General features: G+C 68.4%; 54 protein-coding genes and 1 pseudogene (2 of these 55 only partly in view). 29 read left to right on the top strand and 26 right to left on the bottom strand.

Annotated elements, in window-relative coordinates; all coding sequences use genetic code 11:
- The 3 genes in view from R5O87_RS17245 to R5O87_RS17235 are tightly spaced (at most 36 nt apart) and all read left to right on the top strand, a layout consistent with a single transcriptional unit that may run on beyond the window.
- Positions 1-218: the 3' end of an ABC transporter ATP-binding protein gene (locus R5O87_RS17245; protein ID WP_410556858.1), read on the top strand. It extends 1660 nt beyond the left edge of the window; only the last 218 of its 1878 coding nucleotides appear in the window; its start codon lies beyond the left edge, outside the window; its stop codon occupies positions 216-218.
- On the top strand, positions 215-1174 hold the full coding sequence (locus tag R5O87_RS17240) for an NUDIX domain-containing protein (protein ID WP_410556857.1): 960 nt from the start codon (positions 215-217) through the stop codon (positions 1172-1174). Before R5O87_RS17245 ends, R5O87_RS17240 begins: the two co-directional genes overlap by 4 nt.
- 36 nt (positions 1175-1210) lie before the next feature.
- Positions 1211-1534, top strand: a complete 324-nt coding sequence (locus R5O87_RS17235; RefSeq protein WP_410556856.1) for a DUF6221 family protein — start codon at positions 1211-1213, stop codon at positions 1532-1534.
- A 64-nt stretch (positions 1535-1598) separates the two neighbouring features.
- Here R5O87_RS17235 and R5O87_RS17230 read toward each other — a convergent pair whose 3' ends face one another.
- Together R5O87_RS17230 and R5O87_RS17225 are read right to left on the bottom strand one after the other, a co-directional pair.
- Positions 1599-2474: an HNH endonuclease gene (locus R5O87_RS17230; protein WP_410556854.1), complete on the bottom strand. Its 876-nt coding sequence runs from the start codon at positions 2472-2474 to the stop codon at positions 1599-1601.
- A 42-nt stretch (positions 2475-2516) separates the two neighbouring features.
- Entirely contained in the window at positions 2517-3143 is a 627-nt protein-coding gene (locus R5O87_RS17225) for a DnaJ family domain-containing protein (protein WP_410556853.1), read from the bottom strand.
- Positions 3144-3967: 824 nt separating this feature from the next.
- On the opposite strand from R5O87_RS17225, the gene R5O87_RS17220 reads away from it, so the two are divergent.
- Complete coding sequence (locus tag R5O87_RS17220) at positions 3968-4609, top strand: NADPH-dependent F420 reductase (RefSeq protein WP_410556852.1); 642 nt, start codon at positions 3968-3970, stop codon at positions 4607-4609.
- 129 nt (positions 4610-4738) lie between these two features.
- On the opposite strand, the gene trxA is transcribed toward R5O87_RS17220, so the two are convergent.
- From trxA to R5O87_RS17205, 3 genes are all read right to left on the bottom strand, one after another.
- On the bottom strand, positions 4739-5164 hold the full coding sequence (trxA, locus tag R5O87_RS17215; RefSeq protein ID WP_410556851.1) for a thioredoxin: 426 nt from the start codon (positions 5162-5164) through the stop codon (positions 4739-4741).
- 121 nt (positions 5165-5285) lie between these two features.
- Positions 5286-6185 (bottom strand): LssY C-terminal domain-containing protein, encoded by a 900-nt coding sequence (locus R5O87_RS17210; RefSeq protein WP_410556850.1) that lies wholly within the window; start codon positions 6183-6185, stop codon positions 5286-5288.
- Positions 6186-6653, bottom strand: coding sequence for a hypothetical protein (locus tag R5O87_RS17205; RefSeq protein WP_410556849.1), 468 nt, complete (start codon positions 6651-6653; stop codon positions 6186-6188).
- A 249-nt stretch (positions 6654-6902) separates the two neighbouring features.
- Here R5O87_RS17205 and R5O87_RS17200 point away from each other — a divergent pair, with 249 nt between their 5' ends.
- The 3 genes from R5O87_RS17200 to R5O87_RS17190 all read left to right on the top strand — a co-directional run bounded on the left by R5O87_RS17200 (position 6903) and on the right by R5O87_RS17190 (position 10386).
- Entirely contained in the window at positions 6903-7925 is a 1023-nt protein-coding gene (locus R5O87_RS17200) for a matrixin family metalloprotease (RefSeq protein WP_410556847.1), read from the top strand.
- 102 nt (positions 7926-8027) lie between these two features.
- On the top strand, positions 8028-9305 hold the full coding sequence (locus R5O87_RS17195; RefSeq protein ID WP_410556846.1) for a pyridoxal phosphate-dependent aminotransferase: 1278 nt from the start codon (positions 8028-8030) through the stop codon (positions 9303-9305).
- 208 nt (positions 9306-9513) lie between these two features.
- On the top strand, positions 9514-10386 hold the full coding sequence (locus tag R5O87_RS17190; RefSeq protein ID WP_410556845.1) for a phosphatase PAP2 family protein: 873 nt from the start codon (positions 9514-9516) through the stop codon (positions 10384-10386).
- Here the strand turns inward: R5O87_RS17190 and R5O87_RS17185 are convergent.
- On the bottom strand, positions 10376-11062 hold the full coding sequence (locus tag R5O87_RS17185; RefSeq protein WP_410556844.1) for a DUF2848 domain-containing protein: 687 nt from the start codon (positions 11060-11062) through the stop codon (positions 10376-10378). The genes R5O87_RS17190 and R5O87_RS17185 overlap by 11 nt on opposite strands.
- 150 nt (positions 11063-11212) lie before the next feature.
- Between R5O87_RS17185 and R5O87_RS17180 the strand changes: the two genes are divergently transcribed.
- Positions 11213-12607, top strand: a complete 1395-nt coding sequence (locus R5O87_RS17180; RefSeq protein WP_410556843.1) for an MFS transporter — start codon at positions 11213-11215, stop codon at positions 12605-12607.
- 79 nt (positions 12608-12686) lie between these two features.
- Here R5O87_RS17180 and R5O87_RS17175 read toward each other — a convergent pair whose 3' ends face one another.
- Positions 12687-13343, bottom strand: a complete 657-nt coding sequence (locus R5O87_RS17175) for a GntR family transcriptional regulator (RefSeq protein WP_410556842.1) — start codon at positions 13341-13343, stop codon at positions 12687-12689.
- Between the two features lie 32 nt (positions 13344-13375).
- Here R5O87_RS17175 and R5O87_RS17170 point away from each other — a divergent pair, with 32 nt between their 5' ends.
- The gene (locus R5O87_RS17170) at positions 13376-14170 is read left to right on the top strand and encodes a carbon-nitrogen hydrolase family protein (RefSeq protein ID WP_410556841.1); all 795 of its coding nucleotides are present in this window, start codon (positions 13376-13378) and stop codon (positions 14168-14170) included.
- Here R5O87_RS17170 and R5O87_RS17165 read toward each other — a convergent pair.
- The 3 genes from R5O87_RS17165 to R5O87_RS17155 all read right to left on the bottom strand — a co-directional run bounded on the left by R5O87_RS17165 (position 14167) and on the right by R5O87_RS17155 (position 17313).
- Complete coding sequence (locus R5O87_RS17165; protein ID WP_410556840.1) at positions 14167-14970, bottom strand: putative hydro-lyase; 804 nt, start codon at positions 14968-14970, stop codon at positions 14167-14169. The genes R5O87_RS17170 and R5O87_RS17165 overlap by 4 nt on opposite strands.
- A complete protein-coding gene (locus R5O87_RS17160; protein WP_410556839.1) occupies positions 14967-16328 on the bottom strand; it encodes an MFS transporter in 1362 nt (453 codons plus the stop codon). The genes R5O87_RS17165 and R5O87_RS17160 overlap by 4 nt, the downstream gene beginning before the upstream one ends.
- Before the next feature lie 310 nt (positions 16329-16638).
- Complete coding sequence (locus tag R5O87_RS17155) at positions 16639-17313, bottom strand: GntR family transcriptional regulator (protein WP_410556838.1); 675 nt, start codon at positions 17311-17313, stop codon at positions 16639-16641.
- 104 nt (positions 17314-17417) lie between these two features.
- Between R5O87_RS17155 and R5O87_RS17150 the strand changes: the two genes are divergently transcribed.
- From R5O87_RS17150 to R5O87_RS17140, 3 genes are read left to right on the top strand one after another with little or no spacing between them, the layout of a single operon-like run.
- Positions 17418-18176 (top strand): LamB/YcsF family protein, encoded by a 759-nt coding sequence (locus R5O87_RS17150; RefSeq protein ID WP_410556837.1) that lies wholly within the window; start codon positions 17418-17420, stop codon positions 18174-18176.
- 43 nt (positions 18177-18219) lie between these two features.
- Positions 18220-19917 (top strand): 5-oxoprolinase subunit B/C family protein, encoded by a 1698-nt coding sequence (locus tag R5O87_RS17145; protein WP_410556909.1) that lies wholly within the window; start codon positions 18220-18222, stop codon positions 19915-19917.
- Entirely contained in the window at positions 19917-21686 is a 1770-nt protein-coding gene (locus R5O87_RS17140) for an acetyl/propionyl/methylcrotonyl-CoA carboxylase subunit alpha (RefSeq protein WP_410556836.1), read from the top strand. The genes R5O87_RS17145 and R5O87_RS17140 overlap by 1 nt, the downstream gene beginning before the upstream one ends.
- 70 nt (positions 21687-21756) lie before the next feature.
- Here the strand turns inward: R5O87_RS17140 and acnA are convergent, their stop codons facing one another.
- On the bottom strand, positions 21757-24402 hold the full coding sequence (gene acnA, locus R5O87_RS17135) for an aconitate hydratase AcnA (RefSeq protein ID WP_410556835.1): 2646 nt from the start codon (positions 24400-24402) through the stop codon (positions 21757-21759).
- A gap of 75 nt (positions 24403-24477) precedes the next feature.
- Here acnA and R5O87_RS17130 point away from each other — a divergent pair, with 75 nt between their 5' ends.
- Positions 24478-25146, top strand: coding sequence for a GntR family transcriptional regulator (locus R5O87_RS17130; protein ID WP_410556834.1), 669 nt, complete (start codon positions 24478-24480; stop codon positions 25144-25146).
- A gap of 272 nt (positions 25147-25418) precedes the next feature.
- The gene (locus R5O87_RS17125) at positions 25419-25601 is read left to right on the top strand and encodes a hypothetical protein (protein ID WP_331575490.1); all 183 of its coding nucleotides are present in this window, start codon (positions 25419-25421) and stop codon (positions 25599-25601) included.
- 88 nt (positions 25602-25689) lie between these two features.
- Here the strand turns inward: R5O87_RS17125 and R5O87_RS17120 are convergent, their stop codons facing one another.
- The 10 genes from R5O87_RS17120 to R5O87_RS17075 form a co-directional block, all read right to left on the bottom strand.
- Entirely contained in the window at positions 25690-26187 is a 498-nt protein-coding gene (locus R5O87_RS17120) for an SRPBCC family protein (protein ID WP_410556833.1), read from the bottom strand.
- Positions 26188-26218: 31 nt separating this feature from the next.
- Positions 26219-26551 (bottom strand): ArsR/SmtB family transcription factor, encoded by a 333-nt coding sequence (locus R5O87_RS17115; protein WP_410556832.1) that lies wholly within the window; start codon positions 26549-26551, stop codon positions 26219-26221.
- 33 nt (positions 26552-26584) lie between these two features.
- Positions 26585-28396, bottom strand: a complete 1812-nt coding sequence (locus R5O87_RS17110) for an FAD-dependent oxidoreductase (protein WP_410556831.1) — start codon at positions 28394-28396, stop codon at positions 26585-26587.
- A 20-nt stretch (positions 28397-28416) separates the two neighbouring features.
- Positions 28417-29283, bottom strand: coding sequence for an aldo/keto reductase (locus R5O87_RS17105; RefSeq protein WP_410556829.1), 867 nt, complete (start codon positions 29281-29283; stop codon positions 28417-28419).
- On the bottom strand, positions 29280-30143 hold the full coding sequence (locus tag R5O87_RS17100; protein WP_410556828.1) for a sugar phosphate isomerase/epimerase family protein: 864 nt from the start codon (positions 30141-30143) through the stop codon (positions 29280-29282). The genes R5O87_RS17105 and R5O87_RS17100 overlap by 4 nt, the downstream gene beginning before the upstream one ends.
- Positions 30140-32203 (bottom strand): oxidoreductase, encoded by a 2064-nt coding sequence (locus R5O87_RS17095; protein WP_410556826.1) that lies wholly within the window; start codon positions 32201-32203, stop codon positions 30140-30142. The genes R5O87_RS17100 and R5O87_RS17095 overlap by 4 nt, the downstream gene beginning before the upstream one ends.
- A 3-nt stretch (positions 32204-32206) precedes the next feature.
- Positions 32207-33370 carry a Gfo/Idh/MocA family protein gene (locus R5O87_RS17090; protein WP_410556825.1) on the bottom strand — a complete coding sequence of 388 codons (1164 nt, stop codon included), beginning with the start codon at positions 33368-33370 and terminating at the stop codon, positions 32207-32209.
- A 44-nt stretch (positions 33371-33414) separates the two neighbouring features.
- Positions 33415-34776: an MFS transporter gene (locus R5O87_RS17085; RefSeq protein ID WP_410556824.1), complete on the bottom strand. Its 1362-nt coding sequence runs from the start codon at positions 34774-34776 to the stop codon at positions 33415-33417.
- Between the two features lie 197 nt (positions 34777-34973).
- On the bottom strand, positions 34974-35771 hold the full coding sequence (locus R5O87_RS17080; protein ID WP_410556823.1) for an IclR family transcriptional regulator: 798 nt from the start codon (positions 35769-35771) through the stop codon (positions 34974-34976).
- Complete coding sequence (locus R5O87_RS17075; protein WP_410556822.1) at positions 35771-36556, bottom strand: IclR family transcriptional regulator domain-containing protein; 786 nt, start codon at positions 36554-36556, stop codon at positions 35771-35773. Before R5O87_RS17075 ends, R5O87_RS17080 begins: the two co-directional genes overlap by 1 nt.
- A gap of 205 nt (positions 36557-36761) precedes the next feature.
- Between R5O87_RS17075 and R5O87_RS17070 the strand changes: the two genes are divergently transcribed.
- From R5O87_RS17070 to R5O87_RS17010, 13 genes are all read left to right on the top strand, one after another.
- Entirely contained in the window at positions 36762-38090 is a 1329-nt protein-coding gene (locus R5O87_RS17070) for an MFS transporter (protein WP_410556821.1), read from the top strand.
- Positions 38091-38282: 192 nt separating this feature from the next.
- Positions 38283-39179 (top strand): LysR family transcriptional regulator, encoded by an 897-nt coding sequence (locus R5O87_RS17065; protein ID WP_410556820.1) that lies wholly within the window; start codon positions 38283-38285, stop codon positions 39177-39179.
- A gap of 138 nt (positions 39180-39317) precedes the next feature.
- The gene (locus R5O87_RS17060) at positions 39318-39626 is read left to right on the top strand and encodes a YciI family protein (RefSeq protein ID WP_410556819.1); all 309 of its coding nucleotides are present in this window, start codon (positions 39318-39320) and stop codon (positions 39624-39626) included.
- A 9-nt stretch (positions 39627-39635) separates the two neighbouring features.
- The gene (locus R5O87_RS17055; RefSeq protein WP_410556818.1) at positions 39636-40721 is read left to right on the top strand and encodes an alcohol dehydrogenase catalytic domain-containing protein; all 1086 of its coding nucleotides are present in this window, start codon (positions 39636-39638) and stop codon (positions 40719-40721) included.
- Positions 40718-42373, top strand: coding sequence for an FAD-dependent oxidoreductase (locus R5O87_RS17050; RefSeq protein WP_410556817.1), 1656 nt, complete (start codon positions 40718-40720; stop codon positions 42371-42373). The genes R5O87_RS17055 and R5O87_RS17050 overlap by 4 nt, the downstream gene beginning before the upstream one ends.
- Before the next feature lie 264 nt (positions 42374-42637).
- Positions 42638-43627, top strand: coding sequence for a LacI family DNA-binding transcriptional regulator (locus tag R5O87_RS17045; RefSeq protein WP_410556816.1), 990 nt, complete (start codon positions 42638-42640; stop codon positions 43625-43627).
- A 2-nt stretch (positions 43628-43629) separates the two neighbouring features.
- Positions 43630-44610 carry a 2-hydroxyacid dehydrogenase gene (locus R5O87_RS17040; protein ID WP_410556815.1) on the top strand — a complete coding sequence of 327 codons (981 nt, stop codon included), beginning with the start codon at positions 43630-43632 and terminating at the stop codon, positions 44608-44610.
- Positions 44607-45824 (top strand): D-mannonate dehydratase ManD, encoded by a 1218-nt coding sequence (manD, locus tag R5O87_RS17035; RefSeq protein WP_410556814.1) that lies wholly within the window; start codon positions 44607-44609, stop codon positions 45822-45824. Before R5O87_RS17040 ends, manD begins: the two co-directional genes overlap by 4 nt.
- A gap of 3 nt (positions 45825-45827) precedes the next feature.
- The gene (locus R5O87_RS17030) at positions 45828-47351 is read left to right on the top strand and encodes a mannitol dehydrogenase family protein (protein WP_410556813.1); all 1524 of its coding nucleotides are present in this window, start codon (positions 45828-45830) and stop codon (positions 47349-47351) included.
- The gene (locus R5O87_RS17025) at positions 47348-48400 is read left to right on the top strand and encodes an alcohol dehydrogenase catalytic domain-containing protein (protein ID WP_410556812.1); all 1053 of its coding nucleotides are present in this window, start codon (positions 47348-47350) and stop codon (positions 48398-48400) included. The genes R5O87_RS17030 and R5O87_RS17025 overlap by 4 nt, the downstream gene beginning before the upstream one ends.
- 109 nt (positions 48401-48509) lie before the next feature.
- On the top strand, positions 48510-49901 hold the full coding sequence (locus R5O87_RS17020) for an MFS transporter (RefSeq protein ID WP_410556811.1): 1392 nt from the start codon (positions 48510-48512) through the stop codon (positions 49899-49901).
- 111 nt (positions 49902-50012) lie between these two features.
- Positions 50013-50699: a bifunctional 4-hydroxy-2-oxoglutarate aldolase/2-dehydro-3-deoxy-phosphogluconate aldolase gene (locus R5O87_RS17015; RefSeq protein ID WP_410556810.1), complete on the top strand. Its 687-nt coding sequence runs from the start codon at positions 50013-50015 to the stop codon at positions 50697-50699.
- On the top strand, positions 50696-51658 hold the full coding sequence (locus tag R5O87_RS17010; protein ID WP_410556809.1) for a sugar kinase: 963 nt from the start codon (positions 50696-50698) through the stop codon (positions 51656-51658). Before R5O87_RS17015 ends, R5O87_RS17010 begins: the two co-directional genes overlap by 4 nt.
- Before the next feature lie 149 nt (positions 51659-51807).
- On the opposite strand, the gene R5O87_RS17005 is transcribed toward R5O87_RS17010, so the two are convergent.
- The 4 genes from R5O87_RS17005 to R5O87_RS16990 all read right to left on the bottom strand — a co-directional run bounded on the left by R5O87_RS17005 (position 51808) and on the right by R5O87_RS16990 (position 54849).
- Complete coding sequence (locus R5O87_RS17005; protein WP_410556808.1) at positions 51808-52902, bottom strand: type I restriction endonuclease; 1095 nt, start codon at positions 52900-52902, stop codon at positions 51808-51810.
- Positions 52903-53029: 127 nt separating this feature from the next.
- Positions 53030-53338, bottom strand: a complete 309-nt coding sequence (locus tag R5O87_RS17000; protein WP_410556806.1) for a hypothetical protein — start codon at positions 53336-53338, stop codon at positions 53030-53032.
- A gap of 322 nt (positions 53339-53660) precedes the next feature.
- Positions 53661-54218 (bottom strand): DM13 domain-containing protein, encoded by a 558-nt coding sequence (locus tag R5O87_RS16995; protein ID WP_410556805.1) that lies wholly within the window; start codon positions 54216-54218, stop codon positions 53661-53663.
- Between the two features lie 94 nt (positions 54219-54312).
- A complete protein-coding gene (locus R5O87_RS16990) occupies positions 54313-54849 on the bottom strand; it encodes a CGNR zinc finger domain-containing protein (RefSeq protein ID WP_410556804.1) in 537 nt (178 codons plus the stop codon).
- Between the two features lie 25 nt (positions 54850-54874).
- Here R5O87_RS16990 and R5O87_RS16985 point away from each other — a divergent pair, with 25 nt between their 5' ends.
- Both R5O87_RS16985 and R5O87_RS16980 read left to right on the top strand, forming a co-directional pair.
- Positions 54875-55330, top strand: coding sequence for a LysE family translocator (locus tag R5O87_RS16985; protein ID WP_410556803.1), 456 nt, complete (start codon positions 54875-54877; stop codon positions 55328-55330).
- A gap of 143 nt (positions 55331-55473) precedes the next feature.
- Positions 55474-56355: pseudogene (locus R5O87_RS16980) on the top strand (IS481 family transposase).
- Between the two features lie 39 nt (positions 56356-56394).
- Here R5O87_RS16980 and R5O87_RS16975 read toward each other — a convergent pair.
- Positions 56395-56490: the 3' portion of a sensor domain-containing protein gene (locus R5O87_RS16975; protein WP_410556802.1), read on the bottom strand. 2391 nt of this gene lie beyond the right edge of the window; the window shows 96 of its 2487 coding nt (coding positions 2392-2487); the start codon falls outside the window, past its right edge — the gene reads right to left on this strand; it ends in the stop codon at positions 56395-56397.

Raw genomic sequence — 56490 nt, 5'->3', positions numbered from 1 at the left:
GGGCCGACCGGATTTATGTGCTGGACAAGGGCCGGATCGTGGAAAGCGGCAGGCACGGCGAACTCGCCGCGTCCGGCGGCCTCTACAGCCGGCTGGACAGCCTGCAGCATGCCAAGGACGCACCTGTCCTCACCCTGGTCACTGCCGAGAACCTGGTTCCGGCCGAGAACCTGCTTCCTGCCGGAAACGGCAGCCTTCAGACGGAGACGAGCGCATGAGCAGGACGAAGCCCCCGACGTACGGTGCACTGCCCTGGCGGATCGGAAACAACGGCTCCCTCGAAGTGCTCCTGATCCACCGGCCGGCCCACGGCGACTGGTCCATCCCCAAGGGCAAGGCGGACCCCGGTGAAACCGGCCGGGAATGCGCGGAACGCGAGGTGCGGGAGGAAACGGGCCTGCGCTGCCGCGTGGGCGCGGAACTGCCAAGCATCAGCTACGAGGACAGCAAACGCAGGATCAAGACCATCCGCTACTGGGCTGCCGCGGCGGGGTCAGGCCGCTTCACCCCGAATGACGAGGTCGACGCCGTCAGGTGGCTTTCGCTGCCCGACGCCTTGCGCGCGGTGACAGAACCGCGGGACAGGCCCGCCATCATCGCCCTGGGCAGCCGGCTCCAGTCGGAGCTGGGCATCCGTCCGGCGCCGAAGCGGGAGAAAATGCTGCTGCTGGTGCGCGGGGCTGAGATGACGAAACGGGACGGGTGGAACCCCGCAGCAGGCGCCAGGCCGCTGGCACCGGCCGGCGAGCAGGCGGCAAGGTCGCTGGCCTCGCTGGGAGCCATGTTTGCGTTCGAACGCATCGTTTCGGCGCCGTCGGTCCGCTGTGCCGAAACCGTCGCCGGGCTGGCACGCCGGGAATCCCTCAAAGTGGAGCTCTCGGAGCACCTGACCGGCGGCAACCTGGCGGCCACACTGGAACTCGTGGCCAGGGCCCGCGGGACGGGAACGGTCCTGTGCACGCACGAGGATGTCATGGCCGGTATCCTGGCCCACCTCATCCAACGCGACCGGACGGTTCTGACCAAGCGCTTCCGCGTCCGCAAGGGGTCGGCCTGGGTGCTGACCGGCGACCGCACCCGCTACCGTTCCGCCTACTACCTGCCGCTGTCCCCCGCGGACCTCAGCACCCCGGCAGACATCAGCATCCCCGCGGACCTTCGGGCCGCCGTCTAGCATCGTGTGCCGGCGTTGCGGGCGTACGCTCAGACAGTGGACATTGTGGAGTTCCTGTCCGCGCGCATCGCCGAGGATGAGGCCGTGGCGCGCAAGCTGCTCGACGACCGCACGACGTCGGAATCGGGCAAGTGGTACGAACGCCGCCTGCTGCTGGAGTGCGAAGCCAAGCGGCGCCTGATCGGCATCGTCGAGGCTGCCCGGCAGACGGCGCTGGCCACGCTTGTGAGCGATCCCTTCGGGGAGGAGACCGAGTGGATTCCGCAGGCGCTGGAATGGACCACCCTGTCCCTCAATGCGCTCGCGGTCCCCTACAGCGACCATCCCGACTTCAACCGGGACTGGCTCTGGTACCCGTAGGTTCCGGTCCTGGCCGGTTCAGGTGCTGCCGGTTCAGGTGCTGCCGGTTCCGGTCCAGGCCGGTTCAGGTGCTGCCCAGGATGCGGCGGGCGTCGGCCTGGGCGTCCAGCTCCTGCTGCGACACCACGGATCCGCTGATGTACCCCGCCCGGGACCGCATGGCCCGCAGTTCGGCCACGGTGTAGGGAATGCGGCGCCGGTGCGCCATGGCGTGGCAGTTGGGGCAGAGCGGCACGAGGTCGCCCACGGGATCCAGCTCGTAGCCGGGCCCCAGCTGGGCTGCCGGCACCAGGTGGTGGACGTGGATGAAGCCTTCGCCTTCCGGGCCGTAGGCGGCTTCGAAGGAAAACCCGCAGGCGGCGCACGAGGTGCCGTGGTGCGCCAGGCAGACGCGCCGGGCGTACGGGTTGCGCTCGTACCTGTTTACGCCCACCCGGACCAGGTCGTCCTGCTGCAGGGTGCCGGGCACAGGCAGTACCGGATCCATCTCGTCGGCCGGCATGCACTCAGCCCAGAGCTCGCGGATGGCGCGTGCCTGTTCCTCCGGAATCAGCCGGCAGCCGCCAGCAGGTGCCGCAGCAAGCCAGTCCGTCAGCGGCGCGCGGGCTGCCAGGACATCCAGGGGGATCTGGTCCCCAAGGGGCAGCAGCACGTCAAAGTCCACGTCAACGAAGGTCCCCGGTTCGCCTGACAAATCGGGCCCGGCAAGTGAATATGGGGCAGAGGCGATCACGCCGTGGCCAATGAGCCCGCTGCCCGCCTTTCCATGCAGCAGGAGCCACGCGTCCGCTCCCGTCGACGAGGGGCCGGTGCCGATCCCCGGCCCGATGGGCCACGCGCGCCGGTGCACGCCAGCCGCGCCCAGCTCATCCACCACCCGCGAATAGCCCGGCCAGGTATCGCCTACGCCCGGGTTCCAGCCCAGCAGAACAGCCACCATTCCTTTATCGTGCCACCTCGTGGGAGTTAAGGACTCGGGGCTTCAGGAGGAGCGGTGGCGCAGGCGCCGCCACCACGGCGGTTTGGCTTCGGGAACAGGTTCGGGCGCAGCCGCGGCCGCCGCCTCCCGCCGTTCGCGCCACCGCTGCACCTCGACGTCGGGGTCACGGGTTTTCGTCACCACCGGCGGCCCGCCCTGGAGCTGGCGGCGGGCGTCGATGACGCTGGCGTTGAAGTCCCCGACGATGTCGCGCACCTGCTTTTCCGTGTACTGCGCGTCCAGCCTGGCGTCCAGCTCCGCGTCCTCGGTGCGCAGCAGGATCGCTTTTGGTCCCAGCCCGCTGAGGTGCTCGCGCTGGATGAGGCCCCTGACCCACCAGTCGGGATCGTAGCCCTCGCCGAGCCCGGGAATCGGCTTGCCGGAGTATGTCAGGTTGTCGAACTTTCCCTGCGCCATCGCATCCCGGATCAGGTAATCGGCACGGGCCGCGTCGCTGACCTTCCGTCGTTTTTCCCGCAGTTCGGACTCCGCGGCGGACAGTTCCGCGTCCTCCTCCGCTGTCCCGCCGGAGGACCGGAGGGCACGGAGTTCGGCCGCGCGCTCTACCTTCCGCCTGAAGTCGCCGCCAGTTGAACCCGTCACCGTTTCACCGCCCCTGCCGCCGGACATTGTCCCGGTTCCAGTATTCCGGCGCGTGCCGGACACTTCAACGAAGCGTTGCGGGGAACCAGCCGGACACCCGGAAAAACGACGACGGCGGGACCTCCCGCCGTCGTCCGCCACCGGCGGTGCGTTCTGCCCGGGCATACATCGGGTCAGCCTACATTGGGCCGGTTTACCGTGGGCCGGTTTCACATTGGGTCGGGCCAGTTGCCTATATCGGCGCGCGCCGGAACGGCGGGGACCGGAAGGGCGGGGACCCCGTCGCCTTGTGGCCGCACGGCGGCAGCATCCGTGGCGGCTGCGGCCGGGCCGGAAGGTTGGTCGGGGACCGCCTTCACAGGTGCCGTGTTCACGGCCGCGGTGATGACGGAAAGTTCAGACCTCGAAATCTTCATAGGGGCCCTCGCAGGTGGGGCGGCAACATAAGGCCGGACCGGGTACTCAACCATGACTGCCGGCCGTCAGGCGAGGCTCTGGCGAGCTCTGCGTCCAACTTGGTCCGGCGGTCACCGACGTGCCGAATCAGCCGGGAGGACCGGCGGGTCCGGCAACAACCGTGGCGGCCGTCCCAGCCCAGTGTCTGCCGGCTGTTGGTGGCGCCGGCACACTTTCCACCACCCAATGAATCAACCCTATGCGCCACGGCACCGGGGGTCATCCGTATCAGGTACTCGAATTTTCGCGGCTTCCGCTACTTGGGCACGCGCGGACCGCCGGCAGCCCCGCCCTCGCACGCCGTCAATGGTTCGGCGCATGACGTCAACGGCGCGGCGTAAGTCGTCCGGCGTAATGTGCGAAATACCTGCGGGCTGACGGCTGTTGCGCCGGACATGACAACAATCGGAATCATCGGTGCAGGACACATTGGAAGCCAGGTCGCACGCAAGGCTGTGGAGCTCGGCTATGACGTGGTCATCAGCAATTCGCGGGGGCCGGAAACGCTGGCACCGCTCGTTGCGGAGCTGGGACCGCGGGCGAAGGCAGCCACCGCTGCGGAGGCCGCGGCAGCGGCTGACTTCGCGGTGGTCACGGTTCCGCTGAAGAGCTACCGGGACATCCCCGTTCAGCCGCTGGCCGGAAAGATCGTGATCGATACCAACAACTACTACTGGGAGCGGGACGGCCGCTTCCCGGCGCTGGACAACGGGGAGGCCACCACGTCCGGGCTGCTGCAGGAGCACCTTCCGGAGTCCAAGGTGGCCAAGGGCTTCAACCACATCATGGCCATGCAGATCACCTCGGACGGCACCCCGCCGGGCACGGAAAACCGCCGCGCGCTGGCCACGGCCAGCGACTACCCCGAGGCCAGCGACCTGGTGGCGAAGCTCTACGACGAGTTCGGCTTCGACACCGTCAACATCGGTCCCCTGTCCGACAGCTGGCGCGTCGAGCGCGACCGCCCGGCCTACGTGGTCCGGCAGAACGCGGCCGAGCTCGCCGAGAACCTGGCGAAGGCTCCGCGGACCATCTGACGCGCACGGTCCCAGGCCCTGACAGCCACCCCTGGTGCGCGGACCCGGCAAACTTAGGGCGGGCGGCGGCATACTCCGCCCAGAGAAGTTCGGCCGCAGAAGTGTCCGCGGCGGCAAGTTCTGCATCACTCACGCCAGCGCCTCCCTCAGCCAGCGGTCCAGCACAGGAGCCGGCGCGGCACCCGCCTGGCGGGCCGCGATCTTCCCGTCCACGATCACCATCAGCGTCGGCACCGCCTGGATGGCGAAGCGGGCGGAAAGCCCGGGCGCCTTGTCCACGTCCACCTTCACCAGCTTCACCTCCCCTGCCCGCTCATGCGCCAGCTGGTCCAGTACCGGGCTCACCATGCGGCAGGGTCCGCACCATGTTGCCCAGAAGTCCACCAGGACCGGTACGCGGGACTGTTCGGCGATGAGAGCGAAGTCGTCGTCGCCCGCCTCCACCACCCAGGGCAGGTCACGGCGGCACTTTCCGCACCGCGGCCGGCCCGCGGCGGCCGCCGGCACGCGGTTGGCCTGGCCGCAGTGGGGGCACCTGATGATTGCCTTGTTCATGCCGTCCCTAACCTCCGTTGCCCAATTCCCACGGCCCTTCCGCGTAAGGAAAATTGTGCCAAAGGAAAGAGGACGACGGCGGGTGCGTCCCGCCGTCGTCCTCTTGCGTTCTCCTCCCCGGTCAAGTTGGCCGGGAAGGATCCGGCCGGCGCGGCGGCAGGAGGTCGATGATGGGCAGGTGCCCGTCCGTCCGGATGCTGTCCCCGCCGCCGTTGCGATGGTGGTAGCCGGAGGAGAAGTGCCGGATGACGTGCACGGATTCCACCGCGTTGGCAGTTTTCAGCGTGCCGATGATGAAGTCGCGTTCCTCGTCGGTGCCGTCTGCGATCTTGTGTGTGATCTGGAACGTGAAGAGCGAAAGTCCCACGCTTTTGTCGTATGTTCCGGCTCCCACCCAGTCGACGGCGAACCCGCCGGGAAGCATCCAGCCGTCCGGGCATTTCCAGAACCGCACGTGGTGCCGCTTGCGCGGGTTGCCGTCGATTTCGCGCTGGAACGCCATGTCCTGCCTGTTGCCGAAGACGTACAGGGCACTGACCGGCGACTGCGGATAGCTCCGGCCCAGCAGCGTTGCCGTGAGGGTCCTCCAGGCTGTGGCCGGGCTGACGGGATCGGCCTCAATCCACCCTGCCGTGAGCATCGCGGCGCGCAGTTCGTCCGCCGGACCGATCACCGCGAGGTTGACCGGATCGCCCAGTACGCCGTCGCCCGTGCGGGCACGCCCGATGAAGTAGTTCGGCAGGTACAGGCTGCTGAGGATCTTGTGGACGCGGGGCAGGAAGGCGTACGCGGCAATGAGCCAGACGGGGAGGAACACCCACACCTGCTCCGGTCCCCTGGCCAGCCGGGCGAGCAGGAAGAAGTAGACGGCCCAGCCCACGGCGGCGGTGATGGCCACGTACAGCAGCCGCTGGAGGACGGCGACGACGGTGGCCCAGCGGGTGCCCCAGCGCGCCTTCCGGCCGGCCGGCCGGGAGTGCTCGGGCTCCTGCAGGGTTTCGGTATCTTCGGGAGCAGCCACCTACTTCGGCAGGTGCTCCAGCAGGTGCCCCGTGACTGCGCCGTACGCCACGTGCGGCACGATGTCGCTGACCCAGTCCGCGGCGCTCCAGGTCCGGGGATCGGTCACGCCGAGGGCGGTCATGGGAACGTTCGAGACGAGCAGGGCCGCCACCGAGGCCACTGCAACCGACCCGACGGGCCCGGTGCGCACCCCCAATGACCCCGCCGCCCCCAGCACAGCGCCCAGGCCCATGCCTGTGGCGATGCCGAGCAGCGGGCCGAGCGCCTCCACCCGGTTTCCGCGCTGGGCCTCGGTTCCCGGGATCGTCACGCCTGCCCGTTCCGCCAGCCGCTCCACCGAGTCGCTGGGCGTCGTGCTCGCCGGCCGCCCCCGCCACGCCATATCCAGGTAGCTAACGGCATTCAGAGCCGTGGTTCCCGCAGCGCCTGCGAGCGCTCCGTTCACAAGTCCTTTGAACAGGGACATCCTCAACACTCCTTCTCGCCAATTCCCAAGCAATCTCTTCCCCGAAGCTACGTCAGGTCCGCCGACCGCGGCAACGGCGGCGGCCTGCGTCGGATGCCTGCCGCCGGAGAATAATGGCAGTCGTTGTCGGCCTGCGCCCTTATGCTGTGGGTGAGTCATTTCTCGTGATGGCGACATGCAACAACCAGGGGGACACTGTTGCGTCCGGATTCCAACTGGCGGGAGAGCCCGCCGCCGCCAGATTTTGGTGTGCCCAACGGTTCCCGCGGGCCCAACGGTTCCCCGGCACCCACTGACGGGTTGCCGCCGGGCGTCCGGCGGTCCGCCAGCGGGCGCATTCCGCAATGGGCCATCGACGAGGCTTTCGGGACGCTGCAGGACCCCGCCCCATGGCGTTCGGGTCCGTCCGCCCACATGCCGCCTCCGGGTCAGGCCTACGGCCGGCGCAGAAGACGCGCGGGCAGGACACGCCTCGGCAGGCCCGGCCACGGCAGGAAGTGGGCCATCGGCGCGGGCATCGCCCTGCTCGTGGGCCTCTCCTCCCTACCGATGGTGTTCGAACGCTTCGTGCTGCCCGCAGTTCTCCCGTACCTCCCCGGGGCGCCGGTGCCGCCGCCCGGGTTCGAGGCCGCCGATGCACCGCTGGGACAGCCGCCTGCCAGCACAGGATCAAAGGCGTACGCCCTGCAGGAATCGCCCGACCCCGGCCAGCCGTTCGCCGCCTACGATCCCTGCCGGCCGGTGCACTACGTGGTCCGCCAGGACGACGCCCCGCCCGGCGCCGACCAGATGATCCAGGAGGCGGTCGCCAAGGTTTCGGCCGCCACCGGGCTGCGCTTCGTTTATGACGGCCCCACGTCGGAGGCTCCCAGCGACGAGCGCGAGATGTACCAGCCTGACCGGTACGGCAAGAGGTGGGCGCCCGTTCTGATTGCCTGGTCCAACCCTGCCGAGAGTCCTGACCTCGCCGGGGATGTCGACGGACTGGGCGGCAGCGGGTACGCGTACGTGGAGGGCCAGCCATACGTCTTGGTGGCGGGGCAGGTGGCACTCGACGCCCCCGATTTCGCCGACATTCTGCAATGGCCGGACGGACGCCGCTACGCCCGTGCCGTCATCATGCACGAGCTCGCCCACGTCCTGGGGCTGGACCACGTCAACGACCCCACCCAGCTGATGAACCCGGAGGGCGCCGACGTCACCGAGTTCGCCGCAGGCGACCTCGCCGGCCTGGCCATTCTGGGTGGCGGGGAGTGCGTCCCGGAACTCTGACACTGCCGGACGGTGGCGGACGACGGCGGGAGGTCCCGCCGTCGTCCGCCCGGGCCTGTTCTTCACATTGTCCGGAGCGGCGCAGCTGTGAAAACATGCCTCATGCGCGCCATGCAGAATTCCAGCCGATTGCAAGATGTCCGGTACGACCTCAGGGGTCCGGTGCAGCATGCGGCGAAGAAAATGGAGTCGGAAGGCCACAGCATTCTGCGCATGAACCTTGGGGATCCGGCGCCGTTCGGCCTGCACGCGCCGGAGTCCATCGTAGTGGACATGATCCACCACCTGCGCGAGGCGCAGGGCTACAGCGACTCGAAGGGCATCTTCTCCGCCCGGACGGCCATTTCGCAGTACTACCAGACCAAGGGCCTGATGGAGATCGGCGTCGAGGACATCTTCATCGGCAACGGCGTCAGCGAGCTCATTTCCATGACGCTGCAGGCCTTCCTGGAGGACGGCGACGAGGTCCTCATCCCGTCCCCGGACTATCCGCTGTGGACGGCGGCCACCGTCCTCTGCGGCGGCACCGCCGTGCACTACGTGTGCGATGAGGAGAACAACTGGTGGCCGGACATGGCCGACGTCGAGGCAAAGATCACGGACCGCACGCGGGCCATCGTGCTCATCAACCCCAACAACCCGACCGGCGCCGTCTATCCCCGGCACATCCTGGAGGGGTTCGCCGATCTGGCCCGGCGCCATGACCTGGTGCTGTTTTCCGACGAGATCTACGAGAAGATCCTGTTCGACGACAACGTCCACATCCACACCGCCTCCGTGGCCCGGGACATTCCGGTCCTGACCTTCTCCGGCCTGTCCAAGGCCTACCGGATGCCGGGCTACCGGGCCGGCTGGGTGGCGGTCTGCGGTCCGCGCTGGGCCACCGCCGCGTACCGGGAGTCGCTGGAGCTGCTGGCCTCGCTCCGGCTCTGCCCGAACGTTCCCGCGCAGCACGCGATCCAGACCTCGCTGGGCGGCTACCAGAGCATCACCGACCTGATCCGGCCCGGCGGCCGGCTGCGGGAACAGCGCGACCTCGCCTGCCGGCTGCTCAACGAAATTCCCGGCGTGAGCTGTGTTCCGGCCGCCGGTGCGATGTACCTGTTCCCGAAGCTGGATCCGGAGATGTACCCGTTCGTGGACGACGAGCAGTTTGTCCTGGACCTGCTGCAGGACCAGAAAATCCTGGTCTCGCACGGGACGGCGTTCCACTGGCACGCCACGGACCACTTCCGGTTCGTCATCCTGCCCGCGGTGGACGACATCCGCGAGGCCGTGCGGCGCATCGCCACCTTCCTCTCCTCGTACCGGGCCAAGGCCGGCCGCGCCCGCGCCATGTCCGGCAACGCCCACCACAGTCCGGACGAACTGAGCGCCTGATCTCTGCCGCCGCAGCGGCCAAGTCAAGCGGACGACGGCGGGGGTTCCCGCCGTCGTCCGCTTTTCTGTTCCCCCGCCCCTGTTCCCATGGACGGCTGCGCGACACAACCAGTAAGGTTGCTTACTAAATGCCTTGCTGCTGAGTTCGGCTGCGAACGACGAGAGACAGGACCCCGGATTGCCTGACGAACCGTTGACTGAGAAGCCATTGACGGACTGGCCACTGGCCGACACGCCATTGCCCGGCGGGCCGCTGACCGACAAGCAGGGAACCCCGCAAACAGGCGTGCCCGGCGAACTGCGCCAGGACACGTCCGTCGGCGGCAAGGACCTCACCCGCTGGCAGAGCCGGTTCGGCCGCCTCCTGGTCGGCGCCGCCCAGCGGATCAGCCAGGTCCTGGGCCCGCACGGCGCTTTGATCCTGACCCTGATGCTGGGGGCGGTCGTTGCCGCGGTGCTCACCGCCGCCTTCGCCGAGGTGTATGAGTCGGTGGTCCGGGCCGACGGTGTGGCCGGCCTCGACCATCCGGTCCTCGCGGCCGGCAAGAGCCTGCGCTCCCCCGGCCTTGACGTGGCGATCACCGCCTTCACCGACGTGGGCGGCACCATCGGCATGCCGATCCTCGCCCTGACCGTCATGGGCGCGCTTGCCTACCGGCGGCGGTCATGGACGCCCGTCATTTTGATCGTCACGGCCGGCCTGGGCTCCCTGCTGATGACCATCGCGGGGAAGCGGCTGATCGGCCGCACCCGCCCCGACCTCAGCGACGCCGTTCCGCCGTACGAACACTCGGCTTCGTTTCCCAGCGGCCATTCCCTGAATGCGGTGGTGATCGCGGGAATCGTCGCCTACCTGATCATCCTGCGTCTGAAGACGGCCCGCAGCCGCATCCTCACCGGCGCGGCCGCCGCGTTTTTCGCCGCGGCCATGGGCCTGAGCAGGGTGTATCTGGGCCACCACTGGCTCACCGATGTGCTCGCTGCCTGGGCGCTCGGCGCGGCCTGGCTGGCCCTCGTGGTCACCGCCCACCGGCTTTACCTGACAGTGCGGAAGAAGAGGACGGCTGCCGTCAGCCGATAGGCTCGGCCATCTGTTCCACGACGTACTGGACATCCACGGAGGCGCCGGTCACGGGATCGGCCATCTCCACCTTCCAGCTGCGGGCGAACTGGTTCACGCCGCCGGTCATGGCCACGGTGCCGGAGATGAGTACCGTCCCGGGGGCGTTGAGGCCGCGTTCTGTGAGGACGTCCAGCCAGTAGTCCGGCGTCAGCAGGGCTTCGAGCGAGCTGTCCTGGATGAGGGTGTCGGGGGTGTCGCCCTCCCCCACCCAGGCCTTGAGGGTGATCTGGTCCAGGTGGTTCCGGACATCATCGAGCCGCCAGGCCTTGCGGCCCAGAACGTCCGGGCTCGCGTTCTTGCTCCAGGCCACACCGTGCACCTCGAGGGCACGGTCCGTGTGGTCGCAGGCGACGGTGAGCAGCACCCCATCCGCGGTGATGACAAGGGCCCATTCGGCCTCCCCGGAAGTGCGTTCATGCTGCACCCGGACTTCCGATACCTGCTGGGCCAGATAGGGGGACACTGGATACAGGGCGGGAGTAGTGGCCGGGCCCGGAACGCCAAGTTCAGCGAGCTCAGCGATATGGGCCTGGACTTCATCCTGCTCACGCCCCGCGTAGCCGGCATTCAGGAGGTGCCTGACCTCCACATCCTGCGTGCGGCCGTCCGGTAGTTCGAAGCTCAGAGTCGTCATCGTGGATCCATCCTTTGCATTTGCTGCTGCAGAAATTTTTACAAACCGGAAACCGGAAACGGTCGCCAATGTACATCCAGTATGCGTAATGTATACATTTAACGCCAGCGTGACAGGCGTCACTCGAAAAACCTCGTGGAGGACAAGACCATGGCCAACGCTCCAGTTCCGGATCCCGGCACCGCGCCGCACCCGCACGCCACCCCGCACCCGACAGTTCACCCCAAGGGCCTGTACAAGGCCTTTGCCGCCAGCCTCACCGGCACCGCCCTCGAGTGGTACGACTTCGCCGTCTACTCGGCGGCGGCCGCCGTCGTATTTCCTGTCGTTTTCTTCCCGGCGACCGATCCGCTGACCGGGACCATCCTCGCCTTCTCCACCTACGCCGTCGGCTATGTTTCCCGCCCGGTGGGCGGGATCATCTTCGGCCGGCTCGGCGACCGAATCGGCCGCAAGAAGGTCCTGGTGACCACACTGATGATCATCGGCGTCGCCACGGTACTCATCGGCGTGTTGCCCGGCTACGCCAACATCGGCGCCATGGCCGGAATCCTCCTGGTCCTGCTACGGTTCGCACAGGGTGTGGGCGTCGGCGGCGAATGGGGCGGTGCCGTCCTGCTCTCCAGCGAATACGGCGATCCGCACCGCCGCGGCTTCTGGGCCTCCGCGGCCCAGGTGGGCCCGCCCGCCGGCAACCTGCTGGCCAACGGCGCCCTCGCCGTCCTGACCGTCGCGCTCACCGAGGAGCAGTTCCTCAGCTTCGGCTGGCGCATCGCGTTCCTGGTCTCGGCAGTGCTGGTCGGTTTCGGCCTCTGGATCCGGCTGAAGCTGGAGGACACCCCCATCTTCAAGGCGATCGAGGCCCACGGCGAACAGCCGCATGCCCCCGTCCGCGAGGTCTTCCGCAAGGAACTCCGCCCGCTGATCGCCGCCATCCTGTGCCGGGTGGGACCGGACGTCCTGTATGCCCTCTTCACCGTCTTCACGCTCACCTACGGCATCCAGGCCCTCGGCTACGAGCGCAACCAGGTGCTCACCGCGGTCCTGATCGGATCCGCGTTCCAGCTGGTCATGATCCCCCTGGCAGGCGCCGTCTCCGACCGCTTCAACCGCCGCCTGGTCTACGGCGTCGGCGCTGTGGTGGGCGCGGTGTGGACGTTCATCTTCTTCGGCGTCCTGGGCGGAAACAACCAGCCGATGCTTATCGTGGGCATCGTCCTCGGCCTGGCCGCGCACTCCTTCATGTACGGTCCGCAGGCCGCCTTCATCGTGGAGCAGTTCTCCCCCCGCCTCCGGTCCACCGGCAGCTCGCTGGCGTACACCTTCGCGGGAGTCATCGGCGGCGCCATCGCGCCCCTGCTGTTCACGGTGCTGCTCGCCGAGTTCAAGACCTGGATTCCGGTGGCCATCTACGTGGCCGTGGCCGCGGCGGTCACCGTGCTGGGGCTGGCCCTCGGCCGGGACAACGACGCCATCGAGGACCTGGACTACCGGCTGCTGCTGGAAGGCTCCGCCTCGGCACGCCAGCAGTCCGGCGCGGTCTGATTTCGAGTTTTTGTCCAGATATCGGCCGCTAAAGGCCCCGGAAGTCGCGATAGCTGGACAAAAACTCCATAGGGCGGGGTCAGGTGCGGAGGAGGATGTCGCGGGTGACGGCCAGGTGATGGTCGATGGCCTCCTGCGCCTTCGCCGCGTCTCCGGACACCAGGGCGTCGAGGATGTCCTGGTGTTCGGAGCAGACCTGCTCGCGCCGGCCTCCCGTCCGGAACAGGGCGGAAACCCCGACGACGATCTGCCGGACATGCAGTTTGCTGTAGGTCCGGGAGATGAGCTCGTTGCCCGCGGCGTCAATGAGCTGCTGGTGGAAGAGGGTGTCGAGCCGGATGAACTCCTGCGCAGCGTCGGCACCTTCGTTTGCGGGCAGCTTGGACTGCTGGTCGAGGGTGTCCTGCATCTGGTCCGCCGGCACGCTGCGGTGCTCGATGACCAGGCGGGCGGCGTGGCTTTCCAGCACGCCCCGCAGCTCCATCAGTTCCGAGATTTCGCGGCCGGTCACCGGGGGAACGTAGGCGCCGCGCTGCGGGATGAGCTCCACCAGCCCGTCGGAGACCAGCAGCAAAAGGGCCTCGCGGACAGGGGTGCGCGAGACCCCGATCTCGGCGGCCAGCTCCTGCTCGTTGAGGAACCGCCCCTGCATCTCCGGGTCGGTCAGGATGTTTTCACGCAGATAGGCGTACGCCTTCTCCCGGCCGGACGCCGCCGTCCCCGAACTTTTTCGCATACATCAGGTATACAACAGAGAAGAGCAGATCCATGCGTCTAGCAGTTGCCCAAATCGTCACCGGTGCGGACCTCACGGCCAACCTCGGGCTGATCCGAGACTACGCCACGCGGGCAAAGGCGGCCGGCGCGGAGCTGGTGGTCTTCCCGGAGGCGGCCATGCGCGCCTTCGGCAATCCGCTGGCCGAGATCGCCGAACCGCTGGACGGGCCGTGGGCCACAGCGGTACGGGCCATTGCCCGGGACCTGGACATCGCCGTCGTGGTTGGCATGTTCACGCCCGGCGACGGCGGCCGGGTACGGAACACACTGCTGGTCACCGGTCCGGGGCTCGACACGTCCTACGACAAGATCCACCTCTTTGACGCGTTCGGATTCGCCGAATCCGATTCGGTGGATGCGGGAACGGCACCGGTGACCTTCGAGCTCAACGGCACCACCATCGGCCTGGCCACCTGCTACGACGTCCGCTTCCCGGCGCTGTTCACGGCCAACGCCCGGGCCGGCGCCGCCATCAACGTCGTCTGCGCATCCTGGGGTGCGGGCGAGGGCAAGGCGGAGCAGTGGGACCTGCTGGTCCGGGCCCGGGCCGTGGACAGCACCACCTTCGTGGTGGCGTGCGGCCAGGGTGATCCGGCGACCCTCGGGCTGCCGTCAGCCGGCGCCGCGCCTACCGGGATCGGCCACAGTGCGGTGGTGTCGCCGCTGGGCTCTGCACTGGTGGCGCTGGGCGGCGAGCCAGAGCTGGCCGTGGTCGACGTCGATCCCTCCGTCATCCCCGATGTCCGGGGAAAGCTGCCGGTGCTGGCCAACGCCCGGATCTTCTAATCCTGCTCGCCTGCCGGCACCCGGTACGTGCTCTCCGGAACGTCGGTGATGAACATGTGCCCGGGGGCGTGGCTGATGGCAAAGGCCGGTTTGGACGCCATCACCGCGCTCTGCGGGGTGACGCCGCAGGCCCAGAACACGGGCACCTCGCCGGGCCGGATGTCCACGGCGTCGCCGAAATCGGGACGTGCGATATCGGCGATGCCGAGCTCCCCGGGTGAGCCGACATGCACCGGGGCGCCGTGGACCTTCGGCACCTCGGCGGTGACGCGGATGGCGGTGTCCACCAGCTCGGCCGGCATCGGGCGCATCGAGACGACCATGGGGCCGTGGATCCGCCCCGCCGGCGCGCACTCCACGTTCGTGCGGTACATGGGGACGTTGCGGCCCGTCTCGGTGTGCCGGAGCGGGATGCCCTCGGCGGCCAGCGCGGCTTCGAACGTGAAGCTGCAGCCGATGAGCACGCCCACCATATCGTCGCGCCAGAGCGTGCGGACATCCGGGACCTCGGCGGCCAGGACGCCGTCCTTCCACACCCGGTAGGCGGGGATGTCGGTCCGGATGTCGGAGCCCTTGGCGAGTGAACTTTCGTACTGCCCCGCCGGAATGACGTCGATGACCGGGCAGGCCTTGGGGTTGAGCCGGCAGAACTCGAGGAACTCGTCCGCGTAGTCCGCCGTCACCGCGATCAGGTTGGCCTGCGTGTAGCCGTCGCTCCAGCCCGACGTCGGGGTGACCAGGCCATTGCGGAACTGCCGGCGGGCCTCGGCCGGGGCCAGGATGGCATTCGTCTGGGTCATCGGGCTGCGCTTTCGGTAGGTTCGGCGGACGCCCGCAGGTATTCCTCGTCCTCGGCGACGTTCGAGTTGCGGCCGAGGGCCAGGCCCACCACGGTCAGCAGGCAGGCAACGGTGAGGTAAATGGCCACCGGGACCCAGCTGTGGAAGGTGCTCTGCAGCAGGGTGAACATAAACGGTGCGATGGCGCCGCCGATGATGCCGGCGAAGGTGTAGGCCAGGGAGCTGCCGGTAGAGCGGAGGCGCGGGGAGAACTGCTCGACGACGAACGCGGCCTGCGGTCCGTACATGAAGGAGTGGCAGAGCAGGCCCAGCACGGTGCCCACAATGAGCATCACCGGGGAGCGGCCTTCCAGCACGATGAAGAACAGGTACGCCCAGACTGCGGCGGCGACGGCTGCGATGCCGTAGACGAGGCGCCGGTTGATCCGGTCGGAGACGGCGCCCGCGAGCGGCATGGTGAAGAGCTGCAGGCCGGAGCCGATGAGCACGGCGACCAGGACCTGCCCGCGGTCAAAGCCGAGTTCCTTCATGCCGTAGGTCAGGGTGAACACCGTGCACAGTGCGTACAGGACGTCCGGGCCGATGCGGCTGAGCATGGCGGCCAGGAGCGGCCGGCGCTGGGTGGCGAGCAGTTCGCGGATGGGGGCCTTGGGCTGCTCGCCACGGGCTTCCATGGCCTTGAAGATGGGGGTGTCTTCAAGCTTCAGCCGGATCCACAGACCAAAGGCCACCAGCATCGCCGAGATCAGGAAGGCGATCCGCCAACCGTAGTCCAGGAATGCCTGCTCGGACAGGGTCAGCGTCAGGACGGCCAGCGCGCCGTTGGCCAGGAGGTTGCCGGCGGGCGGGCCGATCTGCGCCGCGGAGGCCCAGAAGCCGCGCCGGCTGGGTTCCCCGAATTCGCTCGAGAGCAGGACGGCGCCGCCCCATTCGCCGCCGACGCCCACGCCCTGCGCGAACCGCAGGAAGACGAGGATCGCCGGCGCCAGGATGCCGATGTTGCCGTAGGTGGGCAACAGGCCGATGAGGAAGGTGGCCACGCCGATCAGCATCAGGGTGAAGACCAGGATCTTCTTGCGGCCGATCTCATCGCCTAGCCGGCCGAAGATGATGCCGCCGACCGGCCGGGAAATGTAGCCCACCGCGTAGGTCGAGAAGGCCAGCAGGGTGCCGGTCACCGGGTCCGATGCCGGGAAGAAGATCAGCGGGAAAACGATGGCTGCGGCGGCGGAGTAGACGGCGAAGTCGTAGAACTCCAGCGCGGTGCCGGTGAGGCTGGCCGCGAACGCCTTGTACATGTCCTTGCGCCCGACGGCGGGCCTGGTCCCTGCGGCGGCCATTGCGGATTGATTGGCCATTTGTTCCTCCAGAAAGAGTGTGGATGCCCATCCGCTGTGGCACGGATGCGCTGGTGCTCCGGTCTGCCCGGGCCTGCGACGTTGACAGGGCGCGGGCATTGGGGCTGGTTGGCGGCTCCCCCCGGACAGCCGCCGAAAACGGGGTTTTCTGTTGGATTGTGGAAGTGTTGAACAATCCAACAGCTGACGAACAGGCTACGCGACCTGGATCACACCGTCAAGGGGCGGATACCAGCGCCGATTAAGCGCGAACGTACAGTTGTGGCCCTTGGGAAACGTTTCCCAAGGGCCACAACTGTACGCTCGCGCTCTAGGACGAGTGGACGGCGGTCTGGTGCTGTTCGGATTTGTCGAGGTAGGCCACAAGCCGCTTGGCGGCGCGCTCGTAGTCCCCGGCCTCCAGCGCCTTGCAGATCTGCTCGTTCTCCAACAGGTAGTCCTGATAGAAACCGCCGTCGATGGAGGCCTTGTGGAAGAACAGCCTCATCTCGGCCAGCACCTGCGACATGATGATGTTGAGGCGCTCGCTGCCGGCCATGGCCACGAGGGCACCATGGAAATGGGAATTGGCGCTGCCCAGCCCTTCAATATCGCCGGCCTCCGCCGCGCGCTTCCCTTCTTCGACAGCCGCGCGCACGGCCGCAATGCTTTCGGCGCTGCCGCCGCCCCGGACTGCGCTGACTTCGATGGCGCGCCGGACGGCATACACGTCATGGATGTCGCTGGCTTCGAGGCTGGCCACAAAGACGCCGCGGTTGGGCTGGCGGACCACCAGCCGCTCGCTGGCGAGCTCGGCAAAGGCCTCGCGTACGGTGTTGCGTGACACCCCGAGTTCCTCGGAAAGGGCTTCTTCCTTCAGCTTGGAGCCGGGCAGCAGTGCGCCTTCGGCGATCTGGAGGCGGAGTTCACTGGCCACGCGCGCGGCAACCGCGGGCACGGCGACGCGAAGACGGGATGCTCCTGCACTCGGATTCACTGTGGCCATACACCGAATTTACACGAACCACCCACAATCGGATTGTTGAATTGTTGAACATTTCTGCCGAAGGGTGCATCCTTGTGTAAGGACGAGTTGAGATGAGGGTCACAATGCACGCAATAGATTTGAACAGCGACGTCGGTGAATCCTTCGGGCGTTGGAGCCTGGGGGACGACGCAGCCATGATGGCCTCGGTATCGAGCGCCAACGTCGCCTGCGGATTCCATGCCGGCGATCCCAGCGTCATCCGGTCCACCTGCGAGGCGGCCGCCAAGGCCGGCGTGGTGGTCGGCGCCCACGTGGGCTACCGCGACCTGGCCGGATTCGGCCGCCGGTACATGGACGTCGACCCCCGCGAGCTGGCCGACGACGTCGTCTACCAGATCGGCGCGCTGCAGGCTCTGGCCGCGACGGCCGGCACCACGGTCCGCTACGTGAAGCCGCACGGCGGCCTCTACAACGCCATCGTCCACAACACCGCCCAGGCGCGCGCCGTGGTGGACGCGGTGAAGTCGGTGGATCCCGGCCTGCCCATCCTTGGCCTGCCCGGATCCGAGGTGCTGCGGCTCGCGGAGGCGGCCGGCCTCCGCGCCGTGTCCGAGGCGTTCGCGGACCGCGCCTACAACCCGGACGGCACGCTGACCTCGCGCTCGCAGCCGGGTTCCGTGCTGGAGGACCCGGAGTCGGTTGCCGCCCGCGTCCTGCAGATGACCACCGGCGAGGCCATCAGCGCGATCGACGGTTCCGCGCTGAAAATCAACGCCGAATCCGTATGCGTCCACGGGGATTCCCCGGGCGCGGTGGCCATGGCCGTGGCCGTGAAGCGCGCGCTCGACGCCGCCGGCATCACCATCAAGGCCTTCGTCTAGCATGAAGCGACTGTCCAGCATGAAGCGACGGATCCAGGACCCGATGGCAGACACCAATGACCCCACGCCCGCCGCGCCATCCGCCCGCCCCGGCAGGGTGCGCGCCGTGCGGCCGGTGGGAACACGCACGGTCCTCGCCGTAGTGTCCGGAACGCAGGACGTGCTCGCTCTGCAGGCCGCGCTGCTCGAATCTCCGTTGCCGGGCCAGCAGGATGTCCTGGCCGCCGCCGAAACCGTCATGGTCAGGGCCGAATCCCCGGCCGCCGCACGGCGGATCGGGCAGGCCCTCCTGGAGCTGGACCTCACGGCACCCGCCGAACAGGCGGGCGGTCTGGTGGTCATAGACACGGTGTACGACGGCGAGGATCTCGCCGAAGTGGGACAGCTGACCGGCCTCGGCGCCGATGGCGTGATCGCGGCCCACACGGGCCAGGTCTGGACGGTTGCCTTCGCGGGGTTCGCGCCCGGCTTCGGCTACATGGTGGGCGAGAACCAGTCGCTGGAAGTTCCGCGCCGGAGCTCCCCGCGCACCGCGGTCCCGGCGGGATCGGTGGCATTGGCCGGAAACTACTCGGCCGTCTACCCGCGCAAGTCGCCCGGCGGCTGGCAGCTGATCGGCCGCACCGGAGCAAAGATGTGGGACCTCGACCGCCCCGAGCCGGCCCTGGCCAGCCCGGGGCACCGGGTCCAGTTCCGCGCGGTCCGCGATGTGGTCCAAATGGCAGGCCACGAAGGCCGGCGCCCGGACACTGAGAAAAACGGCAGCCAGGCAGTCCCGGCAACCACGTCAGGGCTCCGCGTCCTGGCGCCCGGAATCCACAGCCTCATCGAGGACCTTGGCCGGCAGGGGCATTCTGCCCTCGGCGTCTCCGCAGCCGGAGCGCTGGACCGGGCCTCGCTCCGCCGGGCGAACCGCCTCGTCGGGAACGCGCCGTCGGCCGCCGCCATCGAGACCGTCGCCGGCGGGCTCAGGGTCCAGGCCGTCGGCGACCAGGTTGTGGCCGTCGCGGGGGCGCCGTCGGCACTGACTGTCGTGACGCCGTCGGCCTCTTCCGATGAGGAGGGCGGCGATACGGACGACCGGCAGCGCACCGTTCCGGTAGCCGCGCCATTCGCCCTCCTGGACGGCGAAATCCTCACCATCGGGGTTCCCGACGCCGGTTTCCGCAGTTACGTGGCGGTCCGCGGCGGCGTGGATGTCCCGGCGGTCCTGGGCAGCCGCTCCACGGACACGATGTCCGGGATCGGGCCGAAGCCGCTGGCGGCCGGCCAGCTGCTGCCGTCCGGCAGCGCGGCCGAGTCCGGCGTTGTGGGCAGTCCGGAAATCCAGCCTGACTATCCGAGCGGCGGGGTCACGGTGCTGGACATCGTCCCGGGCCCGCGCGCGGACTGGTTCGACCAGGCCGCCCTTGACTCCCTCTGCGCCCAGGACTGGACGGTCAAGCCGGAGTCCAACCGCGTGGGCATGCGGCTGCAGGGAACACCGCTGGAACGCAGCCGCACCGGAGAGCTGCCCAGCGAAGGAACGGTGGCGGGTGCCATCCAGATGCCGCCGGAGGGCCTTCCCGTCCTGTTCCTCGCCGACCATCCCATCACCGGCGGCTACCCGGTGATCGGCGTGGTGGTGGACCACCAGCTGGACCTGGCCGCGCAGGTCCCGATCGGCGGAAGCCTCCGCTTCCGCATCGCCCCCAAACAGACTTCACCCCAACAGACTTCACCAAGAAAAGCGAGTAACTGATGCGCAAGGTCCTCATCGCCAACCGCGGCGAAATCGCCGTCCGGATCGCCCGGGCCTGCGACGACGCACAGCTGGCCTCCGTGGCAGTGTATGCAGACATCGACGCCGACGCCATGCACGTTTCCGCCGCTGACGAGGCGTACAGCCTCGGCGGCAACTCCCCGGCGGACACCTACCTGGACATCGAAAAGCTCCTCGGCGCCGCAGCCGCGTCCGGAGCGGATGCGGTCCATCCCGGGTACGGTTTCCTGTCCGAGAACGCGGACTTCGCGCAGGCCGTGCTGGATGCCGGACTCGCGTGGATCGGGCCGTCGCCGGAGGCCATCCGGCAGCTCGGCAACAAGATCACGGCCCGGGAGATCGCTGTCCGCGCCGGCGCCCCGCTCGTGGCCGGCAGCGACGGGCCGGTGGAATCCGCCGCCGAGGCCCGCGCCTTCGCGGAGGAGCACGGGCTTCCGATCGCCATCAAGGCAGCGTTCGGCGGCGGCGGGCGCGGCCTGAAGGTGGTCCGGAACCTGGAGGAGGTGGAGGAGGCCTTCGATTCCGCCGTGCGTGAGGCCGTGGCCGCCTTCGGCCGCGGCGAATGTTTCGTGGAGCGCTACCTGGACCGGCCGCGCCACGTCGAAGCGCAGGTGCTGGCCGATACCCACGGCAACGTCATCGTCGTCGGAACCCGGGACTGCTCCCTCCAGCGCCGCCACCAGAAGCTTGTGGAGGAAGCGCCGGCCCCGTTCCTCAGCGACGGGCAGCGGACCCAGATTTACGACGCCGCCAAGGCAGTTTGCCGGGAAGCCGGCTACTCGGGCGCGGGGACGGTGGAGTTCCTGGTCGCCGCCGACGGCACGGTCGCCTTCCTCGAGGTGAACACGCGGCTGCAGGTGGAACACCCCATCACCGAGGAAACCACCGGGATCGACCTGGTCCAGGAACAGTTCCGGATCGCCGCCGGAGAACCGCTCCGCTTCACCGAGGATCCCGACCCGCGCGGCCATGCGTTTGAATTCAGGATCAACGCCGAGGACGTGGGGCGCGGCTTCCTGCCCTCCCCCGGCACCGTCAGCGAGTTCACCGCACCCACCGGCCCCGGCATCCGGCTGGACACCGGAGTCCACTCCGGTTCCTTCGTGGCGCCGCAGTTCGATTCGCTGCTGGCGAAGCTGATCGTCACCGGCGCCGACCGCCAGCAGGCGCTGCGCCGTGCCCGCCGCGCCTTGGCCGAAATCAGCATCGGCGGCGTGGCCACCGTTCTCCCGTTTCACCGCGCGGTGGTAGCGGCTCCGGACTTCACCTCCGAGGACGCCCTGGACGTGCACACCCGCTGGATCGAAACGGACTTCGCGGACCACATCCCGGCGGACCCCGGCTTCAGCCCCGCCGGCCCCGATGGCCGCCGGCGCACCATCACGGTGGACGTGGACGGCCGCCGGCTCGCCGTCGGGCTGCCGGCTGACCTGCTGGACGGTTGGGCACGCTCGGGCCAGGCGCTTCCCGCCGGCCTCGGCACCGCAGCTGCCGGCCCCTCCGACGGCGGCTCGCCCGACGGCGCTGCCGCTGACCCGGCGGAACTCCGCGCCGCCATGAGCGGCACCGTGGTGAAGTGGCTCGTGGAGCCGGGCGCCGAGGTGGCCGCCGGCGATCCCGTGGTGGTCCTGGAGGCCATGAAGATGGAGACCAGCGTCCCCGCCCACCGTGGCGGCGTCCTCTCCGGCGTCGCCGCCGGAGCCGGCGACGTGATCACCGCCGGCTCGGTCCTGGCGGTGATCGGCTAAGCCGGGCACGGCGCTCAAGGTAAAGAGGACGACGGCGGGACCTCCCGCCGTCGTCCCCTTTACCTTCGCTTTAGCCGGCCAGCGTCCTGCGCAGGATCATGGGGATGACGCCGCCGACGGCGAGGAGGTCGCACTCCAGCCCCGTCTCCACCGCGGCCGTTGCGGTGAACTCCTCCCGGCTGCCGTCCGCGCGCACAATCGCGGCGGCGATCCCGGCGCGGGGCCGGAGGCGCTCCGCGGGGGCGTCGAGCGCGATCCGGTCGCCGGGCGCGAGGCTGAGGAGCTTCCCCCTCATGTCCGCCGGCAGGACGAGCGGAAGGATGCCCATGCCGACGAGGTTGGAGCGGTGGATCCGTTCAAAACTGGCGGCGATGACCGCGCGGACGCCCAGCAGCCGCTGGGCCTTGGCGGCCCAGTCCCGGGACGAGCCCATGCCGTACCGTTCACCGGCCACCATCACCACGGAGTCGCCCGCGTCCCGGTACCGCTTCGCGGCGTCCCAGATGGGCAGGGTTTCGTTCGACGGCGCGTGGACGGTGTGCGCCACCGGCGCCTCGGGCTGCAGCAGGTTCCGTACCGACTTGTTGTGGAAGGCGCCGCGGACCATGACCTCCCAGTTGCCGCGGCGGGAGGCGAAGACGTTGAGGTCGCCCCGGTCCTCGCCCAGGTCCACCAGGAAGTCCGCTACGCCGCTGGCCGGCGGGATGGCGCTGGCCGGGGAGATGTGGTCGGTGGTGATGTCGTCGCCGAGCACCAGAAGCGGATGGGCGGTGAACGTGCCCAGGAGGCTGCCCTCGGTCATGGCGGCGAACGGGGGGCGGCGGAGGATGGTGGAGGCGTCATCCCACGGGTACTGCGCCCCGTCCGGTGCCTCCACCCGCTTCCACTGCGGGTCGCGGCTGGCGATGGCGAAGTCGCGGCGGAAATCGGCGGGGTCGTTGGCCTTGGCCACGAAGGCGTCGATTTCGTCGCGGGTCGGCCACAGGTCGGTGAGGTAGACCGGAGTGCCGTCCGCGGCCTGCTGCACGGGTTCCGCGCTGAGGTCGCGCTTCGCGTCGCCTGCCAGGGCGAACGCCACCACCAGCGGGGGCGACATGATGAAGCTGAGCTCGAGGTCGGGGTGCACACGGCCCGGGAAATTGCGGTTGCCGGACAGGATGGCCACGGGTTCGCTCACGCCGTCGGCCTGGGCCCTGGCGATCACGGGCGTCAGCGGGCCGGGGTTGCCGATGCAGGTGGTGCAGCCGAACCCCACGATGTCGAACCCGACGGAGGCGAGGTCGTCGGTGAGCCCGGCCCGTTTCAGGTAGCTGGCGGCCGCGGGTGAGCCCGGGGCCAGCGAGGTCTTGACCCAGTCCGGCACGGTCAGCCCGCGGTTGCGCGCATTGCGGGCAAGCAGTCCGGCGGCGACGAGCAGCCGCGGGTCCGAGGTGTTGGTGCAGCTGGTGATGGCGGCCAGTGCCACCGGGAAGTCCGGCAGGCCGCCGTCGCCCGGCGTAGTTCCGGCCCCGGCGCGGGCCGGGCCCGCCTCCTGTTCGAGAGCCTTGCGGATCCCGCCGTACGGCAGGAGGTCCTGCGGACGGCGCGGGCCGGCGGCGTGCATTTCGACCGCGGACAGGTCGATATCGATGACCCTGGTGTAGATCGGCGCTGCTTCGGGGTCGAACCAGAGGCCTGCCTGCCGGGCGTACGCCTCGACCAGCCGCGTCTGTTCGGCGCTGCGTCCGGTTCCGGCGAGGTAGTCGAGGACGTGACCGTCGATCGGGAAGTAGCCGGTGGTGGCGCCGTACTCGGGCGCCATGTTTGCCACGACGGCGCGCTCGCCCACGGTCAGTGTGGAGGCGCCGGGGCCGAAGAACTCGACGAATTCGCCGGTGACGCCCGCCTGGCGCAGCCGCTGGGTGACGGCCAGCGCCAGGTCCGTGGCGAGGGTGCCGGGCGCCAGCTCACCGGCCAGGCGGACGCCGACGACGTCGGGGATGCGCAGCGTGGCCGGCATCCCGAACATCACTGTCTGCGCCTCCAGTCCGCCGACGCCCCAGCCCAGGACGCCGAGGCCGTTGATCATCGGGGTGTGGCTGTCGGTGCCCACCATCATGTCCGGCACCGCCCAGCGGACGCCGTCCCGCTCGATGGTGGTCACCACGGTGGCCAGCTGCTCGAGGTTGATGGTGTGCATGATGCCGGTGCCCGGCGGGTTGATGTGCACGCCGTTCATGGCCTTCGATGCCCATTTGAGGAACTGGTAGCGCTCCCGGTTCCGGCGGATCTCGTGCTTGATGTTCCGTGCCGCCGCGTCGGAGCGGCCGTATTCCTCGACTGCCAGCGAATGGTCGATGGACACGTCCACGCGCAGCAGCGGGTTCAGGGCCATGGGGTCCGCCCCGGCCTCGGCGAGGGTGTCCCGCATGGCCGCGATGTCCACCAGGGCTGGCGTGCTGGTGGTGTCGTGCATCAGCACCCGGGTGGGCAGGAACTCGATTTCGGCCGTGCTGGTGCCTGTGGCCAGCCAGTTCCGCAGGGCATCCATGGCCTGCTCCCGCTCCCGGCCGGCCATGTTCCGCTGTACGTTCTCCGCCAGCAGCCGGAGAACCACCGGCAGCCGGTCAAACCCTGTGCCGAAGGCACTTTCGATGTCCACGGCCTGCAGGATCTCGCCGTTGACGGAGAGTGTGTTGAGGCAAGAATCCGAGCTCGCGGTGGCGGAGATACCCATTGTTTGCTTTCTGAAAGGAACGGTCAACTGTTATAGGTTATAACCTATAGTCAAGCCTTTCGAAGGGAGCATCCGGTGGCACAGCTACCCGTAGCACTGACCAAGAGCGCGTATGCCTACGAGGAACTGCGCCGCCGGATCCTGACCGGGGAGATCAGCCACGGTTCGGTGCTCAGCCAGGCCCAGCTCGCCCACGAGATCGGAGTGAGCACCACTCCGCTGCGCGAGGCGCTGCGCCGGCTCGCCGCCGAGGGCCTCGTGCAGCTGGAGTCCCACCGCGACGCCCGGGTCGCGTCCCTCACCGCCGACGAGGCCCGCGACCTGTATGTGCTCCGCGAAAACCTGGACCCGCTGGCCACCGGACTGGCGGCGGAGAGCCGGACGCCCGCCGACATCGAGGACATCCAGGCGGCGCTGAAGCAGCTGACCCCATTGCACGACGCCGCGGACCTTGATGCCATGACGGCGCACCGTGAGTTCCACCGCGCCGTGTACAAGGCCTCGCACAACCCGCTGCTGATCGGGATCCTGGAGGGCCTGTGGGACAAGGCGGACCGGTACCGCCAGATCGGCCTGCAGAGCCAGAAGGACTCCGAGAAGGACCGCAAGCGCGTCCGCGAGGAGCACATGGAAATCGCCGACGCGGTGGTGTCCGGCGATGCCGCCCGGGCCCGCGAGATCATGCAGCGCCACGTGGTGGGCAGCCTGGGCCGCCGCGCCATCGCCGTCCTCGCCGAGGGCTAGCACTGTAACCCTCTATGTGGCAAACCTCACCCGCCGTTTCGGGTCAAATCGTTTGAAATGCCTTCCCAGGCCTGTGCATCATGGAATGGAACCACGAGGGAATACGTTTTTCTCCAAATGGTTTAGAAGTTCAAACACAACAAAATCCTGGTGGACGCAATGAGGCCAAACCGGTGAGCTCGTCGAGCTGCCTAAGGCCTCCGAGCGTTCCTGGGCTGTCCTGTTCCGCGGCATCGCATAGGCGCCTTGCCCAGACACGAAAGCACTGAGAAATGACCTTTGACAACGCTGAATCAATGACGATCAAGATCTGGGACCGTTCCGCAGTGGACCACACGCTGGAGTCGCTGGTGCACGATTTTTCGAGCCGGGCGAACGCCCACAAGAATGACGTTGCGGTCCACCTGACCGGCCCGAACACCTTCACGCTCAGCCTGAACACCGCGGGCCTCTAGCCAGCACCCCGGACACAACGCAAGAGGACGACGACGGGACATTCCCGCCGTCGTCCTCTTGCTTTTGCGCTGAAATCCCCGAAAAGCCTCAGGCGCGGGCGGGCTCGGCCAGGAGGGCGTCGATCTGTCCGGCGGCCTCCTTCATTCCCTCCTCCATGCCCATCTCCATCATCTGGTTCATCTGCTCTTCGGACTCGAAGACGGACTGGACGGTCATCCGGGTGCGGCCGCCGATGTCCTCCAGCGTGACCGTCGCGTGCGCGGCGCCCACGGCCTCCACCGGCGCACCGTTGTCATCGGCGAACCCGTCGTCGAACTCAAGCCGGTTAGGGGCCTGGATGTCGGTGATGCGCCACCAGCCGCGGGGTTTCTCGCCGTCCGGGCCGGTCATGTAATACGAAGCCTCGCCGCCGGGGGTGAACTCGTAGTGGCTGAACGTCGCCGGATAGGTGGGCGGGCCCCACCAGCGCTCGAGCTGCCGCGGGTCTTCCCAGATCTGCCAGACGCGCTTCACGTCGGCGTCGAACTCTGCCACGAGGGTGAAGCTGAGCGCCTCGGGATTCTTGGTGGAACTGATAACCGTCATTGCCGGACCCTTCCTAATTCTTCAGCCAGTCCTACTCTTCAGCCAGGATGTCTGCGATCCGGGCGACGCGCTGCCGCCAGATCGCCTCGTACTCGTCAAGCAGCCGGCGGGCCTTCTCCAGGCCGTCGTGGTTGCCCCGCACGATCTGCTCCCTTCCGCGCTTTTCCTTGGTAACCAGGGAGGCGCGCTCCAACACCGCCACGTGCTTTTGAACGGCGGCAAAGCTCATGGCGTAGAGGGCCGCCAGGCCGCTCACCGAATACTCGCCCACCGTCACCCGGCGCATGATGTCCCGCCGGGTGGTGTCCGCGAACGCCTGGAAGAGGCGGTCGAGTTCGGCATTGCTAAGCTGATCTACAACCATTTGGTTGTAGGATATGACTGCCGGGAAGGGCTGTCAATGGGCTGACTCAGCAATTTCCGCAGGCACCGACCCGTCATCCTCGTACTCCACGGCGGCGGCAAGGTCGCGGCCGGCGACGTAGCCGAACGCGAGGGCCGGGCCGAGGTTGATGCCCCCGGCAGGATAGTGCCCGCCCATCACGCTGGCCTGGTCATTGCCGGCGACGTACAGGCCCGGGATCGGCCTGCCGGCCTCGTCCAGGGCGCGGGAGCGGCCGTCCACGTCCAGCCCGGCGAACGTCCCGAAGCTGCCCGGCACCACGCGCACGGCATAGAACGGGCCCTTCTCGATGGGACCCAGCGACGGGTTCGGCTGCACCGTGGCGTCCCCGCCGTAGCGGTTGAAGGGCGTGGAGCCGCGGCCGAAGTCCGGGTCCGCGCCGTCGGCCGCATGGCGGTTGAACCGCTCCACCGTCTCCCGCAGCCCGGCGGGATCGATGCCGCAGCGGGCCGCGAGCTCCTCGAGGGTGCGGCCCTTCTTCAGATAGCCGGAGCGCAGGTAGGGGAAGAGCGGCACGGGCAGCGGCTTGGCCATGCCCAGCGGGAAGCGTCGCACAAAGCGCGAGTCGGCGATCTGCCAGGCCTCCGCCTGCTCCCCCGCAGGCGTTGCCGCCAGCATCGCCGCCACGTAGTCGTAGTACCCGTTGGCCTCGTTGACGAACCGCTTCCCGCTGCGCAGCACGCCGATGCTGCCCGGCTTGGCGCGGTCCATGATGTGCGGGAACGTTCCGGTACGTCCATTGCGGTACGGCACCAAGGACACCGGGCACCAAGCGGCCGCGGATTTCACGTCTGCCCGGAAGCGGGCACCCACGGACTGGCCCAGGCTGATGCCGTCGCCGCTGGCCTCCGCAGGCGCCAGCGTCCAGTGCTCGAGCCCGGTGGGAGTGTGCGGGAACAGCTCCTTCCGGCGCTCCACATCCTGCGGGAAGCCCCCGGCAGCCAGGACCACGCCGCGTGCGGCGTTGATCCGCAGCTCCCCTTCGGGGGTTCCGACGACGGCGCCCGTCACCTTGCCGTCGCTGTCGGTCAGCAGGCGGCGGGCCGGCGTGGAGACGCGGACGTCCACGCCGAAGCGGTCCGCGGACTGCAGCAGCCGGCCGGTCAGGGCCGTGCCGTTGACCAGCTGCATGTTGCGCCGGTGGGTCAGCAGGTCCAGGATGTGCAGGCCGAAGCGCCAGCCCGCATGCAGGAGCCCGCGCGGATTGCCCCTGGACGCGGACAGGAATTTGGTCAGGTCCGGTCCTGCCATGATGCCCATTCCGAGGAACGAGGTTTCATACAGCTGGTGCCGCAGCTTGGCGCGCAGCTCCGGGCGGATCCGCCGGGCGTTCATCGGCTTGGGCCCCACCGAGCGGTGCCCGGCCCCGGCGCCGGGAAGCCCGCCGTAGATGTCGTTGATCCTGGCGCCCGGGACGAACTGCAGCGACGTCCTCTGGTGGAAGAAGCCCACCATGTGCGGCACTGCCTCCAGGAACGCGTCCACCCTGTCCGCCTGGTAGTCGGTCCCCAGGACGCTACGGAGGTAGGTGCGGAAGGACTCCTTGTCCTCCACGACGCCGGCCGCCCTGGCCAGCGGATTGCCCGGCGCCCACGCCCAGCCGCCCGACCAGGCTGTGGCACCGCCGCAGACGTCCGCCTTTTCCACCACCACAACGTTCAGCCCGTGGTACGCGGCCGTCACAGCGGCAGCGAGGCCGCCCGCGCCGGAGCCCACCACCAGGACGTCACAGTCCAGGATGGCGCGGTCCAGGGTGTCGCAGTCCAGGGCAGCGGGGGTTGGTGTTCCATCAGTCGGGAAAGTCATCTCTTGCTCCAGTAGTTCTTTCAGTGTCCGAAGTCGTCCGAGTCCAGCCGCGGCGGCGCGCCCGTGTCCAGGGCATCGATGCCGGCCATTTCCGCCCCGGTGAGGGCGAAGCCGAAGACGTCGAGGTTTTCGCGCTGCCGCCGGTCATCGGCCGACTTGGGGATCGCCGCCCGTCCGGACTGGACCTGCCAGCGGAGGACCACCTGCGCCGGCGTCTTGCCATATGCCTCGGCGGGGCCGGTGACGGCCGGGTCCGAGAGGAAGCCCCCAGTGCGGCCCAGCGGGCTGTAGGCGGTGGTGAAGATGCCGTGCCCCCGGTGGAAGGCGAGCTGGTCCGGCTGCTGGGTTTCGGGATCGATCTGCACCTGGTTGATAGGTGCTTTCAGGCCTGCTGCCTGCAGCTCCCGCAGGTGGGCCGGCTTGAAGTTGGAGACGCCCCAGCACCTGATCAGCCCCTCCTGCGTCAGCTCGATGAGCCCCTCCGCCGCCTCGACGAACCGGCCGTCGGCAGGATTCGGCCAGTGGACCAGGAAGAGGTCCAGGTACTCGGTGCCGAGCCGCCTGGTTGCCGCGCCGAAGGCCTCGCGCACGCCTCTCCGGCCGTGCCACTGCCTGTTGAATTTCGTGGTGAGGAACAGGTCCCCGCGGGCGATGCCGCTGCGCCGGATCCCCTCCCCCACGGCCTCCTCGTTGCCGTAGTTTTCGGCCGTGTCGATGTGCCGGTACCCGTTGCCGATGGCGCGGTCCACCGCGTCGGCGGCTTCCTCGCCGGTCATCGGCCAGGTCCCCAGTCCGATCAGGGGAATGACGACGCCGGGTGCCAGTTCCGCCGTCGTGCTTCCCAACGCTTCGCTTCCCAGTGCTTCGCTTTCCAGTACTCCGCTCACCGGGTTCCTGCTTTCGAGAGGTTGTCCGCTTCCTGCAGCATGGCTTCCTGCAACACGGCGTCGGCAGCAGCTTTGAGCTTCCGCGCCCAGCCCAGCTCCCCGAGCCGGGCCACCGTGCTGTCCGACGGCACTTCCACGCTCACCGGAACATCGGCGGGGAAGACATTGACGAGGTCGGCGAGGCCGAAGCCGCCTTCGCCCGGAACCCCGCGTTCCGAGCGGGACTCCGCCACCAGTGCCGCGCGGTCAGCGGGACGGGTGGCAGGCCCGTCGCAGAGCTGCAGCATCGGCACCAGATCGAGGTTGGCCTCCAAGTCCCGCCACTGCGCGGAGCCGGGGACCGCCCCGAAACGGTTCAGGTGGAGCGCGTCCACCACGATGTTGCACCCCGAGGTACGGGCCAGGGCCACCGCGGCCGGGATGGAGTTCACCGCCTGGTAGGAGATGGGCTCCAGCGTGGGGACAACGCCGTAACTGCGGCCGTCCTCCGTCATACGCGCCAGGGTGTCGGCGAGGCGCGCGGGATCGGGGTCGGACGCGGCCACCGTCAGGGATGCCGCGCCCAGCGCCTGACCGGCCGCCATCATGGCCAGCCACGCGCCGCGCTTGTCGGTGCCGTCCAGCAGCAGGAATTCGATGTCGCGGACCGTGACCCCGGTGTCGGCCATCCGGGCCAGGGTCTCCCGCAGCATGGGCGATCCGGGCTGCAGGTCGTAGGGCCGCTCGTTGGGAGTGACGGAGCGGACGCGGGCGCCGATGAAGTCGAAGCCGGCCTCCGCCGCAACGGTCACCAGCTGCGGCGGGGCGGTGTTGAGGAGGGACAGTTGGGCCAGGCCCAGTTGCCGGCGCGGTGCGCTCATGATGCTGCTCCGTTCATGCTGAGTTCGAGGGGTCGGGCAGGGTCTGCGGCAAGCGCGGCGGCGATGCGCTGCGCCGCGTCGTACCCGCTCTTCACCGCGTTGGAGGCGATGGCCGGGGTCCGGTCCACCACCGTTCCGGCCAGCGCCGCCGGCACGCCGGCCGCCCGGGCAAGGTCCGCCTCACGGTCTTCCGGCGGGACCGAAGTGTCCAGCGGCAGCACGGAACGGGACACCAGGAGGTTCCCCGGCGCGTCGAGCCATTCGGAGCCGGAACAGTCCCGGGACGTGCGGGCGATCCGGATCCGGCCGCCGTCGTATTCCTCGATCGTGGCGCCCAGCCGGATCCGCGCCCGCGGATTCTGTTCGAGCCGGGGCACGGCCAGGATCTTTGCCCGGCGCCCGGATTCCGGTGCGAGGACCTCCTGCGGCCCCACCAGCAGCACCGCGGTGCCGCGGGACGCGAGCGTGTCAGCCAGGCTCATCGCCACCGAGTCCGCGCCCCAGATGGTCACGGCGTCCGGCGCGCCGCCGCCGCTCCCGTCGGAATTCAGCACCTCCGGGTGGGCGGCGAGCCAGTCCCGCACGTCGGTCACGCCGGGCAGCTCGGCGCCGGGGAAGCCTGCCGCGGGCCGGGACCCGCCGGTGGCCAGCACGACGGCGTCGGCCCCGGTTTCCCGGACGAGCGCCGCAACGTCGCCGGGATCCACCCGCCTGCCCAGCCGGACGTCAATGCCCAGCCGCTCGTTCTCGGCGGCGGACCAGTCGGTGAAGCGGTGGAAGTCCGGAGTGGATTTCATCTGTTCGGCGAGGGCGAACTGCCCGCCCAGCCGGGCACCGCCGTCGAGCACGGTGACCTGCGCACCCGCTTGGGCGAGTTCCCGGGCGGCGGTGAGGCCTGCGGGGCCGGCCCCCACAACGGCCACCCGGGCACCCGGCCGGACGGCCGGCGTCGGAACCGGAATCCGCGAGCGCCCGACGGCGGGGTTGACGGTGCACGTGACCTGTCCCTGGCCGAGGGTGTCGATGCAGACGTTGCAGGCGATGCACGGACGGTACGACTCGCCGTGCAGGACGCCGCCCGCAAACGCGGGGTCGGCGTGGATGGCGCGGGCCAGGCTGACGAAATCGCAGGCACCGTCGCCGAGGACCTCTTCGATGATGTCCGGCGAATTAAGCCGGCCGGCCATGCCCAGCGGCAGCCCGAACTGCCGGTACGCCGCGGCATAGTCGCGGAGCAGGCCGGGTTGCCACTCGCCGGGCTGCACGATCCATTCGCCGGCGTCGTAGCTTCCGGCGGACAGGTCCAGGAAGTCCAGCCGGTCCAGGTGCGCCTTGGCCATGATCGCCACCTGGTGTTCGGCGCTGATGCCGTCCGCCGGGCCCTCGATGACGGACACCCGCACGCCCAGGATGGCGTCCGGGGCGGCGTCGCGGACGGCGTCGATGACCAGGTTCAGGAAGTGCTCCGGCGCGGCGAACTCGTCCGTGCGGTGGTTGGAGATGGGCGACATGAACTGGTGGATCAGGTAGCCGTGTGCGCCGTGGATGTTGATCACGTCGAAGCCCGCGGCCACGGCCCGGCGGGCGGCCGCGGCGTAGGACGCCACGAGCTCGCGGCATTCGTCCGCGGTCAGTTCCCGCGGAATCTCGCCGCCGGCCACCGCGCACGGGACCGGCGACGGCGCCACGTTCCTGTGCCCGGACACGGCGGTCTGGGCGGTGCGGCCACCGTGGTTAAGTTCGACGGCGGCCAGCGCACCTTCCGCGTGCAGGGCGTCGGTGAGCCTGCGCAGCCCGGGAATCATGGCGTCGGTATGCAGGCCGAGCTGGTGGGTGCGACCCTTGCCGTCGGCCCGCACGTACGTGGCTTCGGTGGTGACCATGCCGAGGCCGGCCCGGGCCCGGGTGACGAGGTAGTCGATGTACTGTTCGGTGATGTGCCCGTCGGCGGTGCCGTAGTTGCGTTCCATCGGGGCGGAGGCGAGCCGGTTGCGGAGGGTCCGTGGAGTTCGGCCGTTCCGGCCCAGGGTGAGCGGGCGGGCGGCGTTTCGTTCAGTCATGGCTTAGCCTGCCGCTTCCGCCGGCACCCGGGCGTCGGCTGAAACCACGACGTCGGCCGGCACCTCGACTGCCGACGGAGCCTGGACGTCCTTGAAGCGGACGGGACGGCCGGTGCGGGAGGACTCGTAGACCGCCAGCAGGATCCGCAGCGATTTGAGGGCGTCCCTGCCGGTGATGGCGGGCTCGGTGCCGGCATCCAGCGCCTGCACGAAGTCGCGGACCTGGCTGGTGTGGTGCGGAATGAGCTGGCCGTTGATGGTGGAGAGGTCAACGTTCGGCTCCACGCCCTCGGGGTGGACGGGCTCCACGGTGATCTTCTCGCCCACCGCCCAGAGGTCCAGCCGGCCGTCGCTGCCTTCGGGGAATTCCGTCAGCGATGCCGAGGCACCCGTTTCGCCCGTGATCCGGAGCTGGATGCCCAGGTTGGGGGACACCGCCGTCGACGCCTCCAGCGTTGCCATGGCGCCGGAGGTGAAGGTGATGACGGCGGTGGCGGAGTCCTCCACCTCGATGTAGCCGCCGTGCCGGAAGGTGTTGACCTTCCCGTAGACCTCCGCCACGTCGCCGAGGTACCACTGCAGCAGGTCGATCTGGTGGATGGCCTGCGTCATGAGGACGCCGCCGCCGTCGTTCTCCCAGGTGCCGCGCCATGCGTCGCGGGAATAGTATTCCGGCGCGCGGTGCAGCATCACGGAGCACTGGGCCATCAGCGGCCGGCCCAGCGTCCCGTCGTCGATGCTTTCACGGATCTTCTGGGCGGCCGGCCAGAAGCGGCGCTGGAACAAGGCTCCGAACTGCACGCCGGCCTCCTCGCAGGCCTCCACCATGCGCTCGGCCGAGTCCAGCCGGGTGGCGATCGGCTTCTCGCACAGCACGTGCACCCCGGCCGCCGCGGCCTTGAGCACCACCTCCTCATGGGTCGGGTGGGGCGTGCAGACCGAGACGATGTCCACGCCCAGCGCCAGGATCTCGTCCACGGTGTTCACCGCGTTGGGCACTTCCCAGGCCTGCGCCGTGGCGCGCGCCCGGTCCAGGTCGATGTCGCACACGCCCACCACCTGCACGTTGTCCAGGGCGCCGAAGGCCTCGAGGTGGTTGCGGGAGATGGCGCCGCAGCCCACGATGCCGGCTCGGTAGGTGCGGGGGGCGGTTGCTGGCGGGGTCATGGTTCCAACTTTCTTTCTGGAGGGGAGGCGGGGTGTCAGAGGGATTACCGGCGCTGGCGCGGCAGGCCGAGTTCCTCGAGGGGCGTCTTGTGGGTTTCACGGGCGGTGGCAATGGCGATGGCCGAGACTGCCAGGCAGGCCACGGTGAACACTGCCACCGGAATCCAGCCTCCGGGACCCGGCTGGGCCAGGACAGTGGCGATGGCGGGGGCGAAGCCGGTGAGGATCAGGCCCACCTGGCTGCCGATGGCCATTCCGGAGTAGCGGACCGGCGCCGGGAACATCTCGGGGAAGAAGACCGTCCACACGCCGTTCCAGCAGGAGTAGAAGACGGACATGTTCAGGAACCCGAAGACGAAAAGCAGGGCGATGTTGTGCTCGCTGATGGCCCAGAAGTAGCCGAACGCGGTGACGGCGCAGCCGAGGGAGCCCACCAGGAGCACCTTCTTGCGGCCGAACCGGTCCGAGATGATGCCGGCCAGCGGGATGGTGAACATGGACAGGCCGATGGTGAGCGCGTTGACCGTGAGCATGAGGGTCCGGTCCAGGCCGATGCCCTTGCCGGTGGCGTAGGCCAGGGCGTAGACGGTGAAGGTGGTCTGCATGACGGAGAACAGCATCACCAGGGCCACGCGCACGACGTCGCGCCACTGGGTTTTCAGCACCTCGGCCGCGGGGATGCCCTTGGGCTTCTTCGCTTCCACGGTCTCCTCGAATACGGGCGGCTCATCCAGCCGGGTGCGGATCCAGTAGGCGACCAGCAGCACCACGGCGGACAGCCAGAACGGGACGCGCCAGCCCCAGCCCAGCAGCTGCTCCTCCGGGAGGGCGGCGAGCGGAATGAACACCACCGTGGAGAGCTCCATGCCGGACGCGTAGCCGGTCATCACAAAGCTGGTGAAGAAGCCGCGGCGTCCTTCCGGGGAGTGCTCCATGGTCAGGGTGGACGCGCCGGCGGACTCGGCGCCGGCGGAGAATCCCTGCGCCAGCCGGCCCGCCAGCAGCAGCGCCGTGGCCCAGTAGCCGATCTGGTCATAGGTGGGCAGGAAGCCGATGCCGATGGAGGCCACACCCATGATCACCAGCGTGATCATCAGGGCCTGCTTGCGGCCGATCCTGTCCCCGAAGTGGCTCATGATGACGCCGCCCAGGGGCCGGGCGAGATAGCCGACGCCGAACGTGGCCATCGCGCCGAGCAGCGCAACCACCGGGTCGCCGCCGGGGAAGAAGATCTTCGGGAAGACCAGCGCTGCTGCCGTGCCGTAGATGAAGAAGTCGTAGTACTCCAGCGTCGATCCAAGGAAGGAGGCCAGGGCGGCCTTCCGCGGGGTCTTCGCCGGAAGGCTGTCCGCGCGGTCCAGGACGGCGGTCTCCGCGGCGGGGGTTGGGGGCTGGACGTGTCCCATAGGTTCTCCTCGTTGAGTTTCCAGGGCGGCCGCCACCGAGGGTGGTGGGGCCAAAGGGTTGAGCCTGCACCGTGTCCGGTGGCTGTCGCTCTGGAGGAAAACACTAGGAGCAGGGAAACGCGCCGCGGCCAAACTTCCCGTTCAACGGGATGCGCATGTGCCGGCACGCAAGCGCGGCGGGACGCCAGCGGCGAAGGTCAGGCGCCCTGAAGCCAGGGCCGCGTGCCGTACGGGCGGCGCTCGGCGCCCATGGTCCGGGACAGGCCGCGTCCCGCGGCCACGAGGACCGGAAGGACCACCTTGGGGTCCTCGTCCGCCGTCGGAATCACGACGGCGATCGCTCCTATCACGCTGTTGCCCTCGCCGAAGACGGGGACGGCGTAGGCCGTGTTTTCCTCGACCAGGACGCCGGCCATGCGGACGTAGCCGCGCTCGCGGATCAGGGCGAGCTGGGCGCGCAGGCGCGCCGGGTCGGTCTCCGTGGCGGCAGTGGTTTTCTCCAGCGGCCCCGCAAGGAACCGTTCCTGCACGTCGCGCGGCATGTGCGCCATCATGGCCATGCCGGAGGACGTGTTGTGGATCAGGAGCCGGCCGGCGACGGCGGCCAGGTTGGTGGCGGTGCCGTGCCGGTCCAGCTGTTCCAGGTAGAGCACGGTGCCGGAACCGACGTCGGGAATGGAGAGTGAAACCTGCTCACGGACAGCGGCGTGGACGCCTTCCAGGAACGGAAGGCCCCGCCGTCGGAATTCCTCAAGGGGATTGCTGCGGGACGCCAGCTCCCACATCTTCATGCCCACGCCGTAGTCCCCGGCCTCGCCGCGGTTCAGCAGCCCGCTGTCCACCAGGTCGTTGGCCAGCCGGTGGGCGGTGCTGCTGGACATCCCCGTGGCGCGGACCAGGTCGCGCAGCGACATCCGCGGCCGGCCCTTCGAAAAGGCATCCAGGATCTTCACGACGCGCTGGATCACGGATTCACCGGAGGGCGAGTTGGCCATCAGGCCCGCCGCAGCCCGGAGGCGTCCCCGCCGTAGTCCAGGCCGATCTGCCGGGCCGCCTCCTGCAGGCGCGGTACCACCGACTTTTCGATGTCCTCGGCAGGCGACCGGTGCGTCTGCAGGGAAACGTTGACGGCCGCCACCACCTCATGGCCGCGGCACACCGGCACTGCCACGCCGCGCAGTCCCTCTTCCAGCTCCTGCGACACCATGGCCCATCCCCTGGACCTGGCCCGCTCAATTTCCGCCCGCAGCTGCTCCAGACTGGCAACGGAGTGCTCCGTCAGCTTCTGCAGCTGCACCTTTTCGAAGTAGGCCTGCAGCTCCGGCTCGGCCAGGGCACCCAGCAGCACGCGCCCCATGGAGGTGGCCCACGCTGGGAACCGGGTACCCACGGTGATGGTCACGCTGAGCAGCCGGGGCGACGGGACGCAGGCGACATACACGACGTCGGCGCCGTCGAGGATGCAGAGGGAGGTGGTCTCGTTCAGTTCGGCAGCGAGCGCCTTCAGGTGCCGGTCCGCGATGGCCGGAAGCTCGAGGTTGGCCAGGAAGGACCGTCCGATGTCCAGCGAGCGCGCTGTCAGCTCGAAGTGCGCACCGTCCGCCCGCAGGTAGCCGAGGTCGGCCAGGGTAAGGAGGAAGCGCCGGGCGGAAGCCCTGGTGGTGTCTGCCGCCGCGGCCACCTGGGACACCGTCAGCCGGGGCGCGTTCGGGGTGAAGGCCCGGAGCACGTCGAACGCCTTCTCGACCGATTTCACAAAATAGGCCGGCTGTTCGTCCATGGGCTCCCTGCGCCTCAAGCATTGCTGTACCTGACGTACCAAGAATACGGGCCACGGTCCGGCCGGGCGCGGGCAAACAAAAACGGATTGTGAGCCGCTTCACTCTGCGCTATCCTTTTTCTAGTCGCATATCGCACGCTTGTTCGCGATACGTACAAATACAAGAAACCGGACCCCGTCTTTCAGTGCGGAAGGACCCCCTGCAATGACCGATCTCGCCCCCAATCTCAGCGCCGAGGCGAAGCAGTACCAGCTCAAGCGCGCCAAGAAGGCGGCCCTCGCCGCCTTCCTTGGCGGTGCGCTGGAGTACTACGACTTCTTCATCTACGCCACCGCCGCCTCACTGGTCTTCTCCAAGATCTTCTTCCCGGCGGGGGATGCCACCGTCGCCCTCATCGCCTCGTTTGCCACCTTCGGCGTGGCCTACGTGGCCCGCCCCTTCGGCGCCGTCGTCTTCGGCCACCTGGGGGACAAGATCGGCCGCAAGAACACGCTCGTCCTGACCCTGGTGCTCATGGGATCGGCCACGTTCCTGATCGGCGCGCTCCCGGACTTCAACACCGCCGGCTACTGGGCGCCCGCCCTGCTGGTGGTCCTGCGCCTCATGCAGGGCCTCTCCGCCGGCGCGGAAACCGCAGGGGCCTCGGCCCTGTCCACCGAGGAGGCTCCGGAGGGCCGCCGCGGCTTCTTCGCCAGCTTCGCTATGAGCGGCATCTCCGCCGGCATCGTCCTGGCCTCGCTCGCCTTCCTCCCCGTGGCCGCCATGAGCGAGGCCGAGCGCCTCGCCTGGGGCTGGCGCATCCCGTTCTGGCTGTCCCTCGTGGTGCTGGTGGTCGCGTACCTGGTCCGGCGCTCCCTCGAGGAGCCCGAGGTCTTCGAGGAAAAGCACGACCACGGCGAACTCGTGAAGCTGCCCTTCGCCAAGATGTTCAAGACGCACCCGGCACAGTTCTTCCAGGTCGCGCTGATGTCCTTCGAGACCGTCACCAACACGTTCATGCAGTCCTTCGGCCTGGCCTACGCCGTGTCCGTCGGCGTCCCGGCCTCCACCATGCTGTGGGTGAGCATCCTGGGCAACGTCATCGCCATGTTCAGCCAGCCGCTGCTGGCCCTGCTCTCCGACCGCTTCGGCCGGCGCCCGGTGTTCATCGCCGGCGTCCTGGGGTCCGGACTGATGATCTTCGTGTACTTCTCCGTCATCTCCACCGGCAACATCCCGATGATCTTCCTCGCCAGCACGGTAATCACCGCCGGCACGTACTCGATGTCCAACGCGATCTACCCGGCGTGGTTCTCCGAGCTGTTCAACGTGAAGGTCCGCTACTCGGGCATGGCCATCGGCCTGCAGATCGGCATCCTCTGCGCCGGCTTCACGCCGCTGCTGGGCACCGCGCTGGTCGGCGCCGACAAGGCCAACTGGGGCCCCGCCGCCTGGATCGTCGCGGCCTCGTCCCTGCTGGCTGTGGCCGGCGCGTACTGGGCCCGCGAAACCCACAAGACCCCGCTGCGGCAGCTGGGCAACCCGGTCAAGTAGCCCCACCACAACTACCCCCACGATTGGAGTTTTTGTCCATTTGTCGCGACTTTAGGGCCCTTTAGCGGCCATTATCTGGACAAAAACTCCAACCATCTAACCGCGAACGAGCAGCTGGTGCCCTCAGATTGCTAATTTGAGGGCACCAGCTGCGTGTTGGGTGCACAGGGTTCGAGGGCACAGGAGGAACCGATGGAGCTTCGGCAGATCGAGGCGTTCCTTGCCGTGGCCGAGGAACTGCACTTCGGCCGGGCAGCGCACCGCCTCCGCATGGCCCAGTCACCGCTGAGCCAGACGATCCGGAAGCTCGAGAAGGAGCTGGGCTCGGACCTGTTCGAGCGCAACACCCGCTCGGTGGCCATGACGACGGCGGGTGTCGCCTTTCTCCCCCACGCCCGCCGGATCGTCGACGAACTTGATCTCGCCCGCCGTTCCGCTGTCACCGAACCCGGGACGTTCTACGGCCGGCTCAGCATCGGGTTTTCCGGTGCGCTGAACCACCGGACGCTTCCCCCGCTGACCCGCGCGCTCCGCCACCGCTACCCGTCCCTCGACCTCACCCTCACCGGCGGCCTGCTGACCCAGGATGCCCTGCAGCAGCTCCGGAACGGTTCCCTGGACCTCGCCTTCGTCGGACTGCCGCTCGATGCCGGCCCGCTGTCCACGCGCAGCATCGCGCTCGAGCAGCTCGGTGCCACCGTGCCGGTGGACCACCCGCTGGCCGAGCGGCCGGCCGTCGGGCTCGCAGAGCTGTCCGACGACGGTTTTGTCACCATGCGCGCCGCCCAGGGGTCCACCCTCCGCGAGGCCATCTTCTCGGCCTGCGCCGCCGCCGGGTTCCGGCCGAGGGTGGCACAGGAGGTCACCGACCCCTACACCGCGCTGTCGCTCGTGGCCGGCGGAGTCGGGGTGAGCCTCATGCCTGCTTCCATTGCCGGCATCATGCCCGGGGGCACGGTGTTCATCCCGCTGACCGGCACCGCTCCCCTGCTGGAGTCGGGCCTCGCCTGGAACCCGGCCGGCATCTCCCCCGCCCTGGCCCTGGCCCTGGCCGTCGCCGAGGAAGTCCTCCCCACCCCGGCTGGCTGACCTGCCCAACCCGGCCTTCCGCCGTCGTACATTATGTGTTTTTCACACATACTCATTGACCAAATAAGTGTTGGACGCGGCACAATCCCGGTGGCCACGATGGAGAGGACATCCGCCCCCAATGATGAGGACACACCCATGGGAACCTTTGCCGTCACCTACGCCTACACCGCCAACTCGTCCGCCGGCCGGGACGAGCACCGCCCCCGCCACGTCGACTTCCTCCAGCAGCAGTTCGACGGCGGCACGCTGGTAAAGAGCGGACCGTTCGGGCCCGGGGAGGATCCGGGGGCGCTACTGATCATCGAGTCGGACTCCAAGGCCGACGTCGAGGCGCTGATGGACCAGGACCCGTTCTACCGCAACGGCCTCGTGGCGCAGCGCAGCATCCGGCAGTGGAACGTGGTCTTCGGCGCCACCACCAGCGCCGGCGCCAGCCGGAACTAGGAGCGCACCATGCTGATCGCGCGCACCGTGGCCAGGGAAACCATCCGGTACGAGGACGTTCCGGAGCCGGCCCTCGAGCCCGGCCATGCCCTGGTCCGCGTCCACAACGTCACTCTCTGCGGAACCGACCTCCACATCTGGGAGGACGACTATCCGGCCGGGCTGCCCGTCATCCAGGGCCATGAATTCGCCGGCATCGTCGAGGCCATCGGAGACAGCGACGCCGGCATTCGCGCCGGTGACCGCGTCGCCGTCAGCCCGATGGTCTACTGCGGACAGTGCAAGCCGTGCCGCCTGGGCCGGTTCAACGTCTGCGAGAACATCGGTTGCATCGGCTGCTACTCGGACGGAGCGCTCGTGGAACTGCTCAGCGTGCCGGTGGAGAAACTGTGCCCCGTGCCGGACGGCCTGGAACTGGACCTCGCCGCCATGGCCGAGCCCGCGTCCATCGCCATGCAGGCGGTGAACCGGGGCCGGCCGTCACCCGGAGAAACAGCCCTGGTACTGGGCAGCGGTCCGATCGGGCTGCTCGCCGCGCTGTACCTCACGGAGCTCGGCGTGCGCGTTGTCTGCGCCGACACCGAGCCGGACCGTTTGGAGCTGGCCTCCGCGTTGGGCGCCGCGGACACGCTGCTGGTGGATCCCCGTGCGGATTTCCCCGGCGCGGACCAGGCCGCCCGGCTGGATGCGCTGACCGATTCGTCCGGCCCGGAGCTGGTCATCGAAGCCACGGGTGTCCCGTCCTCGCTGGAGACCTCCATCCGCCTGGTGTCGAGTGCCGGACGGGTGGTCCAGGTGGGGATTTCCGCGCGGACTGCGTCCCTTCCGATGAACGCCATCCCGTTCAAGGAGATCGACCTGCTGGGCAGCCGGAACAGCCTGAACCTCATCCCGGCAGGGCTGGAACTGCTGGCCCGGCACCGGGAGCAGGCCCGCGCGCTGATGACCCACCGCTTCCGCTTCGAGGACCTGCAGCAGGCCTTCGAACTGATGCGCGGCCGGACCGAGCCGGTGGGGAAGATCGTGGTGGACATGCCGGCCGCCCAGTCCGCCCGCCCGGCGGGAACCACCTTGCCCGCGGAGGTGCGGGCTTGAGCGGGAGCAACGGCGTGAGCGGCGCACCGGCAAGCCCGCCGCTCACCCCCGCCGGGAACATCTCTGGCACCTACGACGTGGTGGTCGCGGGCAGCGGTGCGGCCGGCCTGGTCGCCGCGGTCCGGTCGGCCGACGCCGGGCTCCGGGTCCTGGTCGTCGAGAAGGCGGCCCTGCTCGGCGGCACCACGGCAGCCGGCGGCGGCGTGATGTGGGCGCCGAACAACCATCTCGCCCGGCAGGCCGGCTACCGGGACAGCCACGAGGACGGGGTCGCGTACCTGACCGAGGCCGCCGGGCACGTGCTGACCCCGGCGGAGGTGGAGTGGTACGTCAGCACGGCGCCACGCGCCGTCGCCTATCTCGACGCCGAAACCCGGCTGTCGCTGACACCGATCGCCCGCCCGGATTACCACATGGAATGGCGGGGCGCGGCCGACGGCGGCCGCGGCCTGGACAACGGCGCCTTCGACCCGTCGGAGTTTCCGGGCCTCGCGGAGGCGATCCGGCCGTCGTCGTACTTCCCGCTGCTGACCATGACCGAGCGCGATCGGCTGAACGGCCGGGCCGCGGATCCTGAACTGTTGGCCCGGCGGGCCGCCACGGGCGTGCGGACCATGGGCGGCGCCCTGGCGGGGTCGCTGCTGGCCAGCGCCCTGGACCGCGGCGTGGAGATCGCAGTCTCCGCGCCGGTCGATGACCTGGCCCGCGACGGGGACAAGTGGACGGTGACCCTCGGCGGCGCCGCGGCCAGCAAGACCATCTCGGCAGCCGCCGTCGTGCTCGCCTCCGGCGGTTTCGAATGGAACCCGCGGCTACGCCGGGCGTTCCTGCCGTTTCCGGTGACGCCCATCAGTGCGCCGTCCAACGAGGGCAACGGCCTCGAGCTGGGACTGAAGGCCGGCGCCGCCGTGGCGGACATGACCGCGATCTGGGGTGTGCCGGTGATTTCCGAGGCCGCACACGAGTACGACGGCGTGCGGTCCGGCCGGATGGGGAACGTGGAAATGACCCTTCCCGGCTCGATCACGGTGAACGCGGCCGGAAAGCGGTTCGTGAATGAGGCCCTGAACTACCATGATGCCTGCCGCGTGTTTGCCTCCGTGGACCCGGCCACCGGACGCCAGCAGAACAACCCGGCGTGGCTCGTGTTCGATGCGGCGTACTTGGCGAAATATCCGGTCGCGGGTTCATCGGCAGGCTCGCCGGCGGACTGGATGACGGCTGCGGACTCGCTGGCGGAGCTGGCCGGCCGCGTGGGGATCGACCCCGCCGGACTGGCCGCCACGGTGGCCCGCTTCAACGCCGACGCCGCGCAGGGCGTGGACACGGAGTTCCACCGCGGCGCCACGCCGCAGGACCGCTTCCTCGGCGACGCCGCCAACACGCCCAATCCCTGTCTGGCACCCTTGACGACGGCGCCGTTCTACGCGGTCCGGATTTCTGCCGGCGTGCTGGGAACCTCCGGCGGTCTCGACACGGACTTCAACGGCCGCGTCCTGGACCGGCACCGGCAGCCGATCCCCGGGCTCTATGCGGCGGGCAACGTCTCCGCAGGCGTTTTCCGCAACAACTACCCCGGCGGCGGAGCAACCCTGGGCTCGGCCATCACCCGGGCCTTCGCAGTAGGCGAGCACCTCGCCACGCACCTCTAGCCGCGAGCTACCGATGGAGTTTTTGTCCATTTGTCGCGACTTTATGGCCCTTTAGCGGCCATTATCTGGACAAAAACTCCCTAGCCAAACGGGAGGAAGGACGACGGCGGGACCACCCGCCGTCGTCCTTCCTGCGTTAAAGCGGTCCCCCGCCCAAGCTCCCGCCGCCCACCTGTGATGCAACTCATGGAAAACTCTTGACAAGCTTGTACAAGTTTTTCCATACTTGAGGAGAAGGGTTTCAACGAAGCAACTGGAGGACCGATGGCGGCAAAACTTACGGACGTCGCAAAGCTCGCAGGCGTCTCGCTCGCCACGGCGTCACGGGCGTTCGGCGACCCCGGCCGGCTCGCCGCCGAAACGCGCCAGAAGGTCATGGACGCCGCCGCCCAGCTCGGGTACGACGTCCCCGGCCTGAACGGCAGCCGCACGTTCGGCGTCGTGGTTCCGGACATCTCCAACGCCGTGTTCGCCGCACTCATCAAGGCCATCCAGGACCAGGCCTGGCACGGCCGGCACCGCATGGTCCTGGCCGACACCGGCGAGTCCTCCGCCCGCGAGCGCGACCACCTCGCGGCCTTCGCCACCGGAGTGGACGGGATCATCCTCTGCTCCCCGCGCCTCCCCTCGGACCAGATCCACAACCTGGCCGGCAACGCGCCGCTCGTCGTGATCAACGGCGAAGCGGACCAGGCAGCCCGCGTGCTCATGGAAGCCGGCGAAGGCATCCGCCAGGCCGTCGAGCACCTCCACGCCCTCGGCCACCGCAAGCTCGCCTACATTCCCGGCCCGGCCTCCTCCTGGGCCAACGGCCAGCGGCTCGCGGCCATCACCCGTCTCTGCGAAGAGTGGGGAATCGAACTGGTCACCGTGGGCAACCAGAACGCCACGGTCGACGGCGGTTTGGCCGCCGCCGCCTCGGTGGTCGCCAGCGGCGCCACCGCCGTCATCGCGTACAACGACCTCGTCGCCATCGGCATGCTCGCCGGCGCCCGGACGCTCGGCTACCACTGCCCCGAGGACATCAGCGTGGTGGGCATCGACGACCTCGACATCGCCGCGGCCGCCGAACCCGGCCTCACCTCGGTCCGGGTCCCCATCAGCCGCAGCGGCTCCCTGGCCCTCGAACTCCTCCTCGAACAGATCGCCGGCAAGCCCACCGCCACCGAGGCGGTCCACCTCAACTCGCAGCTCATCGTGCGCGGCTCCACGTTCGCCGCCCGCACCGCCGACCAGACCCTCCAGGGAAAGTAACCATGAGAATCGTCATCGCAGACTCCAACCTGATGCCCCAGCGCGCCACCTTCGAGGCGGCGCTGCCGGAAGGCACCGTCACGTCCTGGCACGACAGCTGGAACGAACACTCCGTCCTGACCGACCTCAAGGACGCCGACGTCTACGTCGGACCGAAGTTCACCGCCGCCATGGGCGCCGAAGCGCGGAACCTCCGGCTGGTGCACGTGGCAGGCGCCGGCTACGACGGCATCGACGCGGACGCCCTGCCGGCAGGCGCCGTCTGCGCCAACACCTTCCACCACGAGGGTTCCATCGCCGAACACATCGCCACCGTGCTCGTGGCGCTGCGCCGCAACCTGCTGGGCCAGGACGCCGCCCTGCGCACCGGCGTCTGGTCCTCCTCGGTCTACTCCCCCGACATCCGCCAGCCGGAAACGCTGCGCGGCGCCGTGGTGACCTTCCTCGGCTTCGGCCACATCGGCAGCGCCGCCTGGAAGCTGCTGCAGGCCTTCGGCGCGGAGGGCATCGCCATCACCCGCAGCGGATCCGTCAACGCTGCTGACCACGGCCTGCGCTGGGCGGGCGCCACGGACCGCCTGGGCGAGGCCCTCAGCGAGTCCGACGTGCTGGTGGTCAGCATCCCGCTCGACGCCGGCACCACGTCCCTGATCGGCGCGGCTGAACTGGACGACCTCGGCCCCGACGGGCAGATCGTCAACGTCGCCCGCGGTCCCGTCGTCGATGAAGCCGCACTTTATGAGGCGCTGAAGGAGCGCCGGATCGCCGGCGCCGCCATCGACGTCTGGTACCAGTACCCGGGTACCGACGGCCGCGGCGAACCGTCCTCGCTGCCGTTCGGCCGGCTCGACAACGTCATCATGACCCCGCACTCCTCCGGCGTCACCGCCGAAACCTTCCGCGGCCGCGCCCGCGAGATCGCCGAAAACATCACCCGCCTGTCCGCGAACCAGCCACTCAAGAATGTAGTGATTTCCCGATGACCCGAAAAATCGTCGACGTCGACGTCCTCGTCACCAGCCCCAGCCGCAACTTCGTCACCCTGAAGATCACCACCGACGACGGGATCGTCGGCTGGGGCGACGCCACCCTCAACGGCCGCGAACTCTCCGTGGCCAGCTACCTCCGTGACCATCTCGCCCCCGCCCTGCTGGGCCGGGACGCCGACCGGATCGAGGACACCTGGCAGTACTTCTACCGCGGCGCCTACTGGCGGCGCGGGCCGGTGACCATGGCAGCGATCGGCGCCATCGACCTCGCCCTGTGGGACATCAAGGGCAAGGCTTTGGACGTCCCCGTCTACCAGCTGCTCGGCGGCGCCGCCCGGGACAAGATCCTCACCTACACCCACGCCACCGGCTGGGACGTTCCCGAACTCCTCGACTCCGTGGACCGCCGCCGGGAACAGGGCTTCCGCGCCGTCCGTGCGCAGTCCGGGGTCCCGGGCCTGGACAAGGTCTACGGCGTCACGAAGGGCGCCGCCAGCTACGAGCCTGCAGGCCGCGGCGCCGGTCCGGTGGAGGAGGACTGGGACACCTCTGCCTACCTCCGCCACGCCCCCAAGGTCCTGGCAGCAGTCCGCGAGCACGTGGGCGCGGACCTCAAGCTCCTGCACGACGTCCACCACCGGCTCAACCCCACCGAGGCCGCCCGGCTGGCCAGGTCGCTGGAGGACGTGGACCTGTTCTGGCTCGAGGACGTCACCCCGGCCGAAAACCAGCGGCTGCTGCGCACCCTGCGCCAGCAGACCACCATCCCGCTGGCCATCGGCGAGGTCTTTAACACCGTCTGGGACTGCGAGCACCTCATCACCGAACGCCTCATCGACTTCATCCGCACCGCCGTCGTCCATGCCGGAGGCATCTCCCACGTCCGCAAGATCCTCGCGCTGGCGGAGGTCTACCAGATCAAGGGCGCGCCGCACGGCCCCTCCGACGTCTCGCCGATCAACCTCTCCGCCTCGCTCCACCTGGGCCTGGCCACCAGCAACTTCGCCATCCAGGAATACATGGGCTACGACCCCCTGGTGTCCGAGGTGTTCCAGTCCAGCTTCCGCTTCGAGGACGGCTACCTCCACCCCGGCGACGAACCCGGCCTCGGCGTTCACGTGCATGAGGAGGCGGCCTCCCGCTTCCCCTACAAGCAGGCCTACCTGCCCATCGCCCGTGAGCTCGACGGCTCCATGAAGGACTGGTAAACCATGGCCTCCATTCCCCCGCTTTCCGCGGCCACCCCCGGAATCCTCCGGCGGCCGGCCGCACCCGCCGCCGGGATCGTCCACCTGGGCCTGGGCAACTTCCACCGCGCCCACCAGGCCGTCTACACCGACGCCGCCGTCACCGCCCACGGCGGCGACTGGGGCATCATCGGTGTCGCCAGCCGCTCCAACGCCATCCCGGACGCCATGCACGCCCAGGACATGCTCTACACCGTGGTGGAAATTTCCCCCGAAGGCTCGAAGTTCTCTGTTCCGCGGGTCCACACGGACGCGTTCACCGCCGCAGCCGATCCTGGCCGGGTGGTCAAGGCGATTGGCGACGCCGGCACCCGGATCGTGTCGCTGACGGTCACCGAAAACGGCTACAACTACACCCCCGCCACCGGATCCCTGAACCTGCAGGACCCCGCCATCCGGCACGACCTCGCCCACCCCGGATCACCCCGGACACCGATCGGGCAGATCGTCCGCGGCCTGCAGCACCGGTCCCGCACCCATGCCGAACCGGTCACCATCCTCAGCTGCGACAACCTCGCCGACAACGGCCACCACACCCGGCGGTTGGTCCGCGAATTCGCCTCGCTGCTCCCGCCCGCCGAAGCCGCCGAGGCCTTGGCCTTCCTCGACACCCGCGCCAGCTTCCCCTCTTCCATGGTGGACAGGATCGTGCCGGCCACCACCGACCACTACCGCAGCCTCGTGGCGGCCAAGCGCGGCTACAGCGACCGGATCCCCGTCCCTGCCGAACCGTTCACCATGTGGATCGTCGAGGACAACTTCATCGCCGGGCGCCCGGCCTGGGAAGCGGGCGCCGCGGTGTTCTCCGACGAGGTGGCCGGCTACGAGCAACTGAAGGTCCGCCTGCTCAACGGCACGCACTCCCTCATCGCCTACCTCGGAGCCCTCACCGGCGCCGTCACCATCCCCGAATCCGTCTCGCACCCCGCCATCGAAATGGCCGCCCGCTCCGTGCTGCGGAACGAGTTCCTGCCCAGTGTCTCGGTCCCTTCGGGCGTGGACGTGGACGCCTACGAGGAACAGCTCTTCTCCCGCTGGCGCAACACAGCCCTGGGCCACCGCACCAGCCAGGTGGGCTCGGACGGATCCGTCAAACTCCGCCAGCGGATCCCGCTGCCGGCGCTGCAGATGCTCGACGACGGCCGGTTGCCACAGCTGCTGGCCCTCACCACCGCCGCATATCTCGCATGCATCGCCCCGCTTTCCGGGTTCGATCCCGGACCCCAGGCCCATGCCATGGAGGACCCGGCCCGCGGGCTGCTCTCCGGGCTGGCGGCCGAATCCCGCTCGGGCCAGGACCTCGCCCGCAGGGTCCTCGGCGACCACCACCTCCTCGGCGAGGAACTGGCCGAACGCGACGAGTTCACCGCCCGCACCGGGGAGTTCATCGACATCATCCACTCGGCAGGCCCGCTCGCCGCCATCGCGGAGGCCAACGCTGCCCTGACCCCCGCCCCGTCCCTTCAAACCACACGGAGCACGCCATGACCACCCAGGCCATACCGTCAACCAATACAGCCGGGCTCCCCACCGGCACCCAGGCCGCGGTGCTGCACGCCGCCCGCGACCTGCGCATCGAGCACAAGCCGCTGCCTGCCCTCGGCCCGAACGACCTGCTGGTCGAGATGCGCTCCGGCGGGATCTGCGGCTCGGACATGCACTACTTCGCCGACGGCCGGAACGGCACCAACGTCCTGCGCCAGCCCACTGTCCTGGGCCACGAGGGTGCCGGCGTCGTCATCGCCGCCGGACCGGCGGCGAAAGTCGCCGCCGGCACCGCCGTCGCCATCGAGCCGGCCCTGCCCTGCCGGGAATGCCCCACCTGCCTGTCCGGGCGCTACAACCTCTGCCCGGCCGGAACCTGCTTCGGCTCCCCGCCCACGGACGGTCTGTTCGCCCGCCATGTGGTGGTGCCCGAGGCCGCCGTGCACCCGCTGCCGGAGACCATCCCGGCCGAAATCGGGGCAGCGATCGAACCGCTCGCCGTCGCCGTCTGGGCCGTGGAACGGGCACAGGTCCGGGAGGGCCACCGTGTGCTGGTCACCGGCGCCGGGCCCATCGGCCTGCTGGTCGCCCAGGTCGCGGCAGCCCGGGGCGCCGCCGAGATCGTGGTGACGGACGTGAACGACGACCGCCTCGCCGTCGCCGCCAATTTCGGCGCCACCCGCACCATCAACACCGCAACCACCCCGCTGGACCTGGCGGCCATGGACCGGCTCATCGAATGCTCCGGCAACCCCCGGGCTCTGGCGGACGGCATCCAGACACTGGCGCCGGCAACCCGCGCCACCGTCGTCGGCCAGGCGAAGCCCAGCGTGGACGGCATCCCGCTCGGGTTCCTCCAGCGCTACGAGATCGACCTCGTCACCGCGTTCCGCTATGCCAACGCGTTCCCGACGGCGATCGAGCTCGCCTCCACCGGCGTTGTTGACCTGCCGTCCATCATCACCAGCACGTTCCCGCTCGACGAGGCCGCGGCCGCCCTCACGGCACCGGTGACCGACCCCACCAACCTCAAAGTACTCATCACTTACTGACCCGCTGGTTGAGCCTCCCCAACCGCTCCCTAGCCTCGCAAGCTCGGCCAGGGAACCCGGCGGTCGTGGGCCCAGCCACAGCGTGACATCCATTCAAAGGAGTTTGGAAATGACCACAGCAGCGCACGTTCCCCCAGGGAATATCGACCAAAGCAAAGTCCGGAAGGCCGCCGTCGCCGGCCTCATCGGCACCACCCTCGAACTGTACGACTTCGTCATCTACGGCACCGCCTCGGCGCTTGTCTTCAGCAAACTGTTCTTCCCCAACGTCTCCCCCGCCGCTGCGCTGATCGCCAGCTTCACCACCTTCGCCGTCGGCTTCCTGTTCCGCCCGCTCGGCGGCGTCTTCTTCTCCCACTTCGGCGACCGCCTCGGCCGTAAGTGGATCCTCGTGGTCACCCTGCTCCTGATGGGCGGCGCCACGCTGGCCATCGGCCTGCTGCCCACCTTCGACCAGATCGGCCTGTTCGCCCCGCTCCTGCTGTGCGTGTGCCGTGCAGCCCAGGGCTTCGGCGCCGGCGCCGAGCAGTCCGGCGGCGCCACGCTCCTCACCGAATCCGCCGCCCCCGGCACCCGCGGCAAGCTGGCCTCGCTGATCATGGTCGGCGCCGCTGCCGGCACCGCCCTCGGCGCGCTGGTGTGGATCGCCGCCCAGTCCCTGGCTCCGAACGACATGCTGACCTGGGGCTGGCGTCTGGTCTTCCTCTCCAGCATCTTCGTCACCGTCGCCGCCCTGATCATCCGGCGCAAGCTCGACGAGTCCCCCGTCTTCGAAGAGATCAAGCAAGCCCGCACCGAGCCGCCCGCACCGCTCAAGGAGGTCGCCAAGCACGGCAAGGCCAACGTCCTGCGCGTCATCCTGATGAACTTCGGCGTCAGCACGCAGTCCTACACCATCCAGGTCTTCATGGCCTCGTACCTGATCACCGTCGTCGGAACCGACCCCAAGTTCATCCCGCCGGTACTGCTCATCGGTGCGCTCTGCGGCGGCGTCGCGGCCGTGTCCTTCGGAATCCTGTCCGACAAGATCGGCCGCCGGCGCGTCGTCTCCCTCATCACCGGAGCGCTCATCCTCTTCCCGGCACCCGCCTTCATGCTGCTGACCACCGGCTCCCCCGTCGCCATCGTGCTGGTAATCATCGTGGGCTTCATGCTGGCCTGCCAGGGCGTGGTGGGTGTGCACATGAGCTACTTCCCGGAGATCTTCGGCAGCCGCTACCGCTACGCCGGCGTCACCCTGGGCCGCGAGTTCTCCTCCATCATCGGCGGCGGCATCGCACCGATGGTCTGCGCCGGACTGCTGGGCCTCTTCAGCAACTCCTGGATCCCGGTGGCCATCTATATGTCGCTGACCATGCTCGTCAGCTTCGTCGCCACGCGGCTCTCCCCGGAAACCGTCAACCGCGACCTGACCGACCCCGAGGACGCCCGCCCCGCCGGCGGTGTGGTCGCCACCCCTACGGTCGCGGCTGACCTGGCCGCCGCCCGCACCGCCAAGTAACCAGCACCACCTTTTACTGCCAGTGCACGACGGCGGCACGTGCCGCCGTCGTGCACTGGCAGGTCCGCTCCACCAGCCAAGACGCAAGCCCGCCAACTCCTAAGGAATCACATGCTCCGCCTCGAAAACCCCGGCACGGCGTCCCGGCCGGCACCCTCCGCAGTCCTCCGCGAGACCCGGGCCGTGGCCGTGCTCCGGGCCAGGCACGCCACGGACTACGCGCCGGTCATCGAGGGGCTGCAGCGCGGCGGCGTTCTCAGCATCGAGCTCACGCTCAGCACGCCCGGCGTCTGGGAGGAGCTTCCCCTGCTCCGGGAACGGTTCGGGGATACCCTCGAGATCGGCGTCGGGACGGTCACGGAAGCCTCGGAAGCCGAGACTGCCCTCGACCTGGGCGCGGCCTACATCGTCACACCGGTCACGGATGCCGGCGTCATCGCGGCCTGCGTTCGCCGCGGCGTGCCGGTCTACCCGGGCGGCCTGACACCCACGGAACTGCACACCGGCTGGAAACTGGGCGCCACCGCCGTCAAGGTCTTCCCTGCCTCCACGGTCGGAGCAGGTTACGTGTCACAGCTTCGGGGCCCGTTCCCGGACATCGAGGTGATCCCGTCAGGCGGCGTCAACATCGAGGACGTGCCCGCCTGGATCGCGGCCGGCGCCCTTGCCGTCAGCCTCGGCGGGCCGCTTCTGGGCGATGCCTTCAAGGGCGGCGACCTGCAGGACCTCACGGCCAGGGCACGGCGGGTGCGCGAGCTGATCGACCGGACCACCGAGCAGCTGGGGGCCGCCAAGTGAGCGGGTCGGGCAGCGCCGCACCGTACGTCCTCACGTTCGGCGAGACCATGGCGCTGATGCGCGCCGACCAGGTGGGCCCGCTTGCGCACGCCTCCACCATGAGCCTGGGCATCGGCGGTTCCGAATCTAACGTGGCCATCGGCCTCCGCCGCCTCGGCGTGCAGGCTGTGTGGTGCGGGCGCGTAGGGGCGGACTCCCTGGGCCAGCTGGTGGAGCGCGAGATCCGGGCCGAGGGCGTGGACGTCCGCATCGCCGTCGATCCTTCCGCCCCTACCGGCCTGATGATCAAGGAGCGCCGGACACCGGAGGCGCAGCGCGTCAGCTATTACCGTGCCGGGAGCGCCGGTTCGCGGATTGCGCCGGCTGACGTGGACGAGTCGCTCATTGCCGGAGCCGGGCTGCTGCACGTCAGCGGCATCACACCTGCGTTGTCGTCCCAGGCGGAGGCGACGCTGCGGCATGCCATCGGCGTGGCCCGGGCTGCCGGCGTTCCGGTGTCGTTCGACCTGAACTTCCGCGGCAACCTCTGGTCCGCTGAAGGTGCCGGCAGCGTCTACCGCGACATCATTCCGCTCGCGGACATCGTGTTCGCCGGCGAGGACGAGGCCTCGATCGCCGTCGGCCCCGGTGAACCCGAGGAGCTGGCCCGGCAGATTGCCGGGCTGGGCCCTTCCCAGGCGGTGATCAAGCTTGGCGCAGACGGAGCCCTGGCACTGGTTGACGGTGCCTTCTTCCGGCAGGCGGCTGTTCCCGTTTCTGTGGTGGACACGGTCGGTGCCGGCGACGCGTTCGTGGCGGGCTACCTGGCCGAACTCATGGAAGGCCGCGGCCCGGAGGAGCGCCTCCGTACCGCCGCTGCAACCGGCGCATTCGCCTGCCTCGTCCCGGGCGACTGGGAAGGCTTCCCCCGCCGCCACGAACTGGCGCTCCTGGAAGCAAAAGAGCCGGTCTCCCGCTGACAGAAGAGTTTTTGTCCATTTGTCGCGACTTCAGGGGCCTTTAGCGGCCATTATCTGGACAAAAACTCCAGATCGAACGCAAGAAGGACGACGGCGGGATCACCCGCCGTCGTCCTTCTTGCGTTTAGCCTCGCACCCTGCGCTGTCCGTTATGACTCCAGGTAGCTACGAACGCTGCTCCGCAGAGCGTCTGCGTGCTCGTAGATCTCGTCGAGGGAGTTGATGGGGATACGCGTCTCAGTCTTGCTTTCATCGAAAACACCCAGATACTTCTGGACGCGGTTGAAGTGCAATCTGGCAATCGGCTTCCGGTTGTTGTCATCGAGCAGAACCGCAAAGTAGGACTTCGCGTCGCGCTGCACGACCCTCGCAGGCTTAACATCGCCGCACACAATTGCCCGAACGATATGGAATCCTTCCAGCTCTTCCAGAGTGGTCTCGATCCCGGTCTCCATCAGGTCGTCCTCCGCCGACTTCTCGCTGGTGACAGTAGCCGCAATCTCAGGGTCACTTGCCATTGGGAAGTTTGGAGCACCCAGTGCCGTCTTCAACCGTTCGTTGACCTGATCATTGAGGAATTGCTTGGTCGCCTTCGTTACCAGGCCAGTGAACTGCTCCCTGACCTTCTGTGTGTACGGTCCCTCATAGACCTTCGCCGTCAGGAATTTGATCCAGTCATCCTCAGGCTGCTTGAACTCAGACGCGATGACCCTCTTAATTGCCCCAATGTACTTCAGTTCACCCGCGGCGCTGATGATCGATTCGAGATCGAACACGTCCTTGGACAGCTTCATCAACTCGGGAATGAGGGTCTCGTCAACCTCGTTGAGGTCCAGAACGAGGAACGGCTTCGCGTCCATGCGGTTGGGCGCGTCCAGGTCCGTAAAAAACTGATACACCTCGCCGTTGGTCAGAATGGCGATACGGGCATTCGTCACCGCGAAGTACCGGAAGAGCTGGGAGGCGTGCTCAATCCGCAAGGGCTCTTTGGACTTCTTGCATTCGATAAGGATCTGCACTGTTCCGCCATGCATGATGGCATAATCGATCTTTTCGCCCTTTTTCACACCGACGTCTGCCGTAAACTCCGGCACGACTTCCAAGGGATTGAAAACGTCATAACCAAGAATTGTCGAGATGAAGGGCATCACGAAGGCGTTCTTCGTTGCCTCTTCAGTCTCGATCTGTGACCTCTGCTGCCGCACTTTTGCTGCCAGCGCGGTCAATCGTTCAGCAAACTCCATTGTCCCCTCCAGGATCACTTCCACATCAGCACAGCAAAAAGAGCATGGCATATGTGTAAAAGCTATGTGCTATCGCGACGGGCAGCAAGATATACAAGCCACCCGATGAATCCGGGCTTGCAACCGCCTAGTTTCCCGAACCGGAAGCAGCCGAAATGACAATCAGGAGGAAGACCAGTAGCGAGAGAACGCCCGCAATCGTGTCGATCCAGCCGAGAACTTTGCCCAACGTCGCGGCGTGGTGCAAGGCTTCCGCTTTCCGCGCGTTGGAAATTGCCAGCGGTCCGAACACGATGCCGAGGAAGAAGAATCCTATGACGCCGAAGATGACGGACTTTTCTTTGAATTTGCTGCCATGGAAGAACTCAAGGGAGTTATTCTGCTGCACATTCGGATAGTTCGGATACTGGTACGGCTGGTTGCTGGGGTAAGACATGTGAGCCTTTCGCGATGTAGGCGGTTATCTTGTTGCGGGAGTGATCGCCACAGCGTGCATTGCCGGCCGTCGATTCCCCCGATGAAACGTACCTTGAGCGAGCTGCTCAAAGAGGCCTTTCAGCAAATCCTGCGGAAATCCTCCCTATAATCTGTGAAGATGTTGAGGGTGGGTCCCAATATTTGGACACAAGCAGGGGAGAACGACGACGGAACGTCCCCCCTTTGATGGCAAAGTGGGGAGATTTTGTCCATTTGTCGCGACTTCAAAGGCCCTAAGCGGCCATTATCTGGACAAAAACTCTAAGGGGAAGCGGGCGGAATCACTTGGCGAGCTGGGCCGCTCCGAAGGACACGCTGAACTGGACGCACCACAGATCCACGGACTTGTATCTGGCGAGGTCAACGCCGTCGGGGATCGTGTACACCTGGTTGCCCTGGTTCCCCTTGATCACGCCCAGGTCAAAGTGCTCGGCGGAACCGGCCGTGAACCACCCGGCCGTGCCCTCCACCACGTCCGCGGCACTGAGCCAGACGTGCACATCCGGACCGTTGGAGGTGTCGAGATACTCCAGCGTCAGAACGCGTTTGCCACCGGGCCGCTGAATGATCCGGACGGTTCCTGTCGTGGCGTGTTCGTGGCTGATGAGCGAACCCTCGGCAAGTTGAGCCGAACCCGCAGGGGACGCGGAAGCGGAGGGTTTCGCGGTGGGGGAGGCTTCGCCCGGTGACGCCGAAGCCACAGCTGTGGGCAGCTGCTCGTCCACCCGCACGTCCACAAACAGAAGCCACGGCTTGAACAGCACGAGCCCCAGCGCCAGCACGACGGTGCCCACAGCGGCGGCGATAACCCAGCGGCGCTTCCGGTTGCGGGCCTGCATGCTGCAAATCTACACCCATCGAAATGGATGAGCTTTTGTCCACGTATCGCGAGTTGAGGGGCGTTTAGCTGTATTGCCCGGACACGTTGATTGATCAGGCCGACTGGGTGGCGTTCCTTGAGCGGGTGCGGTGGCGTCGGACGGCGTCCCGGCTGGCGCATCGTGGTGAGCAGTAGCGCTGGGTGCCGTTGCGCGAGATGTCCACGATCACGTTCAGGCATGGATTCGAGGCGCAGTGCCCGAGGCGGTTGATGCCACGCGTGGTCAGATGGAGTGCTGTCCCGACGGCGAACACCGAGTGGAGGACCAGGGGCAGGTCGTCGTCGGTGTCGCGGTAATGCAGGTGCCATCCCTCGCGGTTGTGGTCGGTCAGGCGTGGGTAGGCCGCGACAGCCGCCATCTGCTGGTTCAGCAGGTGGGCGCGTTCATCAGCGGTGTCGGCGTCCACAACGGTCAACCATTGGTCGAGGACGTCTCTGCAGCGGGCGTGGTCGCCGGGCCGCTCGGGGAAGGGCATCGTCATGCCGTGCTCACGAGTGCGGGCAACTATGCCTGCGCGGTCCGAGGGCCAGTCGTTCGCCAACGATTGCGCGAGGAGTACCGCGTACTCACCGTAAGGGTTGAGATGCATAAGGCCATTACATCAGAGTGAAGCCATGATGACTCCCTTGATGATGTTTCCGGTATCCGCGCAGGCGGCCCTGGGGATGGTGACCGCTGCTCTGGCGATGGTGCTCACCCCCGGACCCAACATGATGTACCTCGCCTCACGCAGCATCGGACAGGGCCGACGCGCGGGGCTGGTGTCGTTGGCCGGAACCGGCGTGGGCTTCGCGATCTACATGCTGATGGCCAACCTCGGCCTGGCCATCGTGTTCGTAACTGTCCCGTGGGTGTTCATCGGGTTCAAGGCAGCTGGCGTCGCCTACTTGGCCTGGTTGTCGTGGCAGGCGCTCCGCCGGGGCGGCGCCGGCGTCTTCGAGGTCCGCGACCTGCCCCCAGACAGCGACTGGCGACTGTTCCGGATGGGGCTGGTCACCAACCTGCACAGGGCGTGGCCCTCGGCCTACTGCAGATCGGCGTCAGCATCACCATCAACGCGCTCATCGTGATGGGTGCCGGGTCGATCGCCGCTATCCTCGCTCGCCGCCCCGCCTGGACGATCTGGCAGCGGCGCATCACCGGCACACTGCTCGGCGCTGTCACGATCATGCTTGCTCGGGAAGTTCCTGCCCGAGCCCACATCTGAGCTGCCATGTCGCACCAAAACGCCGCACTCACGCCCCGCCATCGACTCAAGGTCGCCCAGCTCGTCGTCGAAGAAAGCTGGCCGATCAGCGAAGTCGCTGCCCGCTTCCAAGTCTCCTGGCCCACGGTCAAACGTTTGGGTCGACCGGTACCTCGCTGGCGAGCCTATGCACGACCGCTCGTCACGCCCGAAGACCTCGCCGAACAAGACGAGCAAACCGGTGACGAGGCGCTGCGTGAGCCTACGCATGCGGCTGAGGGAAGGGCCGGTCCAGCTCGCCGCGCGGCTCGGGATCGCCCCATCAACGGTCCACCGCATACTGCGATTGGCGCACCTGAACCGACGGCGGCGGCTGGCGGCATGTCGGCCGCCGCCAAGGCGAGAAGAACCCCTCAGCTATCCCGGACAAGCCGAAGAGCAAGTGGAACAACCCCAAGCTCGGCTACGCGTTCGTGCACACGGTCATCGACGACCACTCCCGCGTAGCCTACAACCGAGATCCACGATGACGAGACAGCAGTAACCGCCGTCGGCGTCCTACGCCGGGCCGTCGGGTGGTTCGCCGAGCGTGGGGTCACCATCGAGCGGGTCCTATCCGACAACGGCGGCGCATATCGGTCTTACCTGTGGCGCGACACGTGCGAGGCCCTGTCGATCCGCCCGAAGTTCACCCGCCCATGCCGACCACAGACGAACGGGAAGGTGGAGCGCTTCCACCGCACGATGGCCGACGGGTGGGCCTACGCCCGCTGCTACGCCAGCGAGCAAGAACGCCGCGACGCGCTCCCCAGCTGGCTCCATCAGTACAACCAGCATCGGCCCCACACGGCCTGCGGGAACCAGCCGCCCTTCTCACGATTGAACAACGTCCCCGGGCAGTCCATTTAGCGGCCATTATCTGAACAAAACTCGGAACCGGAGAGGGGGTTACCCGACGCGGGGCAGCGGCTCCCCCGCGGTCAGGGCTGCAGCCATCCGCGCGGTGGCCTGGGCGGAAGTGGGGAGCCTGGCCGGGTGGGACTT

The sequence above is a fragment of the Arthrobacter globiformis genome (assembly GCF_046536215.2).
Taxonomy (GTDB): Bacteria; Actinomycetota; Actinomycetes; order Actinomycetales; family Micrococcaceae; genus Arthrobacter; species Arthrobacter globiformis_E.
Note: the sequence above shows the minus strand (reverse complement) of the source record. Positions and strands in the feature narration are given on the sequence as shown.

Coding starts and splice junctions, on each gene's coding strand:
- R5O87_RS17240 (WP_410556857.1), top strand. CDS start 215: ATGAGCAGGACGAAGCCCCCGACGTACGGTGCACTGCCCTGGCGGATC.
- R5O87_RS17230 (WP_410556854.1), bottom strand. CDS start 2,474: ATGGTGGCTGTTCTGCTGGGCTGGAACCCGGGCGTAGGCGATACCTGG.
- R5O87_RS17225 (WP_410556853.1), bottom strand. CDS start 3,143: ATGTCCGGCGGCAGGGGCGGTGAAACGGTGACGGGTTCAACTGGCGGC.
- R5O87_RS17220 (WP_410556852.1), top strand. CDS start 3,968: ATGACAACAATCGGAATCATCGGTGCAGGACACATTGGAAGCCAGGTC.
- trxA (WP_410556851.1), bottom strand. CDS start 5,164: ATGAACAAGGCAATCATCAGGTGCCCCCACTGCGGCCAGGCCAACCGC.
- R5O87_RS17205 (WP_410556849.1), bottom strand. CDS start 6,653: ATGTCCCTGTTCAAAGGACTTGTGAACGGAGCGCTCGCAGGCGCTGCG.
- R5O87_RS17195 (WP_410556846.1), top strand. CDS start 8,028: ATGCGCGCCATGCAGAATTCCAGCCGATTGCAAGATGTCCGGTACGAC.
- R5O87_RS17185 (WP_410556844.1), bottom strand. CDS start 11,062: ATGACGACTCTGAGCTTCGAACTACCGGACGGCCGCACGCAGGATGTG.
- R5O87_RS17180 (WP_410556843.1), top strand. CDS start 11,213: ATGGCCAACGCTCCAGTTCCGGATCCCGGCACCGCGCCGCACCCGCAC.
- R5O87_RS17175 (WP_410556842.1), bottom strand. CDS start 13,343: ATGCGAAAAAGTTCGGGGACGGCGGCGTCCGGCCGGGAGAAGGCGTAC.
- R5O87_RS17170 (WP_410556841.1), top strand. CDS start 13,376: ATGCGTCTAGCAGTTGCCCAAATCGTCACCGGTGCGGACCTCACGGCC.
- R5O87_RS17165 (WP_410556840.1), bottom strand. CDS start 14,970: ATGACCCAGACGAATGCCATCCTGGCCCCGGCCGAGGCCCGCCGGCAG.
- R5O87_RS17160 (WP_410556839.1), bottom strand. CDS start 16,328: ATGGCCAATCAATCCGCAATGGCCGCCGCAGGGACCAGGCCCGCCGTC.
- R5O87_RS17155 (WP_410556838.1), bottom strand. CDS start 17,313: ATGGCCACAGTGAATCCGAGTGCAGGAGCATCCCGTCTTCGCGTCGCC.
- R5O87_RS17150 (WP_410556837.1), top strand. CDS start 17,418: ATGCACGCAATAGATTTGAACAGCGACGTCGGTGAATCCTTCGGGCGT.
- R5O87_RS17145 (WP_410556909.1), top strand. CDS start 18,220: ATGGCAGACACCAATGACCCCACGCCCGCCGCGCCATCCGCCCGCCCC.
- R5O87_RS17140 (WP_410556836.1), top strand. CDS start 19,917: ATGCGCAAGGTCCTCATCGCCAACCGCGGCGAAATCGCCGTCCGGATC.
- acnA (WP_410556835.1), bottom strand. CDS start 24,402: ATGGGTATCTCCGCCACCGCGAGCTCGGATTCTTGCCTCAACACACTC.
- R5O87_RS17125 (WP_331575490.1), top strand. CDS start 25,419: ATGACCTTTGACAACGCTGAATCAATGACGATCAAGATCTGGGACCGT.
- R5O87_RS17120 (WP_410556833.1), bottom strand. CDS start 26,187: ATGACGGTTATCAGTTCCACCAAGAATCCCGAGGCGCTCAGCTTCACC.
- R5O87_RS17115 (WP_410556832.1), bottom strand. CDS start 26,551: ATGGTTGTAGATCAGCTTAGCAATGCCGAACTCGACCGCCTCTTCCAG.
- R5O87_RS17110 (WP_410556831.1), bottom strand. CDS start 28,396: ATGACTTTCCCGACTGATGGAACACCAACCCCCGCTGCCCTGGACTGC.
- R5O87_RS17100 (WP_410556828.1), bottom strand. CDS start 30,143: ATGAGCGCACCGCGCCGGCAACTGGGCCTGGCCCAACTGTCCCTCCTC.
- R5O87_RS17095 (WP_410556826.1), bottom strand. CDS start 32,203: ATGACTGAACGAAACGCCGCCCGCCCGCTCACCCTGGGCCGGAACGGC.
- R5O87_RS17090 (WP_410556825.1), bottom strand. CDS start 33,370: ATGACCCCGCCAGCAACCGCCCCCCGCACCTACCGAGCCGGCATCGTG.
- R5O87_RS17085 (WP_410556824.1), bottom strand. CDS start 34,776: ATGGGACACGTCCAGCCCCCAACCCCCGCCGCGGAGACCGCCGTCCTG.
- R5O87_RS17080 (WP_410556823.1), bottom strand. CDS start 35,771: ATGGCCAACTCGCCCTCCGGTGAATCCGTGATCCAGCGCGTCGTGAAG.
- R5O87_RS17075 (WP_410556822.1), bottom strand. CDS start 36,556: ATGGACGAACAGCCGGCCTATTTTGTGAAATCGGTCGAGAAGGCGTTC.
- R5O87_RS17070 (WP_410556821.1), top strand. CDS start 36,762: ATGACCGATCTCGCCCCCAATCTCAGCGCCGAGGCGAAGCAGTACCAG.
- R5O87_RS17065 (WP_410556820.1), top strand. CDS start 38,283: ATGGAGCTTCGGCAGATCGAGGCGTTCCTTGCCGTGGCCGAGGAACTG.
- R5O87_RS17060 (WP_410556819.1), top strand. CDS start 39,318: ATGGGAACCTTTGCCGTCACCTACGCCTACACCGCCAACTCGTCCGCC.
- R5O87_RS17055 (WP_410556818.1), top strand. CDS start 39,636: ATGCTGATCGCGCGCACCGTGGCCAGGGAAACCATCCGGTACGAGGAC.
- R5O87_RS17045 (WP_410556816.1), top strand. CDS start 42,638: ATGGCGGCAAAACTTACGGACGTCGCAAAGCTCGCAGGCGTCTCGCTC.
- R5O87_RS17040 (WP_410556815.1), top strand. CDS start 43,630: ATGAGAATCGTCATCGCAGACTCCAACCTGATGCCCCAGCGCGCCACC.
- manD (WP_410556814.1), top strand. CDS start 44,607: ATGACCCGAAAAATCGTCGACGTCGACGTCCTCGTCACCAGCCCCAGC.
- R5O87_RS17030 (WP_410556813.1), top strand. CDS start 45,828: ATGGCCTCCATTCCCCCGCTTTCCGCGGCCACCCCCGGAATCCTCCGG.
- R5O87_RS17025 (WP_410556812.1), top strand. CDS start 47,348: ATGACCACCCAGGCCATACCGTCAACCAATACAGCCGGGCTCCCCACC.
- R5O87_RS17020 (WP_410556811.1), top strand. CDS start 48,510: ATGACCACAGCAGCGCACGTTCCCCCAGGGAATATCGACCAAAGCAAA.
- R5O87_RS17015 (WP_410556810.1), top strand. CDS start 50,013: ATGCTCCGCCTCGAAAACCCCGGCACGGCGTCCCGGCCGGCACCCTCC.
- R5O87_RS17005 (WP_410556808.1), bottom strand. CDS start 52,902: ATGGAGTTTGCTGAACGATTGACCGCGCTGGCAGCAAAAGTGCGGCAG.
- R5O87_RS17000 (WP_410556806.1), bottom strand. CDS start 53,338: ATGTCTTACCCCAGCAACCAGCCGTACCAGTATCCGAACTATCCGAAT.
- R5O87_RS16995 (WP_410556805.1), bottom strand. CDS start 54,218: ATGCAGGCCCGCAACCGGAAGCGCCGCTGGGTTATCGCCGCCGCTGTG.
- R5O87_RS16990 (WP_410556804.1), bottom strand. CDS start 54,849: ATGCATCTCAACCCTTACGGTGAGTACGCGGTACTCCTCGCGCAATCG.
- R5O87_RS16985 (WP_410556803.1), top strand. CDS start 54,875: ATGATGACTCCCTTGATGATGTTTCCGGTATCCGCGCAGGCGGCCCTG.